This window comes from Mesorhizobium sp. B2-8-5 (assembly GCF_006440675.2).
In the GTDB taxonomy this organism is placed as follows: Bacteria; Pseudomonadota; Alphaproteobacteria; order Rhizobiales; family Rhizobiaceae; genus Mesorhizobium.
This window is the reverse complement of record NZ_CP083951.1, coordinates 5,974,721-6,031,555: the sequence shown is the minus strand read 5'-3', so window position 1 is coordinate 6,031,555 and position 56,835 is coordinate 5,974,721. Positions and strand designations below refer to the sequence as shown.

General features: G+C 63.9%; 53 protein-coding genes and 1 pseudogene (2 of these 54 only partly in view). 24 read left to right on the top strand and 30 right to left on the bottom strand.

The features are described from left to right. From FJ430_RS29705 to FJ430_RS29690, 4 genes are all read right to left on the bottom strand, one after another. A protein-coding gene (locus tag FJ430_RS29705; RefSeq protein ID WP_140643808.1) for an ABC transporter permease crosses the window boundary here: on the bottom strand, positions 1-380 show its 5' portion. 562 nt of this gene lie to the left of the window's left edge; the window shows 380 of its 942 coding nt (coding positions 1-380); the start codon lies at positions 378-380; its stop codon lies beyond the left edge, outside the window. 8 nt (positions 381-388) lie between these two features. Beyond that, positions 389-1,894 (bottom strand): sugar ABC transporter ATP-binding protein, encoded by a 1,506-nt coding sequence (locus FJ430_RS29700; protein WP_140709033.1) that lies wholly within the window; start codon positions 1,892-1,894, stop codon positions 389-391. A 7-nt stretch (positions 1,895-1,901) separates the two neighbouring features. Then, positions 1,902-2,867 (bottom strand): ABC transporter permease, encoded by a 966-nt coding sequence (locus tag FJ430_RS29695; RefSeq protein WP_140653956.1) that lies wholly within the window; start codon positions 2,865-2,867, stop codon positions 1,902-1,904. Between the two features lie 75 nt (positions 2,868-2,942). Then, entirely contained in the window at positions 2,943-4,055 is a 1,113-nt protein-coding gene (locus tag FJ430_RS29690) for a sugar ABC transporter substrate-binding protein (protein ID WP_140709035.1), read from the bottom strand. A 240-nt stretch (positions 4,056-4,295) separates the two neighbouring features. Here FJ430_RS29690 and FJ430_RS29685 point away from each other — a divergent pair, with 240 nt between their 5' ends. After that, positions 4,296-4,955, top strand: a complete 660-nt coding sequence (locus FJ430_RS29685; RefSeq protein WP_226891960.1) for a TetR/AcrR family transcriptional regulator — start codon at positions 4,296-4,298, stop codon at positions 4,953-4,955. A 115-nt stretch (positions 4,956-5,070) separates the two neighbouring features. Here FJ430_RS29685 and otnC read toward each other — a convergent pair whose 3' ends face one another. Genes otnC through nanR form a run of 3 tightly spaced genes read right to left on the bottom strand, consistent with a single transcriptional unit; the run spans position 5,071 to position 7,678 of the window. Further along, the gene (otnC, locus tag FJ430_RS29680; RefSeq protein ID WP_140709037.1) at positions 5,071-5,709 is read right to left on the bottom strand and encodes a 3-oxo-tetronate 4-phosphate decarboxylase; all 639 of its coding nucleotides are present in this window, start codon (positions 5,707-5,709) and stop codon (positions 5,071-5,073) included. Next, complete coding sequence (gene otnK / locus FJ430_RS29675; protein WP_140709040.1) at positions 5,706-6,959, bottom strand: 3-oxo-tetronate kinase; 1,254 nt, start codon at positions 6,957-6,959, stop codon at positions 5,706-5,708. The genes otnC and otnK overlap by 4 nt, the downstream gene beginning before the upstream one ends. A gap of 5 nt (positions 6,960-6,964) precedes the next feature. After that, positions 6,965-7,678, bottom strand: a complete 714-nt coding sequence (nanR, locus tag FJ430_RS29670; protein WP_140653964.1) for a transcriptional regulator NanR — start codon at positions 7,676-7,678, stop codon at positions 6,965-6,967. 185 nt (positions 7,679-7,863) lie between these two features. Between nanR and FJ430_RS29665 the strand changes: the two genes are divergently transcribed. The 12 genes from FJ430_RS29665 to FJ430_RS29610 all read left to right on the top strand — a co-directional run bounded on the left by FJ430_RS29665 (position 7,864) and on the right by FJ430_RS29610 (position 20,068). Then, a complete protein-coding gene (locus FJ430_RS29665; RefSeq protein ID WP_140709043.1) occupies positions 7,864-8,799 on the top strand; it encodes a ketopantoate reductase family protein in 936 nt (311 codons plus the stop codon). A gap of 37 nt (positions 8,800-8,836) precedes the next feature. Continuing rightward, a complete protein-coding gene (locus FJ430_RS29660; RefSeq protein WP_140709045.1) occupies positions 8,837-10,363 on the top strand; it encodes a sugar ABC transporter ATP-binding protein in 1,527 nt (508 codons plus the stop codon). Continuing rightward, a complete protein-coding gene (locus tag FJ430_RS29655; protein WP_140643828.1) occupies positions 10,360-11,379 on the top strand; it encodes an ABC transporter permease in 1,020 nt (339 codons plus the stop codon). The genes FJ430_RS29660 and FJ430_RS29655 overlap by 4 nt, the downstream gene beginning before the upstream one ends. An 83-nt stretch (positions 11,380-11,462) precedes the next feature. After that, positions 11,463-12,482, top strand: a complete 1,020-nt coding sequence (locus FJ430_RS29650; protein WP_140709047.1) for a substrate-binding domain-containing protein — start codon at positions 11,463-11,465, stop codon at positions 12,480-12,482. A 96-nt stretch (positions 12,483-12,578) separates the two neighbouring features. Next, positions 12,579-13,787 carry a cytochrome P450 gene (locus tag FJ430_RS29645; RefSeq protein WP_140709050.1) on the top strand — a complete coding sequence of 403 codons (1,209 nt, stop codon included), beginning with the start codon at positions 12,579-12,581 and terminating at the stop codon, positions 13,785-13,787. A 4-nt stretch (positions 13,788-13,791) separates the two neighbouring features. Further along, on the top strand, positions 13,792-14,607 hold the full coding sequence (locus FJ430_RS29640) for an MBL fold metallo-hydrolase (protein ID WP_140709052.1): 816 nt from the start codon (positions 13,792-13,794) through the stop codon (positions 14,605-14,607). Further along, positions 14,604-15,626, top strand: a complete 1,023-nt coding sequence (locus FJ430_RS29635) for a zinc-binding alcohol dehydrogenase family protein (RefSeq protein ID WP_226891959.1) — start codon at positions 14,604-14,606, stop codon at positions 15,624-15,626. Before FJ430_RS29640 ends, FJ430_RS29635 begins: the two co-directional genes overlap by 4 nt. Then, positions 15,623-16,477, top strand: a complete 855-nt coding sequence (locus tag FJ430_RS29630; RefSeq protein WP_140709056.1) for a fumarylacetoacetate hydrolase family protein — start codon at positions 15,623-15,625, stop codon at positions 16,475-16,477. Before FJ430_RS29635 ends, FJ430_RS29630 begins: the two co-directional genes overlap by 4 nt. 4 nt (positions 16,478-16,481) lie before the next feature. Next, positions 16,482-17,543, top strand: a complete 1,062-nt coding sequence (locus FJ430_RS29625) for a Gfo/Idh/MocA family protein (protein WP_140709058.1) — start codon at positions 16,482-16,484, stop codon at positions 17,541-17,543. After that, positions 17,540-17,875 carry a putative quinol monooxygenase gene (locus tag FJ430_RS29620; protein WP_226891957.1) on the top strand — a complete coding sequence of 112 codons (336 nt, stop codon included), beginning with the start codon at positions 17,540-17,542 and terminating at the stop codon, positions 17,873-17,875. Before FJ430_RS29625 ends, FJ430_RS29620 begins: the two co-directional genes overlap by 4 nt. Further along, entirely contained in the window at positions 17,872-19,752 is a 1,881-nt protein-coding gene (locus tag FJ430_RS29615; RefSeq protein ID WP_140709062.1) for a hypothetical protein, read from the top strand. Before FJ430_RS29620 ends, FJ430_RS29615 begins: the two co-directional genes overlap by 4 nt. Then, entirely contained in the window at positions 19,718-20,068 is a 351-nt protein-coding gene (locus FJ430_RS29610; RefSeq protein ID WP_140709064.1) for a hypothetical protein, read from the top strand. Before FJ430_RS29615 ends, FJ430_RS29610 begins: the two co-directional genes overlap by 35 nt. Positions 20,069-20,160: 92 nt before the next feature. Here the strand turns inward: FJ430_RS29610 and FJ430_RS29605 are convergent, their stop codons facing one another. The 11 genes from FJ430_RS29605 to FJ430_RS29555 all read right to left on the bottom strand — a co-directional run bounded on the left by FJ430_RS29605 (position 20,161) and on the right by FJ430_RS29555 (position 34,091). Continuing rightward, a complete protein-coding gene (locus tag FJ430_RS29605) occupies positions 20,161-21,696 on the bottom strand; it encodes an SRPBCC family protein (RefSeq protein WP_140709066.1) in 1,536 nt (511 codons plus the stop codon). Between the two features lie 10 nt (positions 21,697-21,706). Continuing rightward, positions 21,707-22,144 (bottom strand): SRPBCC family protein, encoded by a 438-nt coding sequence (locus tag FJ430_RS29600; RefSeq protein ID WP_140709068.1) that lies wholly within the window; start codon positions 22,142-22,144, stop codon positions 21,707-21,709. Positions 22,145-22,381: 237 nt separating this feature from the next. After that, positions 22,382-24,568, bottom strand: coding sequence for a flotillin family protein (locus FJ430_RS29595; protein WP_140709070.1), 2,187 nt, complete (start codon positions 24,566-24,568; stop codon positions 22,382-22,384). Positions 24,569-24,657: 89 nt separating this feature from the next. Next, positions 24,658-26,877, bottom strand: coding sequence for an ABC transporter permease (locus tag FJ430_RS29590; RefSeq protein WP_140709072.1), 2,220 nt, complete (start codon positions 26,875-26,877; stop codon positions 24,658-24,660). After that, complete coding sequence (locus FJ430_RS29585; protein ID WP_140653988.1) at positions 26,870-27,655, bottom strand: ABC transporter ATP-binding protein; 786 nt, start codon at positions 27,653-27,655, stop codon at positions 26,870-26,872. Before FJ430_RS29585 ends, FJ430_RS29590 begins: the two co-directional genes overlap by 8 nt. Positions 27,656-27,679: 24 nt before the next feature. Beyond that, complete coding sequence (locus tag FJ430_RS29580) at positions 27,680-28,921, bottom strand: ABC transporter substrate-binding protein (RefSeq protein ID WP_140653990.1); 1,242 nt, start codon at positions 28,919-28,921, stop codon at positions 27,680-27,682. A 51-nt stretch (positions 28,922-28,972) separates the two neighbouring features. Further along, positions 28,973-30,001: a branched-chain amino acid ABC transporter permease gene (locus tag FJ430_RS29575; protein WP_140709074.1), complete on the bottom strand. Its 1,029-nt coding sequence runs from the start codon at positions 29,999-30,001 to the stop codon at positions 28,973-28,975. After that, a complete protein-coding gene (locus FJ430_RS29570) occupies positions 29,998-31,047 on the bottom strand; it encodes a branched-chain amino acid ABC transporter permease (RefSeq protein WP_140709077.1) in 1,050 nt (349 codons plus the stop codon). The genes FJ430_RS29575 and FJ430_RS29570 overlap by 4 nt, the downstream gene beginning before the upstream one ends. Then, positions 31,044-32,384: a metal-dependent hydrolase family protein gene (locus FJ430_RS29565; RefSeq protein ID WP_140643868.1), complete on the bottom strand. Its 1,341-nt coding sequence runs from the start codon at positions 32,382-32,384 to the stop codon at positions 31,044-31,046. The genes FJ430_RS29570 and FJ430_RS29565 overlap by 4 nt, the downstream gene beginning before the upstream one ends. A gap of 52 nt (positions 32,385-32,436) precedes the next feature. Beyond that, complete coding sequence (locus tag FJ430_RS29560) at positions 32,437-33,216, bottom strand: alpha/beta fold hydrolase (protein ID WP_140709079.1); 780 nt, start codon at positions 33,214-33,216, stop codon at positions 32,437-32,439. Further along, positions 33,213-34,091, bottom strand: coding sequence for a fumarylacetoacetate hydrolase family protein (locus FJ430_RS29555; RefSeq protein ID WP_140709081.1), 879 nt, complete (start codon positions 34,089-34,091; stop codon positions 33,213-33,215). The genes FJ430_RS29560 and FJ430_RS29555 overlap by 4 nt, the downstream gene beginning before the upstream one ends. Before the next feature lie 224 nt (positions 34,092-34,315). Between FJ430_RS29555 and FJ430_RS29550 the strand changes: the two genes are divergently transcribed. Beyond that, complete coding sequence (locus tag FJ430_RS29550) at positions 34,316-34,987, top strand: FadR/GntR family transcriptional regulator (protein ID WP_140709083.1); 672 nt, start codon at positions 34,316-34,318, stop codon at positions 34,985-34,987. Between the two features lie 362 nt (positions 34,988-35,349). Next, positions 35,350-35,601 carry a DUF768 domain-containing protein gene (locus tag FJ430_RS29545; protein WP_140643874.1) on the top strand — a complete coding sequence of 84 codons (252 nt, stop codon included), beginning with the start codon at positions 35,350-35,352 and terminating at the stop codon, positions 35,599-35,601. Positions 35,602-35,712: 111 nt separating this feature from the next. Here FJ430_RS29545 and FJ430_RS29540 read toward each other — a convergent pair. Next, a pseudogene (locus FJ430_RS29540) lies at positions 35,713-35,919 on the bottom strand (P1 family peptidase); the annotation flags it as partial. Positions 35,920-35,997: 78 nt separating this feature from the next. Further along, entirely contained in the window at positions 35,998-37,563 is a 1,566-nt protein-coding gene (xseA, locus tag FJ430_RS29535; RefSeq protein WP_140709085.1) for an exodeoxyribonuclease VII large subunit, read from the bottom strand. Between the two features lie 119 nt (positions 37,564-37,682). Here xseA and FJ430_RS29530 point away from each other — a divergent pair, with 119 nt between their 5' ends. Continuing rightward, positions 37,683-39,893 carry an EAL domain-containing protein gene (locus FJ430_RS29530; protein WP_140709087.1) on the top strand — a complete coding sequence of 737 codons (2,211 nt, stop codon included), beginning with the start codon at positions 37,683-37,685 and terminating at the stop codon, positions 39,891-39,893. A gap of 2 nt (positions 39,894-39,895) precedes the next feature. On the opposite strand, the gene FJ430_RS29525 is transcribed toward FJ430_RS29530, so the two are convergent. Then, positions 39,896-40,852 (bottom strand): LysR substrate-binding domain-containing protein, encoded by a 957-nt coding sequence (locus tag FJ430_RS29525; RefSeq protein ID WP_140643877.1) that lies wholly within the window; start codon positions 40,850-40,852, stop codon positions 39,896-39,898. Positions 40,853-41,089: 237 nt separating this feature from the next. Here FJ430_RS29525 and FJ430_RS29520 point away from each other — a divergent pair, with 237 nt between their 5' ends. After that, positions 41,090-41,380, top strand: coding sequence for a DUF1127 domain-containing protein (locus tag FJ430_RS29520; protein WP_140643878.1), 291 nt, complete (start codon positions 41,090-41,092; stop codon positions 41,378-41,380). Positions 41,381-41,536: 156 nt separating this feature from the next. Here FJ430_RS29520 and FJ430_RS29515 read toward each other — a convergent pair whose 3' ends face one another. From FJ430_RS29515 to FJ430_RS29500, 4 genes are all read right to left on the bottom strand, one after another. Continuing rightward, positions 41,537-41,815 carry a hypothetical protein gene (locus tag FJ430_RS29515; RefSeq protein WP_140643880.1) on the bottom strand — a complete coding sequence of 93 codons (279 nt, stop codon included), beginning with the start codon at positions 41,813-41,815 and terminating at the stop codon, positions 41,537-41,539. Between the two features lie 25 nt (positions 41,816-41,840). Further along, positions 41,841-42,848 carry a DUF937 domain-containing protein gene (locus FJ430_RS29510; RefSeq protein ID WP_140709089.1) on the bottom strand — a complete coding sequence of 336 codons (1,008 nt, stop codon included), beginning with the start codon at positions 42,846-42,848 and terminating at the stop codon, positions 41,841-41,843. A 102-nt stretch (positions 42,849-42,950) separates the two neighbouring features. Beyond that, positions 42,951-44,324 (bottom strand): glutamate--cysteine ligase, encoded by a 1,374-nt coding sequence (locus tag FJ430_RS29505; RefSeq protein ID WP_140709091.1) that lies wholly within the window; start codon positions 44,322-44,324, stop codon positions 42,951-42,953. Positions 44,325-44,530: 206 nt separating this feature from the next. Further along, positions 44,531-45,265, bottom strand: coding sequence for a 16S rRNA (uracil(1498)-N(3))-methyltransferase (locus FJ430_RS29500; protein WP_140654007.1), 735 nt, complete (start codon positions 45,263-45,265; stop codon positions 44,531-44,533). 138 nt (positions 45,266-45,403) lie between these two features. Here FJ430_RS29500 and FJ430_RS29495 point away from each other — a divergent pair, with 138 nt between their 5' ends. After that, positions 45,404-45,799 (top strand): GFA family protein, encoded by a 396-nt coding sequence (locus FJ430_RS29495; RefSeq protein ID WP_140709093.1) that lies wholly within the window; start codon positions 45,404-45,406, stop codon positions 45,797-45,799. Between the two features lie 6 nt (positions 45,800-45,805). Here the strand turns inward: FJ430_RS29495 and FJ430_RS29490 are convergent, their stop codons facing one another. Further along, complete coding sequence (locus tag FJ430_RS29490) at positions 45,806-46,441, bottom strand: hypothetical protein (protein ID WP_140709095.1); 636 nt, start codon at positions 46,439-46,441, stop codon at positions 45,806-45,808. An 85-nt stretch (positions 46,442-46,526) separates the two neighbouring features. Here FJ430_RS29490 and FJ430_RS29485 point away from each other — a divergent pair, with 85 nt between their 5' ends. Beyond that, the gene (locus FJ430_RS29485) at positions 46,527-47,225 is read left to right on the top strand and encodes a type 1 glutamine amidotransferase (protein WP_140654012.1); all 699 of its coding nucleotides are present in this window, start codon (positions 46,527-46,529) and stop codon (positions 47,223-47,225) included. A gap of 292 nt (positions 47,226-47,517) precedes the next feature. Continuing rightward, a complete protein-coding gene (locus FJ430_RS31660; protein WP_263481599.1) occupies positions 47,518-47,649 on the top strand; it encodes a hypothetical protein in 132 nt (43 codons plus the stop codon). A gap of 41 nt (positions 47,650-47,690) precedes the next feature. On the opposite strand, the gene FJ430_RS29480 is transcribed toward FJ430_RS31660, so the two are convergent. From FJ430_RS29480 to FJ430_RS29470, 3 genes are all read right to left on the bottom strand, one after another. Then, positions 47,691-48,458, bottom strand: coding sequence for a metallophosphoesterase (locus FJ430_RS29480; protein ID WP_140709097.1), 768 nt, complete (start codon positions 48,456-48,458; stop codon positions 47,691-47,693). A 113-nt stretch (positions 48,459-48,571) separates the two neighbouring features. Beyond that, positions 48,572-49,708, bottom strand: a complete 1,137-nt coding sequence (locus FJ430_RS29475) for an alpha-hydroxy acid oxidase (RefSeq protein ID WP_140709099.1) — start codon at positions 49,706-49,708, stop codon at positions 48,572-48,574. A 21-nt stretch (positions 49,709-49,729) separates the two neighbouring features. Further along, positions 49,730-50,533 carry a FadR/GntR family transcriptional regulator gene (locus FJ430_RS29470; RefSeq protein WP_140709101.1) on the bottom strand — a complete coding sequence of 268 codons (804 nt, stop codon included), beginning with the start codon at positions 50,531-50,533 and terminating at the stop codon, positions 49,730-49,732. Between the two features lie 207 nt (positions 50,534-50,740). Here FJ430_RS29470 and FJ430_RS29465 point away from each other — a divergent pair, with 207 nt between their 5' ends. From FJ430_RS29465 to glcF, 4 genes are all read left to right on the top strand, one after another. Continuing rightward, complete coding sequence (locus FJ430_RS29465) at positions 50,741-52,063, top strand: DUF3422 family protein (RefSeq protein WP_140709103.1); 1,323 nt, start codon at positions 50,741-50,743, stop codon at positions 52,061-52,063. A 162-nt stretch (positions 52,064-52,225) separates the two neighbouring features. Further along, on the top strand, positions 52,226-53,722 hold the full coding sequence (locus tag FJ430_RS29460) for an FAD-linked oxidase C-terminal domain-containing protein (protein ID WP_140709105.1): 1,497 nt from the start codon (positions 52,226-52,228) through the stop codon (positions 53,720-53,722). A 274-nt stretch (positions 53,723-53,996) separates the two neighbouring features. Then, a complete protein-coding gene (gene glcE / locus FJ430_RS29455; RefSeq protein WP_140709107.1) occupies positions 53,997-55,202 on the top strand; it encodes a glycolate oxidase subunit GlcE in 1,206 nt (401 codons plus the stop codon). 9 nt (positions 55,203-55,211) lie between these two features. Continuing rightward, positions 55,212-56,537 carry a glycolate oxidase subunit GlcF gene (glcF, locus tag FJ430_RS29450; RefSeq protein ID WP_140709109.1) on the top strand — a complete coding sequence of 442 codons (1,326 nt, stop codon included), beginning with the start codon at positions 55,212-55,214 and terminating at the stop codon, positions 56,535-56,537. On the opposite strand, the gene FJ430_RS29445 is transcribed toward glcF, so the two are convergent. Continuing rightward, positions 56,538-56,835 carry the 3' end of a bifunctional 5,10-methylenetetrahydrofolate dehydrogenase/5,10-methenyltetrahydrofolate cyclohydrolase gene (locus FJ430_RS29445; RefSeq protein ID WP_140709112.1) on the bottom strand. The gene runs 623 nt beyond the window's last position, so 298 of the gene's 921 nt are visible here — the last part of the coding sequence; its start codon lies beyond the right edge, outside the window; the stop codon is at positions 56,538-56,540.

Below are 56,835 nucleotides of genomic sequence, written 5' to 3'. Positions count from 1 at the left end.
ACCGAGAAGCACACGCCGCCGACGGCCAGCGTCGAGATGAAGGAGGGAACGTACATGCGGGTGGTCAGGTAGCCGGAGAGGGTGCCCAGCGCGAAGCCTGCAAGGATGCACAGCGCGGCAACCCATATGCCCAGCGACGCCAGATAGACCGAGGCAACCACGGTGATCATGTTCGCCATCGACTGAGCCGACAGGTCGATGCCGCCGATGTAGATCGCGAAGGTCAGTCCCAGCGCCATGATGAACAGCGGCACGATGTCGCCTGCAAGGCTCAGCAGATTGGCCGGCTTCAGGAAGCTCGGATCGGCGATGCCGACGATCGTCACCAGGACCAAAAGGGTGATCCAGGGGAAGTGTGGCTTGAGGCGTTGGATGTCCATGTGGCCTCTCAGATCATGTAGTGCAGAAGGTCGTAGAGCGTCGGCTTGGAGCCGGGAACGCAGTCGAAGCGCTTCTGGATCTCACCGTCCTTTATGACGACGATGGTGTGGGAAAGGCCGATCGCCTCCTCGAGCGTGTCGGCGACGAGGATGACGCCGACCCCATCGTCGCACATCTCCCTGATCATATCGTACACATCCTCTTTGGCGCCGATATCCAGGCCTCGGGTCGGATGGTCGAGAAGCATGATATCGGAGCCGCCCGACCGCCATTTGGCGAGCACGACCTTCTGCTGGTTGCCTCCGGAGAGGTTGCCGCAATCGGCGTATTCTGAACTTGCCTTGATGGAGAGCTTGCTGATCCACGTCCTGGCAAGGGCACGCTCGTCGGCCACGTCGAGCCAACCCATCCGAGCGTAGCGCGGCATTTGCGAGAGCGTCATATTCTCGTAGACATTCATGCCGGCTACGATCCCTTCGACCTTGCGCTCGCGCGGTACATAGCCAACGCCCCGTTCCACCGCGCCGCGAGCCGTCAGCCCGGGGATGATCTCGCCTTTGATCTTCAGAGTGCCCTTGATGGGCGCGCGCATGCCGTAAATGGTTCGAAGGATCGCTTCGCGGCCGGAGCCCTCGGTGCCGACCAGGCACAGCACCTCGCCGGCATGCAGCGTCAGCGAGATGTCGCGGACCCGTCCGGGCAGGCTGACATCCGACAGCTCGACCAGAGGCTTCGTTGCGTCGTAGGGCTTTTGCCGCTGCTCACGATAATATTCCTTGTCGACGTGGCGGCCGACCATCTTGTGCTGAATCGCCTCCGGCGTCGCCGCGCCGCGCGAGACGACATCGACCACCTGACCGTCCTTCATCACGTAGATTCGGTCCGAGAGCTCCATCACCTCGTCCATGCGATGGGACACGAAGATGAATGAAGCGCGCGCCGTCAGCTCCCGCACGAGCTTGAACAACAGCTTTACCTCTTCCTCCGCCAGCACCGAGGTCGGCTCGTCGAGCAGGACGACCAGGTGACCCTGCACCCGTTCCTCCAGGGTCAGCACCTTGGCCAGTTCCACAAGCTGGCGCTGCGCGAAGGAAAGACTTGAGGTGACCGCGCGCGGGTCGATATCGAGCTTGACCTTGGCGAGCTGCTTCCTGGCGGCTTTGGCCATTGCCTTCCAGTTGACCACGCCCAAGCGCGAAAACTGGTCCTCATAGCCCAGGAAGATGTTCTCCATCACCGACAGGTTGGTGACCAGCGATTGCTCCTGGAACACCATGCCAATGCCCCTTTCCATCGCATCGCGGGGGCCGCTGAACCGCACAGGCTTGCCATCGATGAGGATTTCGCCGCCATCGGGCTGATAGGCGCCGTAAATCACCTTCATGAGCGTCGATTTGCCGGCGCCATTTTCGCCCACCAGCCCGACGATCTCACCGCGACTGATGGAGAAGTCGACGGATTTCAGCGCCCTGACGCCGGGAAACTTCTTTTCGACGGCTCTCAATTCGTACATGGCGCCCTCACTTGACGAACGCGACCGAGCGCCGGTCCGTCGACAGGATGACCGCGATGATGACGAGCAGTCCGAGAACGGCGGCCTGCAGGAAGTCGGGCAGGCCGATGACCACCATGCCGTTGTTGATCACCGCGACAATAAGGACGCCGACGAGCGTGTTCCACACTCCACCTACGCCGCCCCACAGCGCCACGCCGCCAACCACGACCGAAGTGATGGACATGAACATGAAATTGGATCCGGTGACCGACTCGGCCTGGCCGAGCTTCGCCACCTGCAGGATCGCGGCTATCGCGTAGAAGAACCCGGCAAGCGAAAACCCCGCCATCCTCACCTGCCGCACCCGCACCCCCGAGGCATGGGCGAGTTCCTCGCCGCCGCCGACCGCGTAGAAATAGCGTCCAAGGCGGGTATGGGCCTGGATGAACCAGGCAAGAACGAGGCACAGGCCCGCGACATAAACCATCAGCGGGAAACCGAGAATGCGCCAGGTCAGCAGGGCGCGGAACGTCGGATCATTGAATTTGACGATGTCGCCGCCAGTCAGCAGGATCGCGGCGCCCGTGCCGACGAATCCAAGCGCGAGGCTCGCCATGAAGGATGGTATTTTCAGCTTGACGTGAATGAGGCCGTTGACCAGGCCGACCGCGGCCCCGACGGCAAGAATGACCGGGATTGCGATCCAGCCGCCCGACGCGAGCGTTCCGCCGAGCGCCAGCATCAGGAAGCAGAACAGGACCGCCGTCAGGGAAACGACACCCTCCATGGAGAGGTCGATGGAACCCATCACGATGATGAAGGTCACGCCGACCGCCACCATGAGCGCGGGCGTAGCCGCGATCGCGATGCGCGCGAAGTTGCGCTGCGACAGGAACGAAGGGTTTATCGCCGTAAACAGCACTATGAGCGCGAGAAGCACCAGCAAAGGTGCCCAGCGGATCGCGTTCTCCCGCGTGAGGATGCGTGGCAACTTCGGCCTCCCGTCCAGGCGTGCCGTTGTGGAGGGGGGCGGCCCTGAAAAAGGGCCGCCCGATCGAGCTTCGTATTACTTGTACTTGATCTGCCCGTTGCCCGGACCCCAGAAGTCCTTCCAGTTGTAGGACGGAACGGTATCGAGATATTTGGCCTTGAAGTCCGCGGCATCCTTGTTGGAGATCAGGATCGTCGGGCCGTAGAATTCGCGGTGCTCCTTCGGCTCTTCGGAGGGTTTGAAGGCGCCGGTCGCTGCATAGTAAGCGAGCGCCGCCGTGATGCCGCCGCCCCAATGCGGATTGGTGAAGACGGTTGCCAGGAGCTTGCCGTCCATGACGAGCTTCACCGCCTCCGGATTTCCGTCATAGGCCACTATCGGCATACCCTCGATGCCTTCGGCGCGTAGGGCCTCGATCACGCCATACGCGATATTGTCATTTGCGCAGTGAACGCCGGTGATCTTGTCGCCGAAACGGGTCAAGAAAGACGCCATCAACTCCGTACCCTTGGTCGTGTCCCAATCGGCCGACTGGGCATCGAGAAGCTCGATGTTGGGAAAATCTTTCAACGCGTTCTTCAAGCCATTGAGGCGTTCGATGGCCGGATTGTTGGCGGCAATGCCGCCCAGATGCACGACGCCACCCTTGCCTCCCATGGCCTCGAACAGGATACGCGCCGTCTGCTCAGCCGGCTTCTCGTCCGACCAAGTCATATGCGAGACGTAATTGTCGCCGATGTCCCAAGGATGCAGATCGTCGGTCTTGTTCCAGATAGTGGAAATGTAGGCGCCGGCATCCCGCACCGCCTCGACCACGGGACGTGCGTTCGGGCTGTCGTTGGCGTCGCAGGCGATTGCGCATTTGCCGTTGGTTTTGGCAAGAAACGCCTTGATGTCGGCCAGCGATTTTTCGGAGGAGCCCTCGTTGATCAGCGAGACGAGGGAATCCTTCGGTTTGCCGAGCGATTCCACGAAAGCCTCTCCACCCGACACGATCGAGTTCCAGTAAGCCGAGGCGCGGTCGCGGTAGGACCAGGCGATCGCCGGGTCAGTGAGAGCCGCCTGAGCGCCGCCGCCGCCCAAGCCGAATGGCACGGCCATGGCTCCCATGCCGGCAGCCGTGGCGAGCAGGAAATTGCGCCGGTTGATGGTCTCGCGCTCGATGAAATCCTTGATGAAAGTCGACATGCTACCTCCCATTTGGCAACCACCCGCAGGCGCGGGCACCTATTGAGCAACGTCGAGAGTCTGGCCGTCCAAACCGCTCCCCTGGTCGCTTAATGCACCATCTAGTTACTTCCTTAACGGGCGCGAGTCAAGCGCCGGCGCAATGCGCGGCCTGTTGACTTCTCGAACAATTGAAATGACTTTCAGCGTATGATCGATCGTCGCCTACACGCTGGAACTGGAATCAAGGGAGCGACCAAAGTGGACGCAACGTCCGACAAATCAGGCAATGTCGCCAAGAAGAAGCGGCTTCGGGATGCCGAGGCGACCAAGCTTCGCATCCTGGAAGCGGCAAAGAGCGATTTCGCCAAGAACGGGCTCGGCGGCGCCCGCGTCGATGTCATTGCGGCGAAGGCCAATGCCAACAAGCGCATGATCTATCATTATTTCGGCAGCAAGGACGGTCTCTTTCAGACGGTTGTGGAAAACGCCTATATGGACATCCGCACAGCCGAGCAGAAACTTCATCTTGACGACCTCGAACCCAGGGATGCCCTTGAACGCCTCGTGCGGTTTACATGGCAATATTATCTGAAGAATCCCGAGTTTATCACCTTGGTCAACAGCGAGAACCTTCACCGCGCAAAGCATGTGAAGAAGTCCGAGCTGATCAAGACCGCCAGCCGCAAGTTCGTCGCCATGGTGTCAAGCATCCTCGAGAGGGGCGTGAGCAGCGGGGATTTTCGTGCGGGGATCGATCCCGTGCAGCTGAATATTACGATCGCCGCCATCGGATACTATTATCTGACGAACCGCTTCACGGGCTCGATTATTTTCGAGCGCGACCTGATGGACAAGGGCGCCCTAGATCAGCGCTTGGAGTTTAATATCGATACCATTATGCGGCTTGTGCGCGCGTGACACTGCCTGTGGACGCTGACGGCGTCGAGATGTTCCGCCCTCCAGCTTGACGATGAAAGAGGCGGCATGAGGCTGATCGGGCCAGTGCGTGCGAAGGCTAAGCGCAGTCGGGCATTCACGATTTTCGGCGTTGATTGAGTTCGGCAACCAGATCGTCGGATAAGCGACGCACGGACATGTTTCTTGTCAGCAGAACCAGCTTTGCGGTCTCCTCAAGCTCTTCGGCCGCGAAAACCGCATCGCGAAAACTGCGGCCCGAGACAACCGGGCCGTGATTGGCCAAAAGAACTGCGGCATGGCCGGGCGCGCGTGCTCGTACCAAGGCACCGGTGTCTGCCGATCCAGGATGTGTGTAGGGTATGAGAGGCACACGCCCCACCCGCATCACGACATAGGGGGTTATGGGCGGGATCGTATCCTCGGGATCGGTGTCCTCGAGGCAAGATAGCGCTGTGGCATAGGTCGAGTGCAGGTGCACGACGCCGGCGGCCTGTGATCGCGACTCATAGAATGCCATATGCAGCGGAATTTCCTTGGTCGGCGCGTCCCCCGAAACGGCGACGCCATTCCAATCGAGTTTTGTGAGCTTGGAAGCTTCAAGATATCCCAGGCAGGAATTGGTCGGCGTCACAAGAAAACCGTCGGAGAGCCTCGCCGACAGATTGCCTGAGGAACCGGCGGTATAGCCGCGCTTGAAGAGCGACCGGCCCCAGCGGCAGATTTCGTCGCGAAGCTGCTGTTCTTCCAGTGTCATCGGCTGCTGCCTTTCAGCATGTTCAGGGCGCGTTGAAAGAAATCATCGGCGCCGAAATTGCCCGACTTCAACGCCAGCGCGAGACGCGGCGGCCCGTCGAGAACCAGCACGGGCACGCCGATGTCGATCTCGGAGCCGATGCGCATCGGTCCTTGCCCCAGCGCTGAGGCAACCGCGCCGGACGTCTCCCCGCCAGCCACGATCATGCGGCGAAAGCCGGCTGCTGCCGCGTGCGTGGCCAGCGAGGCGAAAAAATACTCGAACCGGCCAGCAAGCTCCGAGCCGCCATATCGAGCCTGCGCCGCCGACACAACCGCCGGATCCGCGGAAGAGAAGACCAGCGGGGCAACGTCCTTGTGCTTTTCGATGAAAGCAAACGCCTGCTTTGCGACCGCGTCGCCGTCGTTGCTCAAAGCCTCGGCGCTCAGTTCCATGGAAGGGTGCGTTTCCCGGTAGAGCGAAACCTGGCGTCGTGTCGCCGCCGAGCAACTGCCGGACAGAACCAGCGCCGGACCATGCGCGCCCTGGAAGCCCTTGGAGGCGCGGCTGGCGCGAATGCCGAAATTTCCCGGTAGCGCGAGAGCGATGCCTGATCCACCAGTGACCAGCTTGTGACCGGCGGCGGCGCGGCCGAGCTTGACAAGGTCGTCGTTGAGGATCGTGTCGGCGACAACCAGCCGCTCGCCGGCGGCTTCGGCGTCGGTAAGCGCCTTGCCCAGCATCTGTGATCGGACGGCGTGCAACGGAAGATGTCCAACCTTCAGGTTTGTCTGGCGCGCCAGCCAGCGCCGGATATCGGCGTCCGTCATCGGCGTCAGCGGATGGCTTTCCATGCCGGATTCACTAAGCAGCTTGTCCCAGACGAAGAGATGGCCCTGATAGACCGTGCGCCCATTCGCCGGAAAGGCGGGGCAGACGAGTGCCAGCGGCGCCTCCAGTTCATCGAGCAGCGCCGCAGCGACCGGCCCGATATTGCCTTGCGGAGTCGAATCGAATGTCGAGCAGTATTTGAAAACGATCTGCTCGGCGCCATTTGCAACGAGCCAACGGCAAGCGGCGATGGATTGCGCGACCGCCTCGTCGACAGCGATCGAGCGGGTCTTCAGCGAGATGACGGCCGCATCGATGTCCGGTTGTGCCGGATTTGCGGGCGTGCCGATATACTGCAGCGTCCGTGCCCCGGCCTTGGCCAGTGTATTCGCGATATCGCCCGAGCCGGTGAAGTCATCACCGATGACGCCGATCCGCATGGCCGTCAGTCGTGCGTGCGCTGCTGCCAGAAGGTCACGGCAAGCTGCTCCAGATGCGTGCGCATGGCTTGCTCGGCGCGGTCGGGGTCGCGCGCGGCGATGCCTTCATAGATCGCCTTGTGCGCCTCGAAAGCCGTCTTTTCCTGCCCCTTGGCGGCAAGCGTGACGGTGCGCTGTTCCTTCAGCCATTCCGAAATCTGGTCGTGCAGCGCGATGAAGACTGGATTGCGCGCCATCTTCGCCAGTTCGAAATGGAAGGCGATGTCGGTCGAGGTAAACCGCTCGCGGTTGCCTATTGCTTTGCGATTGGCTTCGAGCGCAGCCGCCAGCGCCTCAAGGTCCGTGGCCGTCGCGTGGCGGGCTGCCTCGCGCGCCAACCCGACTTCGAAGAACAGGCGAGCGCCCTGGAAATAGCGATGCCCCTCCTCGGTCGAGAGCATCTGGCGCACCGCCGGGGCCATACCGGTGAAGATATGCGAGGCGGTCGGCATCAGTACCTTGGCGCGCGCGCCGTTGGTGAGTTCGACGAGCCCGGCTTTCTGCAGCGAGATCAGAGCCTCGCGGATTGCCGGCCGGCCGACGCCGAAGCGCATCTGCAGGTCGCGCTCGGGCGGCAGTTGATCGCCGGGCTTCAGTTTGCCGGACAGGATTTGCGCCTCGAGATGCGAGGCTACGTGCTCGAAGAGCTTCTTGCGTTCTATGACGAGAGGGTCGACCATAGACCTTTCATACCATCATACTTGACAACCATGCAACTGCTTGCAAGGATGACGGCAAGATAAACCAAAACAAGGCCGGATCGGCGAACGGCTTCGTTCGCCGAAAGCGCGTTTCCGACAGCGATCGGAAGCGATGGCACGGCCTTGCCAAAAACACCCCGTGGCGGGTCAGGGAGCGAGAAGACATGCGGATCGCCATTTTGGGCGGCGGCGGCGCGATGGGCGGCATTTTTGGCGGATACCTCGCCCGCGCCGGCAATGACGTCACGCTGATCGATGTGTCGAAGCCTGCCGTGGCGGCAATCAATGACAACGGCCTGACGATCGAGGAGAAGGACGGCACCCAACCGGTCATCCGCGTTCCCGCAAGCACGGAGCCGTCCAAGGTCGGGCCCGTCGACCTCATCATCAATTTCGTTAAATGCTACCACACCGATGCCGCGGTCCGCGCCGCGGCGCCGATGATCTCGGGCGATACCGCGGTGCTCAGCCTGCAAAATGGCTGGGGAAACGCACCGCGCATCGCCGGCATTGTCGGCGAAGACAAGGTGCTTGTCGGCCTGACCTATCATGGCGGCACGCTGCTTGGTCCCGGCAGGGTGAAGCATCCTGGTGTGGGGATGACCTATATCGGCGAGCTGAGCGGCAAGACGACGCCGCGTCTGGACAAGGTGATCGAAACCTTCCGCGCCGCGCAGATCGAAACCACGAAATCGGAACGCATCCTGGACGAGGTCTGGAAGAAACTTGCCTTGAACGCCTGCACGCTGCCGGTCGCCGGCCTGCTGCATTTCATGTCGCACGAACTGGTCGCTTTTGACGGGACCAAGTCGCTGATGGCCGCGATCCTCAAGGAGGTCGTGGCCGTTGCCAATGCGCAAGGCATTTCGCTCGATTACGACGAACGTTGGGCGGCCATCACCGGATTGCTCGAGAAGGCGGTTGGCGGCAAGGCGTCGATGCTGCAGGACGTCGAGGCCAGGCGCCAGACGGAGATCGAGGTGATCAATGGCGCCATCGTCGATGCCGGCAAGCGCATCGGCGTGGCGACGCCGGTCAACGACACGATGGTCTGGATGATCCAGGCCAAACAAGCCCACTATCTTCAGGCAAAGGCATAACGATGCCGGCCTTGTCGTTCAGCGTTTGAGGCTTGAGATGGCGGCGCGCCTCGAAGTCTCGCAGCTCTCGAAATCGTTCCCGGGCGTGAGGGCCCTCGACGATGTATCGATGACGGTTGAGCCCGGCGAAATCCGGGCTCTGCTGGGCGAGAATGGCGCCGGAAAGTCGACGCTCGGCAGGATCGTCGCCGGTGTCTATGCCCGCACCAGCGGCGAGGTGCGCCTCGATGGCGTCGCTCTCGGCGAACTCGATGAGAAAGCGGCCGGCGAGCTCGGCATCGGCATCGTCCATCAGGAAGGCTCGCTGGTGCCGCAGCTCTCGGTCGCGGAGAACATCTTTGCCGGCCGGCAGCCGACGAAATGGCTCGGCCAGGTCGATGTGAGACTGATGCGTGAACGAGCGCACGCTCTCATTGCCCAACTCGGCGTTGCCATCGATCCAGCCATGAAGGTGGCGTTCTTGTCGCCGGCCCAGGCGCAGATCGTCGAGATCGCCAAGGCGCTGTCGCGCGAGTTGAAGCTTTTGATCCTTGACGAGCCGACGGCGGCCCTGACCCTGACCGAAACCGAAAAGCTGTTCGAGATCGTGCGTCAGCTGGCCAGGGACGGCGTTTCGGTCATCTATGTATCCCACCGCCTCGCCGAAATCTTCTCGCTCTGCAATTCGGTCACTGTGCTGAAGGATGGGCGGCTGGCGGGCACCCGAAAGGTCGCCGAGACCACGACGGACGAATTGATCCGGCTCATGGTCGGGCGCGAGGTCCATCTCGCGCGCTCGGCTTCGCCACGACAAGTGGGGCCGATCGTTCTTGAGGCCAATGAGATCTCCGCGCCGCCGCTTGTGCGATCGGCTTCGATCACCGTGCGTGCGGGCGAGGTCGTCTGCCTGGCCGGATTGATCGGCTCAGGGCGGAGCGAATTCTGCGAGGCCATCTTCGGTGCCAGGGTCCGCAGGGCCGGCGAAATCCGCATCGCAGGCGCGCCGATCAACCCGCAGGGACCGTGGGACGCCAAGCACGCCGGCATCGGCATGGTGCCGGAAGATCGCAAGACCTCGGGCCTCTTCCTGGGAATGGATCTCGTCAACAACATCGCCGCAACGGTCCTGTCGAAGGTCTCGTCGGGCGCCAATTTCTCCAACAGGAAGGCCGAGGCGCTGGCCGGCAACTTCATCAGCGAGCTGCGCATCTCGACGCCGAGCGTGCACAAGATCGTCGGCGAGCTCTCCGGGGGCAACCAGCAGAAGGTGCTGCTGGCAAAATGGCTAGCCATGGAGCCCCGCCTGCTCATCGTCGACGAGCCGACGCGCGGCGTCGATGTTGGCGCCCGCTCCGAAATCTATCGCCTCCTGCGCGGCCTCGCTGAGCGGGGCGTGGCGCTATTGGTCGTCTCTTCGGATCTGCCCGAGGTGCTCGCGCTCGCGGACCGCATCGTCGTGATGGCCGAAGGCCGAACAGTCGGAGAACTCCCCGGCGAAGGCGCGACCGAAGAGCAGGTTCTGCGGCTGGCGACCCGGTTCACATCGTCCGTGGCGGACGTACGCAAGGAAGCGGTTGGAGCATGAGCTTGGCACAGATTTCCCGCAACGAAGCGCAGGCGCCGGTGGAGCAGCGCGAGGCCTTGCCGCTGCGCATCGTGCGCCGGCTGGCCAATTCGCGCGAGCTGACATTGTTCGTTCTGGTCGTGCTGCTGGCGCTGGCGATGACCATCGTCTATCCGCACAATTTCCCGACCGGACCGAATATGCGGGCCGTGCTTTTGAACCTCGCGCCCGTCGGCATCCTCGTCTGCGGCATGATGCTCCTGATGATTGCGGGCACGTTCGATCTTTCGGTCGGCTCGACGCTGGCGCTGGCCGGCGTATGGGCCGGCGTTGTCGCGGGCTGGTGGGGCTGGCCCGCCGAGGCGGCTCTCCTCATCGGTGTCGTGGTCGGGGCTGTGGCTGGGCTGATAAACGGGCTGATCGTCACCCGCATCGGCATCAACGCGCTGATCGCGACGCTCGGCACGCTGACCATCTACCGCAGCCTCACCTATGTGACGGCCGGAACGGGCGTCACCCCGATCTCGGACAGCTTCGCCGAGTATGGCCGCGCCGCCGATCCGATCCTGCGCATCCAGTCGCCGTTCTGGGCAATGCTGGTTCTTGTCCTGATCGGCGGCTGGCTGATCGCGCGCACCCGCTTCTTCCGCCAGTTCTATTTCGTCGGCGGTAATCCTCGTGCGGCGCAATTGTCGGGCATCCGCGTCGACAGGCTGATTCTCATCGGCTTCGTGATCATGGGTGCGCTGGCGGGTATCGCCGGCGTGCTTGGGGCGGCGCGGCTGAACAGCGCGGTCGTCAATGCCGGCGTCGGCATCGAGCTCAAGGTCATTACCGCGACGGTGCTCGGCGGCGCCAGCCTCAAGGGCGGCGAGGGCACGGTTCTGGGCGGCATTCTCGGCGTGCTTTTCATCGCCCTGATCGAGAACGCCATGATCATCAATGCGGTCGGCGTGTTCTGGCAGGGACTGGTCGTTGGTCTCGTCCTGCTGTTCGCCGTCTCGCTCGACCGCTTCAAGACCGCGGGCCGCGCCTGATCGGGCAGCAAGCGGGGGAAATCCGGCCAGAGCCGGGGGAACTGCAAAAACTGGGATCAGAACCCAATCAGGAGGAAACAGGAATGGGCTCTATGCTGAAATCGACATTGATCGCCTTGGGCATGACGGCGCTTGCATCGGCCGTGACGGCACCTGCGCGCGCGCAGGAATCATCGTTTGGCCCCGCCGACGCCAAGGAGACCTACTACTGGATTTCCAACAAGGCCAACCTTCCGCTCTTCGTGCAGTACGACTATGTCGGCATGAAGAAGATCGCCGAGGAACTCGGCGTGAAAGTGGTCGTTGCCGGGCCGACCGATTTTGACCTGCCGGGCTTTATCGCCGCAGTCGACCAGGTCTGCGCGCAGAAGCCAAATGGCGTGTCCGTGGTGGGTGGCTGGGATCCGTCTCTGACGGAATCGGTCAAGAAGTGCCTGGAACAGGGTGTGCCCACCGTCGTCGACGACGGCGATCTGCCGGACTCGGGCCGCTTGGCCTACATCGGCACGAACTGGACACAGGTCGGCGTCGCGCAGGCCAAGAAGATAATGGAGAAGCTGCCCAGCGGCGGTAAGCTGGCCATGATGTCGATCATCAATGCCGGCAACATGCGTGAGGCGGTCGCTGGCTTCAAGGCCTATATCGAGGCCAATGGCGGCGGCAAGTACAACATCGTTTCCAACGAAGACGACGGCGGCGACGCGCAGAAGGCCGCGCAGGTGACGGCCGCGATCCTGGCCGCCAATCCGGACATCGCCGGCATCGCCGGCTTCGACTCGGAGTCCGGCGCCGGCATCGTCACCGCATTGCGCGAGGCCGGCAAGAATCCAGGCGACATCAAGGTGACCGCGATGGAGCAGACGCCCGACTTCTTCAAGACAGCCAAGCAAGGCTGGGTCGACGGCATCGTGGTGCAGAACCGCGAGCTTTTCATCTACTACGCCGTCAAGATCCTGCACGACTACAACCACAACGGTCTGAAGTCCGCCGGCCTTGGCGCCGCCGACGGCGGTCGCCCGGTTCCCGATACGCTCGACACCGGCGTGCTGCTCGTCACCAAGGACAATGTCGACAAGGTGACGGCCGCGCTCGGCGTCAAGTAGTCGATCTGCACGAGGGCTGTCGCCCCCTTCCTCCGGCGGTTCACCCTTGCCGCCGGAGGCACCTTTGAAGCGAACCAACCCGATCAAGTCGCGACCATGGCCGCAACAGTGACACCACAGACGATACCGGACGACGTGGACATCCACGATCCTGCGTTCGTCGCCGATCCATTCTCGGCCTTCGATAGGCTGCGGCGCGAATGTCCGGTGGCCCGGTCGAACAGGCACGGAGGTTTTTGGCTGCTGAGCCGCTATGACGACGTGCGGTGCGCGGCAATCAATTGGCGCGACTACACATCCAGCGTTCCCGGCGTGACGGCCATTCCCGTGATCACGCCGCGCACCGAACCCCAGTTGCCGATCGAAGTCGATCCGCCGCGGCACTCGCGCTACCGCGCGCTGGTCAACCCGGTCTTTGCCCCACAACGTGTCGCCGCCATCACGCCGCGCGTCAGGGCGCTGGCCCGGTCCCTCTTCGAGAAGATGGCTGCGAAGGGACAGGCCGAGATCGTTGCCGAATTCTGCGTGCCGGTTGCCGTGTCCTCGCTGGCGGCCTTCACCGACGTGCCGCTGGAAGATTCGGACAGGTGGATCGGCTGGATCACCAGCATGTTCAACATGAGCGACCCTGCAGCCGGCGCGGCTTCGAGCCGTGAACTCAACGCCTATATCGAGAAGCTGATCGCGGCGCGGCGCTCCAAGCCGACCGACGACTTCATCAGCATGCTGATTGCGGCCGAGATCGATGGCGAACGGCTGGACGACAATCAGATACGCTCATTCATGACCGTCGTCTTCGGCGCAGGTTTCGAGACCACGGCGGATGGTCTTTCGGTAATGCTGCACTGGCTCGCCGAACACCCGAAGGCCCTGGAGCGGCTTGCCGAGGAGCCAGCGCTCGTTCCCACCGCGGTGGAGGAGTTCCTGCGCTATTCCTCGCCGATCGAGATTTTCGGCCGCAACGCCTCGCACGACCTGTGCCTGCACGGTCGCAATATACGCGAGGGCGATATTGTGGCGCTCGGTTTCGGCTCGGCCAACCGAGATCCATCGGTATTCGAAGCGCCGAACGAGCTGCGCCTCGATCGCAATCCGAACAAGCATCTCACTTTCGGGGCCGGCCCACATCTTTGCGCCGGTGCGGGTGTAGCGCGCATGGAAATGGCGGTGACACTTGAGACGCTGATCGAAGCCCGCTTGAGCCTTGCGCCTGACACGACGAAAGAGCTTCGCTGGAAGACACGCGGCGATCGGCACGGACTTTCCTGCCTGCCGCTCAAGATCGAAACGAGAAAGACGAGTTGAACCGATGACGCTCCGATCCACGACCCGCATCCGCTTCCACGGCGTCGCCGCCTACGAGATTCTGACCGAGAACGGCATGCGCATATTGTGCGATCCCTTTCTCGATCAGAACCCCGGCGCCGCAACCAAATCCACCGAATTCGACCACGTGGATCTGGTGATCGTTAGCCATGCGGCCTTCGATCATCTGGGCGACACCGACAAAATCGCTGCCAAATATGGATGCCCGGTCGTCTGCGGCGGCGAGGTGAAGGCCTGGCTGATGGACCGCGGCATCGCCGCAAACCAGATTCGTGCAACCACCTGGGGCATCCGTGTCAAGGTGGCGGGCATCGAGATACAGCCGCTCGAATGTCACCACTGGTCGCAGATCAGGTTGAAGGACAATTCCTTCATATCAGGCGTGCCGATGGCCTTCATCGTCTATGCCGACGGGCTGCGTTTCTACCACTATGGCGACACAGCCATCTTCTCCGACCTGAAGCTGCAGGGCCAACTCTACAAGCCGAATGTCGGATGCATCGGCATCGCCAATCCGCAGGAGGTCCTGCATCTCAATCCGATGCCTGGCGAAATGCTGACGGGCGAGATGAGCCCCTACGAGGGGGTCCTTGCGGCCCAATGGCTCGGGCTCGAGACCGTGCTGCCATGCCACTACATCACCCTCGACGGCGACAAGGATGTCGCCGACTACATGAAGCATCACGGCGCGGCGAGGGCGCGCGGCGAGCCTATCGCCGACCCCTATCTGCTTCGGGCCGGCGACTGGATCGAATTCGACGCCGAAGGCAGGGTGGTGCGCCCCGCAAAGGCGGCATGATGCAGGCCGCCATTTTCGATCAGCCGCGGTCGATCCGCATCGCCGATGCGCCGAAGCCGGTCCCTGGACCGGGCGAGGTGCTGGTGCGCGTCAGGGCAGCGGGCCTGTGCGCCGGCGATCTCTATATCTACACCGGCAAAAATCCTTACGTGATCTACCCGCGCATCGGCTGTCACGAGATCGCCGGCACGGTCGAGGCTTACGGTCAAGGGACCGCCGGTCCGAAGGTCGGGACGCGTATCGTCGTCGACCCATTCATAGGCTGCGGCCATTGCTATCCTTGCCGGATCGGGAAGCGCAATTGCTGCGCCAACCTCACCATTATCGGTGTGCATCGCGAGGGCGGCTTCGCCGATTTCGTCACCGCGCCCGCGACCAATTTGAACCCTGTGCCGGACGGGCTGACCGATTTCGAGGCGGCATTCGCCGAGCCGGTCGCCATCGGCGTCCAGGGTTGCCAGCGTGCAATGGTCACCGCCGACGACACGGTCCTCGTTCTTGGCGCCGGTCCGATCGGTCTGGCGATCGTCGAGGTCGCGCGGGCGCTCGGCGCCAAAGTCTACGCAACCGACCTTTCGGCGGAGCGGCTGTCCACCGCCGCGGACATGGGTGCAACTCCGATCGCCGGCGGCGCGGGCCTGCTCGAGCGCGTGCTTGAGATCACGAACGGCGAGGGCATGCCGGTCGTCATGGAGGCGACGGGTGCGGCACCAGCGATGGAACAGACCATCGACCTCGTCGCCGCCGGCGGCCGCATCGTCATCCTCGGCCTCGTCAAGAAAGGGCAGGGCGTCACGTTTCCCGGCCTGGATTTCACCCGCAAGGAAGTCACGATCCTTGGGTCGCGCGCGTCCGTCGATTGCTTTCCCGAGGCGCTTGATCTGCTTGCGTCGGGCAAGATCCACTATCCCAAGATCGCCAGCAGCTTCTCGCTGTCCGAGGCACCCACCGTTTTCAAAACACTCGCTGACAATCCGATGGCCTTGCACAAGGCTGTCTTCGTTTCGGAGGCCGTATGAAATTCGTGACTTTCTCCCATAAGAAGGCGGGGCATCACCACCACGCCGGCGTCCTCGACGGCGAAGAGGTGGCGTGCCTCACCGAAGCCGGGCTAGCGGCGTCGGTGCTCGACATCGTGCAGGGCGGCAAGTCGGCGCTCGACAAAATTCGCGGCGGACTTATCCAGGCGCCGCGCTATGCGCTTGTCGATCTTACGCTCGAAGCCCCCATCCGCCCCGGCAAGGTTCTTTGCTCCGGCATCAACTACAAAGGGCATGCCGAGGAAAATCCTAACGCCAAGATGCCAACCGAGCCGTTCTTCTTCGCAAAGCTGCCGTCATCGGTCGTCGGGCCGGACGTGCCGGTCGAGAAGCCGGTTCGAACCGAACAGATGGACTACGAGGTTGAATTCACCGCCGTGATCGGCAAGCGCCTGCACAAGGCCGCGGAGGCCGATGTGATGCCGGCGGTCTTCGGCTACACGCTGCTCAACGATATCTCCGCCCGCGACGTTCAATTCAAGGACAACCAGATTACCATCGGCAAGAATTTCGCCGGCTTCGCGCCCATCGGCCCCTGCATCGTCACTGCCGATGAACTGACCAGGCCGGATGATGTGGCGCTGAAGACCCGGCTCAACGGCAAGCTGCTGCAGAATGGCAGCACGTCCGACTGGCTCTTCTCGCTGCCGCGGCTGATATCCTTCCTCTCACACTATGTGCCGCTTGAGCCCGGCGATCTCGTCTCGACCGGAACGCCGGCTGGCGTAGGCGCCTTCCAGAAGCCGCAGATCTTCATGAAGGCGGGCGATATCGTCGAGATCGAGGCGACTGGCATCGGCGTGCTCAGAACGCCGATCGTGGCCGGATAGAGGTATGGCCCGCCCTTTGCGCATTGGTGTGATCGGCTGCGGCTTCTTCGCGCAGAACCATTTGCATTCCTGGCGCGACCTCGCCGAAACGGGAGCGCAACTCGCTGCCGTTTGCGATGTCGATGCCGGCAAGGCGCGCGCGGCTGGGGAGCAGTTCGGCGTGCCGTTTTACTCGGACGCCGAAAGCATGCTCGAGGCCGAGCGCCTCGACGTGGTCGACATCGTCACACGCCATGACACGCACAGGCCGTTGGCGGAGATCGCCATCGTGCATCGCGTTGCCGCGATCGTCCAGAAGCCGTTCGCGTCGACCTGGCAAGACTGCGTTGCGATCGTCGAATCGGCCCGCAAGGCAAATGTATGGCTTGCAGTGCACGAGAACTTCCGGTTCCAGGCGCCGATGCGCGTGGTCCGCAAGGTGATCGACAGCGGCGCCATCGGAACGCCGAGTTGGGCGAGGATTCGCTTCAGGACCGGCTTCGATGTCTACAAGACCCAGCCCTATTTCTATGACGAGGAGCGGCTGGCGATTGCTGATGTCGGCATCCACATGCTGGACCTTGCGCGCTTCTTCCTCGGCGAGGTCGAGCACATCTCCAGTGAAACCCAGAAGCGCAATCCGCACGTTCGCGCCGAGGATACGGCGACCATGCTGCTGCGCCATGCAAGTGGCGCGGTGTCGGTTGTGGAATGCACTTACGAGTCGCGACGTCTGCCCGATCATTTTCCTGAAACGCTGCTGGTCATTGAAGGTCCCAAGGGCGCGATTTCGCTTGGAGCCGGCTGCAGGATAACGGTGACGGGTGATGGCAAGACCTGGACGCAAGATGCTGGCGCGCCGCTCCTGACCTGGACCGGTCATCCCTGGCATGTCGCCCAGCAAGGCGTGATCGGCGCATGCGGGCATTTTCTCGACTGTCTGCAGCGTGGCGTCCCGGCCGAAACCAGCGGTGAGGACAATCTCAAGACATACGCGCTGGTCGACGCCGCCTATCGCGCCGCGGACGAACGGCGCGCCATTCAACCCATGCAATGGAACCCCATTCACAACGGAGAGCCTGGATGAGCATGCTTTCCGAAGCGGCCTTTGCGCTGACCGTTGTTTTCGAGCTCGTCGAGGGAACCTTTCCCGAGTTCTACCGGCTCGTTTCGGAGAATGCGGCGTCATCCGTCGAGCTTGAGCCGGGATGCCTGCGCTTCGATGTGCTGACACCGCTGGGACCCCAGAAACCGTCGCAGATCTTCCTCTACGAGATCTATCGTGACCGCGCAGCCTTCGACCTGCATCTTGCTTCCGAGCACTATCGCAGCTTCGATGCCAGCACGCGCGACATGGTGAGCAGCAAGACGGTCGTGACATACAAAGTCGATGAGAACTTCAAGCAGGCGAAGCTGTGACAGCCGATCCGGATCCTGTGGCGCTCTACGGCACCGACGAGCCCCTGCCGGAACGACGGCTTCTGACTGCTGGATCGCTGACCGCTATCCTTGAGGACGGCAATCTGCGGACGATTTCCTTTGCCGGCGTCGAGGTGGTTCGAGCGATAAACTATCTCGCGCGCGATTCATCCTGGGGGACTTACAAGGCCGAGCTCTCCAATGTCTCTGTGGCGACGGAAGGGGACTCCTTCAAAGTAGGCTACGATGGACTCTGCAGCGGTCCGCAAGGCCGCTTTGCTTATCGAATGACGATTACCGGCGACGCTTCGGGCGAACTCAGCCTGGAGGCCGAAGGTGTTGCACTCACCGATTTTCCGACAAACCGCACGGGCTTCGTCGTGCTTCACCCTGCCGAGGCGGCGGGCGGAAAGCTGTCCATCCGGCACAGCAACGGAATGATCGAAGATACGATTTTTCCCTCTCAGATCAGCCCGGATCAGCCTGCATTCGACATCTCGGCGCTGACGCATTACCCCGCACCCGGCATGACCTGCACCGTCGCCATGGAAGGCGATGCCTTCGAGATGGAGGATCAGCGCAACTGGACGGACGCCTCTTTCAAGACCTATATCCGGCCGCTTTCAAAACCCCGTCCATATATCATTCGCAAAGATGCGCAGGACCGTCAGTGCATCACTGTTTCCGTACGCGCCGATGCGTCGGCAACCCAAAGGACAACCGGCGGCGTTGTAACTCTGACGCTTGGCGGACCTGCTGGACGCATGCCGTCTATTGCCTTGTTCCTCGATCCAGACGATTTGCCTGACGCGACGGCCAGCGCATCTTTGCTTGGGCCGGTTCCGGAGATCATTGTTCGCTTCGACAGCGCGCGCGGGCATGACGCTCGGATGCTGCGCAAATCAGCCGACCTTGCGGGTGCGCTCGGCGCCCGATTGGCGGTCGAGGCGGTTGTTGAAACGGTCGATCCCTCAGCAGAAGCAGCGGCCATTGCCGGTGCGATTCGTTTGTCCAAAGTCAAACCTAGCGCGCTGCTGGTTTCGCCCCGGCGCGAATTCAAGACGCGGCCCTCGAACCATTTGCCTACAGGCGAGCGGCCCGTCGGCGAACTGGTCGATGCACTCAAGGCAAGTGGCATCGATTGCCTGATAGGTGAGGGAACTCCCTCCCTGTTCACCGAATTCAACCGCAATCCGCCGAGCGGCGATGCGGATTTTGTCTTCTTCGGCAACAGCGCGATCGTGCATGCCGCCGACGAGCAGTCGGTCATGGAAACCCTGACGGTTTATTCAACCGTGATGGAGACGGCGCGGCTTTTATGTCCTGGCAAGTCGATCTGGCTGGGACCGTGCACGATCGGTATGCGACATAATCCTTACGGACAGTCAGTTGCGGCCAATCCTGACCTTATCCGGATACCTGCCGCCCGCATCGACCCGCGACAGCAAGCATTGTTCGGTGCCGCCTTTGCCGTCGGCGTGGCGACCCAGGCAGCCGCGGCAGCCGCCGATCGATTGATATTGGCAGCACCCACCGGACCTTTCGGGCTTTTGAATGAGGATGGCACCCCGCGACCGTTACAGGCCATCCATGCCCAACTCGTGGCTGCAGCAGGAACCCAGCGCTACGACGTCTCGGTCAATCATTCGGCAGTGGCGGCCGTCGCTTTTCAGCTCGCCGACGAAATCCGCATCCTGGCGGCAAATCTAACGCCGGCGCCGATCGAGATTGCGTTGGCCCCGACGGCAAAACTTCAAGGCGTCACTTGCGACGATCCGGAACTGGTGAATTCTCATCGGGCCAGCCACTCAGTAGGACCATACGGCTCTGTCGCTTTTCAGGTTGCCCGACACGGGAGACGAGGTAGGGGGCATTGACGAGCCCTACAAATTCGGCCCGGCGACCGATATCGTCGAGCTTCCCGTCACCTGGGGGCTGGACGATTATCCGGCCTTCGAGGTCGTTGCCGGCTGGAACCAGGGCTATTCGAATCCGCGCGACATTGAGGAAATCGGGTGGGATGACTTCCAATATGCGCTCGAGAACTGCAAGGGCGGCATCTACACGCTCCCCATGCATCCCGAATTCATCGGCCGCGGCCATCGCATCATGATGCTCGACCGGCCGATCCAGCGCATGAAAGCCTGCGCGGGCGTGCATTTCACCACGCTCGGCGCTTATGCCGCCGAATAGAAATCGCAGAACCCGCTCGAAAAATGGAAGTCGGAAAACCCGATGCGCACCGGCGTCAACAGCTTCCCATCGCTCCGACCGGCCGTGGGTGGCTACGGCAACAGAACGAGCGCCCCGCTGGTCTTGCGGGTTTCCAAGTCTCGATGGGCGTCCGCGGCTTTGGCCAGATCGTAGGACGCAGGCTGCCCGATCCTGACGGCGCGCTGGCGAAATGCCGTAAAGAAGCGGTCGACATGCGGCGCGAGCTTCTCGGGCGTGTCGGTGTAATGAGCATAGTTGGGCCGCGAAACGGTGATCGACTTCGAGGCCAGGCGGTCGATGTCCCAGGTGCCGACCGGCCCCGATGCCTGGCCGAAGCTGACGAGATGACCGCGTGTGGCAAGGGCCGCGAGCGAGCCGGCGAAAGTATCGACACCGACGGCATCGTAAATGACGTTGGCGCCTGCGCCGGCGGTCAGCCGCATCACCGCCTCGCTGAAATCCTCCCGGGAATAGACGATGACATGGTGCGCGCCGAGACGCTCGACGATGCGCGCCTTGTCATCGCTCGACACGGTTGCGATCACGGTTGCGCCGAGATGGCGTGCCCATTGCACCAGCAACTGGCCGATGCCACCGGCGGCGGCGTGGATGAGCACGACCTCGCCTGGCCGAACGGCATGGACGTCGTGCAGGAGAAAACTGGCTGCCACGCCCTTGAGCAGGCTCGCGGCGGCGACCTCGTCAGAAATGTCGTCCGACAGCCGCACCAACAGGTCGGCCGTCATGTTGCGGCGCTCTGCATAGGCGCCGACCGGCGGGCAGGCATAGGCCACCCGATCGCCGACCGACAGGCCGGATATTGCCGCGCCGACAGCCTCGATGACACCTGCCGCTTCCATGCCGGGAACGCCCGGCGGCCGCAGCAGATCGAAGAAGCCGGTGCGGCAATAGACGTCGATGAAGTTGACGCCGATCGCCATGTGGCGGATCCGCACCTCGCTGGGCGCCGGCGGCGGCAATGCGATTTCCTTCAGCTCCAGCACGTCCGGTCCGCCATAGCGCTCGACAAGGATCGCGCGCGTTGTTTCTCGTGTGTCCCGGGGCGGTGCTAGGATCGACGGCGCGGGGATCGAACGGGGTGCCACGCCTGTCGGCCTCGACGGCATGATTGCCGGCGACGGCCTTGCCTCGGCCGGCATGGCGGCATCGCGGCGTCCGAGGAGATTGCGGATCGCGGCAAAGCCGGCACGATAGATATCTTCGGCGACCAGCTTCACCAGTTCGTCGCGGCGATGCGCTGGCGGGTGGAATTCGGAGCGCCATTCCCAGAAGGTGGCGTTGCCGTCGGTCACCGGCTTCAGCCGTATCGACGCGACATAGCCCATCAACGGCAGCGGCGCCTCGAGCAGGCAGTAGCTCAGCCGGCGCTCCTTGTCGGACAGCGCCAGAAGCTGCTCGCGCAGTTCGCCGCCGCCGGCCAGACGGAAATGGCGCACGGCGCCGACCGCGTCGGCCGGCTCGCCGCCATCGATCTCGCTCGACGCGATGGCCGGGTGCCAGCGGTCGTGGCCGTTGAAATCGCGCAGGATGGCCCAGACCTCCTCGATCGGGGCATCGATGATCGTGCTCTGGCGGACCTGGACCATTCGCGGCGGGTCAGCGTCCGAAGCGCTGCTTCAGCGCGGTGAGCGCGGCTTGGAACACGCCGCTGCCTATCTGCTGCGTCAGCGCTGCCTCGCGCTCGGGGGTGCAATCGAACTCGGCCTGCCATTCGGCCAACGTCAAATTGCCGTCGGTTATCGGCGTCAGCGACAAGGTGGCGACATAGTTCTCCACCTGCATCGGGCTCTCCAGGATCGCGTAACTGCAGGAGAGGTCGTAGTCCGACAGCGCCAGCAGTCGTTCGCGGATCCGTCCGCCGTCCTTGAGCGTGAAACTGCGGATGCAGCCGATCCGGTCGGCATGCGCATTCTGCTCGATGCGGCTCTCGGCCACGAAAGGCGCCCAGTCGGGCAAGCCGTTGAAGTCGCGCACGACCTTCCAGACGTCCGCGGCCGGGGCCGGGATGACCGAGGAGACATAGACCTTGGTCATGCTTGAGAGCCGGCTGTGGGCATGGCGGTCCGAGCATTTATTGTCTCGCGCCGCGCCAGATCGACCCCCACTCCGTCGAGCTTCGCTCGACACCTCTCCCCCGATCGACGGGGGAGAGGAAAGGCGCGAGGCGATTCCAACTGGCTCCTTTCCTCTCCCTCCGGAGGGGGGAGAGGTGGCGCTGCGAAGCAGCGACGGAGTGGGGGAACCACTTGGCAAGAAAACACCGCCGTCACCTCAATGGTCGCGGTCGTCATCATCGTCCTTGGCGGCCTTGCCCTTGCCCTTCTTATCGCGGGCGAGGTTCGAAATGTCCTTGGCATCGCGCAGCACGTCGGTCATCCGTCCGAGCGAGCCGCCCTCGATGCCGATCTCCTTCATCAGATTGTCGATCATCGGCGCCTGCACCCGGTAGCGCAGCGCCGAATCGATCACCTCGTCGGTGACGTTGCGGTTGCCGCCAGATCCGCTGTTGATACCGTCGACATGCAGGATCTTGATGCCGTCGATCTTCTCCATCGGCTTGACGCTCTCGCGGATGATGCCTTCCATGTGATCCAGCAATTTGCCGCGCAGGCGCCCGGCGCGCGCCTCGCTGGAGAGAAGGTTCTCCGCTTCGTTGATCTGCCGATGGCCGGTCGCGTCGACCTCGTAGCGCTGGGCGGCGGCAAGGGCGTGGATCTTTTCCGCTTCCGCGGCGGCGACGGCCGCGATCTTCTGTGCCTCCGCCAGGCTCTTTGCGGCCTTCATCTCGGCGTCGGCGGCGGCCGTCACGCGAAGGGCCTCGCGCTCCGCCTCGCGTTGGGCGGCGATCAGGTCGGTCAGCTTGCGGCGCTCGGCGATCTCGCGCTCGCGGGCGGTCAGGGCTTGTTCCTCGGCCTGGATGGCTTTGGCGCGAACGGCTTCCGACGCGGCGATCGCCGAGGAGCGTTCCTGCGTCTTCTTGGCGATGTCGATAGCCTTCTGGATCTCAGCGATCTCGATCTTCTGGTCGCGGTCGACGCTGAGCTGACGAAGATCGCGCTCCTTGATGAGACGCGCCTCCTCGATGCCGCGCTCGGTGGTGATGCGGGCTCGCTCGACCTCTTCTCCAGCCGAGATCTCGGCTTCCTCGAAGGCCTGGCGCTTGGCGATCTGCAAGGCTTCGAGATGGCGTTCCCTGGCGATCCGCACCTCGTCGACGGCACGTTCCTGCTCGATCCGCGCGGTCTCGGTTGCCTGGTTCTCGACGATCTCGGCGCGGCGCTTCTCCGCCTCCGCCCTGGTTACTTCGAGCGCCTTTTCCGCTAGCGCGATCTGGCGTTCGAGCTCGGCTATTTCGAGCGCCTTCTTGCGTTCGATCTCGAGCCCGCTCTGCGCGCCTTCGCGCTCGATGCGCGCCTTCTCCAGCGCAAGTCCGAGAGCGATCTGCTCGCGCTCGGTCAATTCGCGCATCTTCATCTCGGCCTCGTCGAGCGCGCGGCGGCGCGCGATCTCGCGGCGCTGCGTGTCTTCCTCGCTACGGATGCGTTCCTCGGTGATGCTGCGCTCCTGGGCAAGACGCGATTTCTCCACCGCCTCGCGCGCGGAAAGTTGCGCCTGTTCGGCTTCCTGGTCGCGTACGGCGCGTTCCCTGGCGAGCTCGGAGCGCTGCGCCGCGCGGCGGATCTCGACTTCGCGCTCCTGTTCAAGGCGCGCATATTCGGTGTCGCGCTCGATCTCCAGCACCTTGCGCTGGGTGTCGAGGTTCTGGTTGCGGATGTCGACCAAAGTGCGCTGCTCGATCTCGTTGCGCATGCGGCGCCTGGTCTCGATGGACTCCGTCAGCTGCGTCAGGCCTTCGGCATCGAAGGCGTTGGACGGATCGAAATATTCGAGGCTGGTCTGGTCGAGGTCGACGATGGCGACGCTTTCCAGTTCCAGCCCGTTGGCGGTCAGCGAATCCGAAGCAAGCGCGCGGACCTTGTCGGCGTAGTCGCCGCGCAGCTCATGCATCTCTTCCAGCGTCATCTGCGCGGCGACGGTGCGCATGGCGCCGGCGAACTTGCCCTCCAGCAGTTCGCGCAGGCTCTCGGGCTGCAGCGTGCGGCGGCCGAGCGTCTGCGCGGCCGCGGCAACAAATTCGCGGCTCGCGCCGACGCGGACGAAGAACTCTGCGATGAGGTCGACGCGCATGCGGTTCCTGGTGATCAGCGCCAGCGCGTCCTCGCGGCGAACCTCGATGCGCAGCACCCCCATGTTGACCGGGGTGATCTCGTGCAGCACCGGAATGACGAAGGCGCCGCCATTGACCACCACCTTCTCGCCCAGGAAGCCGGTGCGCACGAACGCCGTTTCCTTGGTCGAGCGGCGATAGAGCCATCGCAAGATGTAGACGGCGATCACCACGACGACCGCGGCAACGATCAGCCACAACAGGAAAGCGCCAAAGCTCTGCGCGTCCATGATCTATTCTCCCCTACACAATCCGGTCAGTGCCAGGCGCCCGGCACCAATTTCGAAGATCCGTCCGCCGTCCGGTAAAGTCCAACTGTTCATGCCCGCCTCTGCAGTTTTGGGCCGATCGCGTGGAAAGCGCTGATCACCGCATCGACAAAGGGCATGTCGTTGATGTTGGCGCGCACCCGCTCGACATGGCGCTGGGGCGTCCGGCGAACGGTCTTTTCGATCGCTTCGAACAGAGCGTTGTCGGCTTCCGGATCGTGAAAGGGCTGGCCAGGCGCATCGAGCAGCGACACGCCGCCCTCGGGCAGCAGGAAGCGCACCGGTCCGTCCATGGCATTGAGCCGCCCGCCGATCCATTCGCCGAAGGCCCGGTTCTCGTCGCGGGTTGTGCGCATCAGCGTGACATTTGGATTGTGAATGACGAATTTGCGGCCGCGGAACTTTTCCGGCACGGTCTCGCGCGGCCCGAAATTGACCATGTCGAGCGCGCCGGCCGAGCCGACATAGGGCAGCCTTGTGCGGATCGCCGCTCCGAAACGATCCTCGGTCGCCGGGAAGACGCCGCCGACGATCATGTCGGCCACTTCGGTCGTGGTGAGATCGAGGAAGGCCGACAGCAGCCGGGAGTCGGCGAGATTCTCCATGGCGCGCCCGCCGATGCCGGTGGCGTGGAAGACGAGGCAGTCATAGTCGGCTTCGAGCCGTTTCGTCACCGCCTGCACCGCCGGCGTGGTGACACCGAACATGGTGATGCCGAGGGCAGGGCGCGCCAGCTTGCGCCTGGCGTCCCACGCCTCGGCATTGGGCAGTTGCGCGACCATGCCGGCCATGGCGTGGGCGGCGTTGGACAGCACCTGCTCGGTGATCGAGTTCAGCCCCTGAACATCGGCGACCGAATGGAACATCATGATGTCGGCGCCGCCGACATATTTGGCGACATCGCCTGCCGCCACCGTCGAGACCATCAGCTTGGGAATGCCGACAGGCAGAACCCGCATGCCGGACGTCGCCAGCGTCGTGCCGCCGGAGCCGCCCGCCGAGATGACGCCGCCGATGCGCGGTTCCCGCTCGATCCAGCGCGCGAAAGCCTCCGCCATGGCGCCGACCGAGCCGCCGCGATCGTCGGTGAAGACGGCCGAGGATCCGCGCGGGTGCATGCCGGCCACCTGCATGGCGGGCACGTCCGCGCTCGACGGCTTTCCCGACGTCGACAGGTCGACGGTGCGCACAGGCAGTCCGAGCGACTTCAGCCGGTCGGCGACGAAGCGCAGTTCCTTGCCCTTGGTGTCGAACGTGCCAACGACCAGCACGGTTTTGCCGATGCGCTCGGCAAAGGGGATGGCGAAGACCTTCCTCGGGTCGTCCTGGGGCGCCGTCTTGTCGACGGCCGCCTGCCTCAGTTCGGTGACCGGCACGTTCCAGCGGTTGGGCAATTGGGTGACGGGCCGATAGACGCCGTCGCCCCCCGCCGGCTCGAGCGATCCGGCGGACGCGCGGTCGACGCGATAGACGGCCGCCAGTTGCTCCTTTGCCTGTGCCGCTTCCGTCGGCGTGACAGGCGCTTCCTCGGCGTGGCGTCCGACGCCGAGCAGCCGCTGCTGCAGGTCGCGGTCGACGGCGAGCGCGGCCGCGTCCATCAGCCGGTTGATCCGGCCATTGACCATGATCGCGACCTGGCTGGAGACAGCGGTGGCGACGCCGATGTTCTGCTCGATCACGAGCACCGCCATCTCGCCTTCGGCGGCAAGGCCGACCAGCATCTTTTCGACCTGGTCGACGATGATCGGCGCCAGCCCCTCGGTCGGCTCATCCATCACCAGAAGCTTCGGGTCGCTGAGGAGCGCGCGCGAGATGGCGAGCATCTGCTGCTCGCCCCCCGACAGCTGCGATCCGCCATTGTGCCGGCGCTCCGCCAGGCGCGGAAAGGTCTGGTAGACACGCTCGACCGTCCAACTCGCGTCACGCCGATTGCCGCCGGCAAGGCGCAGATGCTCGTCGACCGTCAGGCTTGGCCAGACGCGCCGCCCCTGCGGCACATAGCCGACGCCGAGGCGGTGGATCTCGTGCGGTTCGAGCGCGGTGGTCTCGCGGCCGTCGAAGCGGATCGAGCCGGAGCGCGCGCGCTTCAGTCCGACGATGGTATTGCACAGCGTCGACTTGCCCATGCCGTTGCGGCCGACCACGGAAAGCACGCCGCTCTCCAGCGTCAGCGAAATCCCCTGCAAGGCATGGCTCTCGCCGTAGAAGACCTGCAGGTCTTCTATCTTCAGCACCGCCCTGGGGCTTTTGCCGGCGGGGCGTTCAGCCATGCTTGCCTCCGAGATAGATCTGTTGGACCTCCGGATCGGCCTCGATTTCCTGCGGCGTGCCTTCCTTGAACAGGTGCCCATTGTGCATCATCGACACGTAGTCCGCCACGCGCAGGGCGACGTCGAGATCATGCTCGATGATGATGAAACCGATATGCTTCGGCAGCGCGTTGAGGATGGCGACGAGGTCGCGCCGCTCGGTCGGCGAAAGACCCGCCGCCGGTTCGTCGAACAGGATGAAGCGCGGCGCGCCGGCGAGCGCCAGCGCGATTTCCAATTGGCGTTGCTGACCGTGGCTCAGCGTCGCCACCAGTGCGTCGCGATGGGCTTCGAGATGAACCGCCTCGAGGATCGATCGCGCCTGCACCATGTTGACGTCGGCGGCGGTGGGCCTCAGCAGCGAAAACCGCTGGCGCGAGACGCCTCGGCAGGCGAGAAAGATGGAATCGAGGACCGACAGCCCCTTGAACAGCTGCGAGATCTGATAGGTGCGGCGCAGGCCGCGGCGGATACGCTCGTGCGGCGGCAGGTCGGTGATGTCCTCGCCGAAGAAGCGGATGCGTCCGGCAGTCGGCAGGAAGTCGCCGGTCACGGCGTTGAACAGGGTGGTCTTGCCGGCGCCGTTGGAGCCGAGGACCGCGCGCCGCTCGCCGGCCGCGATCCTCATATCGATGCCCGAGAGCGCCACCAGCGCTCCGAAATGCCGCGCCACGCCATCGAGCTCCAGCGCGTAGGCACTGGTGCTCTGCAGACGGTTCGCGGCCAGGTTTTCGGTCACTGACGATGCTCTTGGCTCGTGCCGTTACGGGCAGCTCGGATTGTCGCGGTTGACCGCCCCGAGCTTCATGAACTCGTCCTCGGGGATGCCCAGCGTCTGGTTGACCTGCGGCACGACCTTGACCAGCTTGTTGAGAAGAGTGCCGTCCGAGCCTTCGGTAACCTCGGTCAGGAAGATGTCGGCGACCGCGTTGCGGTTCTTGTCGAGCGACACTTTGCCGGTCGGCGTGTCGAAGGAAAGCTTCGACAAGGCCTCGCGCAACTTCTTGCCGCCGTCGGAGACGTCGCCGCCAACCTGGTCGAGCGCCAGCAGCGTCGCCTTCATGTTCACATAGTAGCCATGGGCGAAGAGCGACGGCGAGGGGAAGGCTCCCGGCTGCTTCTCGTAGGCGTCGACAAACGTCTTCCAGGCCGGCGCGTCATTGGTGTCGGCGGTCGGTCCGGCAGACGGCGTGCCTTTCAGCACATCCTTCAGCTTGCCTTTCGAAGTCAGCACGGTCTGGTCGACGGTGATCGAGCCGCCGATGAGCGGAGCCGAGCCCCCGGCCTGCTGGTATTGGGTCAGGAAGTTGACGGCGTCGGCGCCGCCGAGCGCCACATAGATGGCATCGACATCCTCGGGGATCGCCGCGATGACGGAGGAGAAGTCCTTGTTGCCGATCGGCACCCAGGATTTCGACGGCACGTGCCCGCCGGCCTTGCAGAACTCGGCCATGAAGCCGAACACCTGCGTGTAGGGGAAGGAGTAATCCTCGGCGACGGTGGCGACCTTCTTGTAGCCCTTGTCGTTGAAGGCATAGGTGCCGAGGCCGGCCATCCACTGCGCCCCGTCGGTGGAAAAGCGGAAGAAGTTCTCGGCCGGATTGCGCAGCGTCGTGTCCTGCGCTGCCGAGGTGCCGTTGATGAACGTCACGTCCGGCTTGGTCTTGGCATAGTCCTTGACGGCGAGGCCTTCATCGCCCGAAAGCGGGCCGACCAGCACCTTCACGCCGTCCTGCTCGACAAGCTTGCGCGCGGCGCGCACGGCGCTGTCGGGCGAGGCGTCGGACGAGCCCTTGACGATCTCGATCTTCTTGCCGGCGACGGTGCCGTTGGTCTCGGCGACCGCCGTCATGGCGCCGCGTTCGCCGTCCTCGCCGAGCACCGTGAACGGCCCCTCGAAAGTGGCGAGCAGGCCGATCTTGATCGTGTCGTCGGCGGCGAGCGCCATCGAAGGCGCGGTCAGCCCGGTGAACAGCGCCAGGGCCAGCAGTGTACGTCTGTGCATTTTCGGTTCCTCCCGTTTGATTGGTCAGCAGTGCTTCATCCGCGCCAGCCGCTAGGGGCCGGCGCGCAAGGATCCCTGGGCAAGATGTGGCTTGATCCTCCCCCACAACCCAAGAATTCCATCCGGCGAGACGAAGACGATCGCCAGGAGCACCAGGCCGATCAGCGTGTTGAAACGCTCGGCACCGACGATGTCGATGGCGAAGGTCTGCATCAGTATGACGACGATCGCGCCGACGAACGGCCCGATCGGGTGGCGCAGGCCGCCGATGACGGCGATGATCAGGATGTCGATCGCCACGTCGACACCGATAGTGCCGGGCGAGACGCGCCCGTTGAACCACACCAGAAGCACGCCCGCCAGCCCGGCGAGGATGCCTGCCAGGAACCAGGCGAAGACCTTGTGCGCGGTGACATGATAGCCCAGCGCTCGCATCCTTCGCGGATTGTCGCGGATCGCCTGCAAGGTCATGCCGAAGGTGGAGCGGGAGCCGTAGAGCACCGCCGCGTAGGACAGCGCCGCAAGGCCGAGGCAGAGGTAATAGAAGGGTTTCGGGTTCCGCCAGTCGATGCCCCAGAACACCGGCGCGTGAATGCCGGCGTAGCCGGAATGGCCGTTGAAGATCGCGTAGTTCTGCTGGGCGAAGTAGAAGGTCGCTGTCGCGATCGCCAGCGTGATCATGAGCGTGTAGATGCCTTCCGTGCGCACCGAGATCCAGCCGATCAGCGCCGACGACACCGCCGCCGCGGCAACCGCGAAGGGGACGACGGTCCACCAGGGCCAGCCGAAGCCCAGCACGTTGGAATTGTTGCTGCCGAGGATGGCGACGGCGTAGGCGGCAATCCCGGCGACCGTGATCTGCGCCAGGCTGAGCATTCCGCCATAGCCGGCCAGCAGCATCAGCGACAGCGCCAGCACGCCGAAGATCATCGAGTAGCCGGCGATCTGCGTCAGGAAGAAATCCGATGCCACCAGCGGATAGAGAACGAGCGCGACGGCAAGGATGACGTGACCCGCGCCGATCTTGTCCAGCCAGTTCTGTTGCGGCACCGCGCCGTCGGCGACCGTGGTCAGGCTCATCTCGCCTTCCCCATGATGCCTTGCGGCCGCACCGCAAGCGTCACCACCATGATGACGAAGGTGAGCACCACGCCATAGGTCGGGAAATAGACCAGGCCGATCTGCTCGGCCAGCCCGATGAGCAGCGCTCCGATCGCCGCGCCGGTGATGGAGCCCATGCCGCCGACGATCACCACGACCAGCGAGGCAAGCAAATAGCGCACGTCCTCGCCGGGTGCGACCGAGAGCGCCGATCCGCCGACGACGCCCGCGAAACCGGCAAGTCCGGCGCCGACCGCGAAGACGATGGCGAACACCGCATGCACGTTGACGCCCGAGGCCGACAGCATGGCGCGGTCGTCGACGCCGGCGCGGATCATCATGCCGACGCGGGTCCTGTTGAGCATCAGCCAGAGCCCGACTCCGATGACGATCGCCGCCGCCAGCACGACCACGCGGTAGAGCGGATAGGTCAGGAAAACCGAAGCGCCGCTCGAGCGCACCGCGGTGACGACGGGCAAGGTCAAGGCGCCGTCGAGCCATTCCGGCGTGGCGATCTGGTACGTCCCGCCGGCCCACACCGCCAGCATCAGGTCGGCGGCGACGATCGAGATGCCGATGGTGACCAGGGTCTGTCGGAGGTCGTCGCCCTCCAGGCGGCGGAAGACGAAAACCTGCATGACGACGCCGATGATGGCCAGCACGGCAAAGCCGGCGGCGACGCCGAGCAGCCAGTAGCCGGTGCGGCTGGTGACCTCGTAGCCGATATAGGCGCCGAGCAGGTAAAGCGAGCCGTGCGCCAGGTTGATGTTGCGCATCAGGCCGAAGATCAGGGTGAACCCGCTGGCGACCAGGAAATAGAGGCCGGCGAGCGTCAGGCCGTTGAGGATGGCGCTGACGAAGGCCTTCTTGGAGATCAGGATCGCGTTCAGCCAGGCGGGCCAGACGGCGAAGACCAGCCAGGCGACGATCGCCGCGGCCAGCAGGCCGACCAGGCCCCAGGCCTGGCGGCGTGTCATGCCGCCGCCCGACAGCTGCGACGACGATGGCTGGTCGAGTATGCTCATGCGGTCAGCCGCCGGCGCTGCTCGTTCATGCGCGGCGCCTTGTGGAACTTACCGTCTTTCATGATGGCGAGGATGCGGTTCTTGTCCTGCAGGATGCGCACGTCCGAAATCGGGTCGCCGTCGATCAACAGGATATCGGCGAGGTAGCCTTCCTTGATCAGGCCGAGCTCGTCGCCCATGCCCATGATCTGGCCGCCATATTTGGTGCCGGCCTGGATCGCCTCCATCGGCGAGAAGCCGAGCATCTCGACGAAGGTCTGGATGTCCTTAGCGTTGGTACCTTGCGGCGTCCAGGCAAAGCCGTAGTCGCCGCCGATGCAGACGCGAATGCCGCGCCGGTGCATCTTCTTCATCGTGTCGACGCACATTTCAAGCTCTCGCTCATATTCGAGCGACAGCGGCGAGCCGGGCTTGATGCCCCATTGCTCGGCGTACCGCGCGGTGTTGATCAGCCATGCGATGCCCGGCGCCACGAAATGCTTGTCCTTGACCGCCTCGAGCATGTCGAGCGCTTCCTCGTCGGCGAAGGAGGCGTGGTAGATGTTCTGGATGCCGTGGCGCACGCACTGCTTGACCGAGCCGGAAGAGCGTGCGTGCGCCGACAGGACCTTGTTGCGGCAACGCGCCTCGGAGGCGGCCATGGCGACCTCCTCTTCCGACATCGGCGTCTCCTCGGCGCCCATGCCGGTGATGCTCTCGCCGGATAGGTTGAGCTTGATCGAATCGACGCCGTATTTGATCAGCTGGCGCACCGTGCGGCGGATTTCCTCCGGACCGGAGACGACGATGCCGAGATTGAGGCCCTCATGCGGAATATGCGAGGGCGCGGAATCGCCGAGGCCGCCGACCGTTGTGATCTCCGGTCCCGCCGCGAGGTAACGCGGTCCGGGAAACCGGCCCTGGTTGATGAACTTCTTGGCGACGACGTCGAGCCGCGGCTTGGCGGCGGCCGCGCCCCGGCCGGCGGTGAAGCCGGCATCGAGCACCAGCTTGGCCATCTCCATGGTGACCAGCATGTGCTCCTCGATCTCCATCATCTGGATGGGATCGATGCCGGGCGCGTTGTTCCAGGACAGATGCAGATGCGCGTCGATCATGCCGGGCATCAGCGTCGCGCCCATGCCGTCGATCACGGTGACGCCCCCTGGCGCGCCGCCATTGTAGGAAGACGACGCGGAGGAGCCGAAGCGGGACGAGCCCTTGGTGATCTGCTTGATGCGGTTGCCCTGCACCAGCACCTCGCCGGTGTAGGGATATTCACCTGATGCGTCGAGCACGCGCACATTGGTGAAGAGCGTGCTTCCCGACCCGTTTCCGGCCCAGTTTTCGTCTGCCATAACAAGCCTCCCAACTTGCCGAGCGCGTAAGTCTACGCCCGATCCGAAATCCTCACCTATCAACCCGTCTCAAAAAATCGGCGAGCTTCGAGCTGCTCTCGCGCGGACTTTCCACAGTGGCCCAGTGTCCGCACCGATCGAGCGACGAGAATACGGCTCCCTTGATCTTGTCGGCAAGCGCCTGGGCGACGCCTGGCGGATTGACCGTGTCGGCATCGCCGGTGACGAGCAGGGTCGGCGCCGAAATCCGGCGCGCATCGACAGCTGTCGCCTTGGCCAGGGCCTCGCAGGTGCGGGCATAGGATTCGGGGTCCTGGCGGGTGATCGATTCCCGCACGAAGGCCGCTGCCGCGGGCGATGTCTCCCTGGTGTGCGCCGAGATCGCGTTGGCGACGATCTGATCGGCGATGTCGGCGATGCCGCCGGAGCGTGCCAGACGGGCTCGGTTGGCCAAGCCTTGCCGGGTCGCTTCCGCAGGTTCGGCCAAAGCGCCGAACAGCGCGAGCGAAGCTACCAAGGAGGGCTGTGTCGCCGCGATCTGCTGGCACACGATGGTGCCCATCGAATGGCCGACGAAATGCGCCGACGTTACGCCCATGCCGGCCATGGCGCGGATCACGGCTTCGCTCATCCCTTCGATGGTGAGCGGCTCGATCGGCCGCGGCGAACGGCCCGACCCCGGCAGGTCGAGCCGGACGACGCGGTAGCCCGACAGCGCCCCCATCTGCGGCTGGAACATGTTCGAGGTGCCGCCGAGGCCGTGGATCATCACCACGGCCGCGCCTTCGCCTGTAACTTCCCCGACGACCTGGCCGACAGTCACGGTCGTCATTGCGGCCTCTCCACGAAGCGGTTCTCCAGCGTGCCGATGCCGTCGATCTCGATGCGCACGACATCGCCGGACTTGAGATATCTGGGCGGGTCGAAGCCGATGCCGACGCCGACGGGCGTGCCGGTGGCGATGATGTCTCCGGGCTTGAGCGTGATACCTTGCGACAGCGTGGCGATGATGGTCGGGATATCGAAGATGAGCAGCGATATCCTGGAGTCCTGGCGCAGGTCCTCGTTGACGAAACAGCGGATGCCGGCGCTGGCGAGATCGAACTCGTCCCTGGTGACGGCCCATGGACCCATCGGACAGAACGTGTCCTGCGATTTGCCGATCAGCCACTGGCTGTATTTGCCTTGCAGGTCGCGTGCCGTGACGTCGTTGACGATCGTGTAGCCCCAGACGTGGTCGAGAGCTTCCTCTTTCGAGATGCCGCGCCCGCCCTTGCCGATGATGACGGCGAGCTCCGCCTCATAGTCGATCGCTGTCGACACGGAGGAGTCGATCAACACGCTGGCGTGGTTGGGGACGACCGATTCCGGCACTTTGGAGAAGATGATCGGGTGTTTTGGCACCGCGCCGGCGCCGGCGCTGGAATCGAAGCCTGAGCGGGCAAATTCGTGCGCATGCTCGTAATAGTTCTTGCCGACGCAGAAGATGTTGCGGCGTGGTTGTGGAATCGGAGCTTCGATCTCTACGCCCGCCAGCGGGACCGGGGAGAGGGTGCGCGGCAGGCCGGCTCCGTTGCGTTCGATCAACGCCAGCAATCCGGTCTCGGCGCGCTCGACGGGGAAATCGAAGGGGGCGACAGTCTGGGCGGCAAGATCGACGAGACCGACCCGCCTTTCGCCGGCGAGCGAGAAAGTCGCGACCCGCATGAATTTCCTCCCGTGAACCAATTTTGAGCCAATTTTCTGCTCTTTTGAAACACGCTAGCGCCAATTGGCTTAGGCCGCAAGCCGGATTCGGATTGGCTGCATGAAATAGTTCCAACGCTCGCGGCGATGCAAATGGCGACCTACCGGCAGGCCTGCATGATGGACGGGCGCACGAAAAGCTGCTATGAATGGTTCATCATTGGATCAGATAAACGCTGCCAAACATGCCCAAGCTGGTTGCCAACGACATCGCCATCGCCTTGAAGAAACGGATTTCGCTGGGCGAATGGATGGAAAACGGCCGTATGCCGCCCGAGCGTGACCTGGCAAGCGAGTTCGGTGTGGCGCGCAACACCGTGCGCCGCGCCGTCGGCCTGCTCGAGGATGACGGCACGGTCGTACGGCATGTTGGTCGCGGAACTTTTTTGACGGCAGCCAATCCCGATTCCATGGCCGCGACCGTCGCGCGGATGGAAGGGACCAGCCCGGCCGACATGATGGAGATCAGGCAGTTGCTGGAGCCGGCGGCGGCATCCTTCGCCGCGACCAATGCAAGCGCCGGCGAATTGAACGCAGTGCGCGAGGCGCACAAGATCGCCTGCGCATCCCAGGACATGCCGACGTTCGAGCACTGGGACGCGGAATTTCATCACCGCATATTCGCGTGCTCGCGCAACGACTTCCTCAAGGAGATCCACAATCTCATGCGCGTCCTGCGCAATCAGCGGCCGTGGTTCGAGATGAAGAAGCGTTCCTTCTCGGAGGAACGCCGCGCCACCTATTGTAGCGAGCACCAGCTCGTCCTGGATGCCTTGCTGGCGCGCGACTCCGAAGGCGCCAGCAACGCGATGCTGACGCATCTGAGGACCGTCGAGCGCAATCTTCTGGGGAGGTAGTCGCCCCGATGAAGGACTCCGAGTCGACATCGCATGAGGATGCCACTATATAGCGCCTGCTCCAGCTAAAGCCGGGGCAACGTTGACCGGAAAGCTGTGACACAGTCTGTGCTACCCATCGTGATACAAATGCGCTGTCGAACATAGAAAAAAGCCAGCAAAAATAACAACGGCGGCCTTCTATCGATCCCGGCCAACAATCCCATCATTCTCAACGATCTGAACGTGCACCTTCAACCCTTCCATTCCTTCGGTTTCGCGAACCACGGGCAAGATGTCTTGCCCGTCGAGGCCGACTCGGCTCGAATGGGGGGCGGACGTTCATGGCTACCAACCGGCTTAGCCGCTAGGGAAGAAGCAGTATGAGTGAACATGCGATCGAGTTCTTGCGCGGATGGATTGGCGAGAAAGTCCAATGCCAGCATTCGCCGATCAAGATCGAGCAGGCCGAGACCCTTGCCAAGGAGTGCTGCGCCAAGGCTGCCGAGGCGGGCATTCTCCTGGAGGACATCCAGGAAGAGGTCGGCGACATCCAAGAACTGATCGCGTCGCGCCTCGAGGAAGCCGCCGAAGAGGGCACTAGCGAAGCGAAGCCCGACAAGCCGGCGGAATAAACAGCCGCCTGCCACAGGCCGGCTCTTAGAGCAATTCCAAGAAAAGTGTGTAACGGTTTTCCGTCCGGAATTGCGTAAAAACAAAAAGATAGAGCGTTTCCGTGAAACGCTCTATCCGAATTTTTCCTTCAGCCACGGCTTCGGCTGCGCCGGCACGAAATTGCCGTCGCGTCCCGTCATATCCTCATTGGCGACCAATGCGTTGAGGATCGCTTCCTCGACACCTTGCACGACCGCGTCGAAGAACGGGTCGATGTCGACATCCGGGATGAACTCCGCGCGGGCGATGCGGCCGGAAGCCGCCTGGGCGGCCTCCGGAGCGCGATACTGAAGGAGCGCAGGCGCGGCTTGCCCGATGGCGTGCGAAGATGCGGGTCGTGGTTGCTCATACAGACCTCAGAACAACGAACCCTGATTGCCCGGCTCCTTGGCTTTCGCGGGTGATTTCGCGGCCAGCTTCGGCCGCGCGCCGCCGCTGGTTGCGATGGCTTCGGCATTGCCGTCGGCGAATTCCAGCTGCAGCGCCACGCCGGGCGCCACCTCCGCGACCCGCTTGATCACCGCGCCGTCAGCGTCCTTGACCAACGCGAAGCCGCGCGTCAGCACGGCTTTGTGCGACAATGTCGAAAGCAGCCGGTCCGCCTGGGTGAGAGCCGCGCGCAGCCGGTCGAGCCGCCGCGCCGTCGCCTGGTCCTGCCTGCGCGAGAGTCCGGCTAATGCGTCGGCCTGCAGCTTCTGCCGTCGGACGATCGGCGCCGGCGACAGCCGCGTAGAATTGCGCTGAAAGCGTGCGCGGCGCTCGCGCACGATGGCGAAGAACGCGGCTCGCGCCCGGGCAATGTCGCGGCCGGTCAGCGTGCGCGCTTCGTTGAGGCGCCGCGACAGGGTCGCCGGCGTCAGCCTTTGCCGCTCCAGCGTTGCTCGCTTGCGCTCGATATTCACCGTCAACCCGCGGCCGAGCCGGCTCGTCGCATCGTCGAAACGGCGGCGCGGCAGCGCCAGCAACTGGTCCGGCGAGGGGAGTGCCCGCGCCGCCGCGCGCACCGCCTGGCGCTTGCGATCCAGATGCCGCGAGGCGCAGGCGTTGAGCCGCGCGCCGAGGCTGGCGAGCGTCGCCTCCAGGTCCGCCCTGACCGGTACGGCGATCTCGGCCGCACCCGTCGGCGTCGGCGCGCGCATGTCGGCGACGAAGTCGATCAGAGTCGTATCGGTCTCGTGCCCGACGGCCGAGATCACCGGGATGGCGGACGCCGCAACGGCCCGCGCCAGCCCTTCGTCGTTGAAGCCCCAGAGGTCTTCGAGGCTGCCGCCGCCGCGCGCCACGATCAACAGATCGGGCTGGCGGATGGGTCCCTCCCATGTCAACGCGTTGAAGCCGTTGACCGCAGCCGTGACTTCCCTGGCGGTCGTGTCGCCCTGAACCCTCACCGGCCAGACCAGCACATGGAGCGGAAACCGGTCCTTGATGCGATGGATGATGTCGCGGATCACCGAGCCGGTCGGCGAGGTGACGACGCCGATGACGCGCGGCATGAACGGCAGCCGGCGCTTGCGGCCGGCATCGAACAGGCCTTCGGCCTGCAGCCGTCGTTTGCGCTCTTCGAGCAGCGCCATCAGCGCGCCGGCGCCCGCCGGCTCCAGATTGTCGATGACGATCTGGTAGTTGGATTTGCCGGGATAGGTCGTCAGCTTGCCGCTGGCGATCACCTCCATGCCTTCCTCGGGGCGGAACTTCAGCCGCGCCATGGTGGTCTTCCAGACCACGGCATCGATCCGCGCCCGGTCGTCCTTCAATGCGAAGTAGGCGTGGCCGGACGAATGCGGGCCGCGATAGCCGGAAATCTCGCCACGCACCCGCACATTGCCGAAGGCGTCCTCGACAGTGCGCTTCAGCGCGCCGGAAATCTCGCTCACCGTGTATTCGGTGGCGTTGCTGCGTGATTCGGTTGCTGTTTCACTCATTTGGCGATTGGGGAACGCTTATCGGCCCGCGTCAAGCGCGGAGAAACCGCGCTAATATTATAACGCGATCTTAAGCCCGATTTGCTTTGACAGGCCCAGAAGAGCCGGCCGGGGACCTGATGAGCGTACGCCAAAACAGCAGCCCGTTGACCCGTCAGGTCACGCTGACCGTGCTGACGCTCGCCGCTTTCGCTTTGGCCATCGTCGTAGGCTTCGGCTTCTACGCGGCCAGCCAAGCCGATGATGCCTCGCTCGTACGACAAAAGATGTTCATCGCCGATGGTTTGAAGGACCAGATTGCGTCTGTTCAGCGGGAGCAGGAAAGCGTTTCGGTCTGGGATGACGCGATCATCAATGTGAGGGCAGCCAACCAGACCTGGATCGAAGAGAATCTCAGTGTCTGGATGTACACCTATTACGGTCACAACCGGGTCTATATTCTCGACGCCGCCAATCATGCGATCCACGCCATGCGCGAGGGCAAGGTGGTCGACGCTTCCGCTTATGGCGAGGACCAGCCCACGCTTCTTCCCATCATCGAAAAACTGCGTCGCATGCTGGCTGGGCCGCCGCAGACCGATGCGTACGGCCAGCCTGCGAAGATGGTGGCCGGGGATCTGGTGTCGCTCGACGGCAAGCCGGCGATCCTGAGTGTGATGCCGCTGGTGCCGAGCTCGGACAGGATCACCCAGGCGCGTGGCACCGAGTGCCTGCATGTGTCGGTCGAATTCATCAACGACGCGGTGATTGGCAAGATCGCCGGGGAGTACCTGCTTGATGGCGCGCGGTTGGTGCCTTTGTCACAGCCGGCTGGCCCAGCCGCCGTGCCGCTGGTCGATTCGCGCGGCGTCATCCTCGGCTATATCGGCTGGGACCAGCTGCGGCCCGGCCTTGCCTTGGTGCGCGAGATCGCTCCTGCCTTGGCGGTCGCGCTGCTGTTGGCGGGCGGCGTGCTGGTCTTCCTGTTGCGCAGGTTGCGTCGCGCCTCGGCCGCGCTGCAGACAAGTCAGGACCAGGCGCAGTATCTCGCCTTCCACGACACGCTCACCGGCCTCCCCAACCGGGCGCTGTTCGAGGACCGCTTGCGGCGCACGCTGCTGTTCGCCAGCCAGGACCGGACGCGCGTGGCGCTGCTTTACCTCGACCTCGACCGCTTCAAGCATATCAACGACACGCTCGGCCATCCGGCCGGCGACGAGCTCGTGCGCCAGACGGCGGCGCGGCTCAAGCACACGATCCGCGAAGTCGATACCGTTGCGCGACTCGGCGGCGACGAATTCGCCGTCATCCTGCTTGACGTTCCCGACGCCGGAAGTGCCGAGGACATCGCCGAAAGGCTGCTCTTGAAGCTGCGCGAGCCGTTCCGGCTGATCGACGACCAGGTCTTCGTCAGCGCGAGCGTCGGCATCGCGCTGTCGTCCGGATCGGACACCGACGCGGACGACCTGTTGCGCAAGGCCGACATCGCGCTTTACGAGGCCAAGAAGAACGGTCGTGGCCGCTACGAGCTGTTTGCCGGCGACATGGACGATCTCCTGTTGCGCAAGCGCAAGGTCGAATCCGAACTCCGCAAGGCGCTCGACGGCGAAGGTGGCATCAAGCTCGCCTATCAGCCGGTTTTCGCGGCCGACGGCCGCGGCATACTGGGGGCCGAAGCGCTGATCCGCTGGGGGCATGAAGTGCATGGTGCCTTGCCGGCCGCGCAATTCATCGCGATTGCCGAAGAGCGCGGCCTCATCGGCGAGCTCGGCAAATGGGCGCTGCGCGAAGCCTGCCGCTTCGCGGTCACGACCGAATTGCCGTGGATCGCCGTCAACATCTCTCCGATGCAGCTGCGTAACATCGGCTTTGCCGAAGAGGTCGCCGAGATCCTGAGCGAAACCGGGCTCGACCCGTCCCGCCTGCAGCTAGAGACCACCGAAAGCGTGTTGCTCGAGCACGATGACGCGATCGGCACGGTGATTGCCGCGTTGCGCCAGTCCGGCGTGCGCATCGTGCTCGACGATTTCGGCACCGGCTATTCCTCGCTGAGCTATCTGCGCCGCCAGGCGATCGACAAGCTGAAGATCGACCGGTCTTTTGTGCGTCTGCTCGACGAGGACGAAAGCGCCCGCGCAATCGTCAAGACGCTGATCGAGTTGGCGCTGGCGCTCAAGGTGGAGGTGACCGCCGAAGGCGTCGAGACCGACGTGCAAAAGGCCTTGCTGGTCGGCATGGGCTGCCACCAGTTGCAGGGCTATCTGCTGTCGCCGCCGCTGGAGCCCGGCCAATTGCTTGCGCTGCCGGGTGTTTCGTCCGCCGACCGGGAACTGTCGGCAGCTCGCGCCTGACTTTACCAGCCAGGCATGATCTGGTTCGCCTTGACCCGCTTCATCTTGGCGAAGGCGAGCGCGGCGAAGTCGAAGCTTCCCGCCTCCTCGCTGACCGGCACGGAAATGTTGTCGAGGCTCTCGGCGATGTGGCGGGCCAAGGCGTCGACGATTTCCGGCTGCGAGGTCTGGCCACGCATGATGCCGATGCGGCAGTCCGGCAACTGGCCGAAGCCGTCGGCCTCGCCGAGCACGCGCATGCCTGGCCGGAGCGCGCATTCCGGCAGCACCGAGACCGCCAGGCCGGAAAGCACGGCCGCGGTGATCACCGTGGCCGAGAAGCTGGAGAACAGCACGCGGTACTCGCGGCTCTGCCGGTCGAGCACGTCGACCGCGGCGCGCCGCCAGATGCAGTTCGGCCGCCCGAACGCCATCGGCAGGGTTTCCTGCTCATGCGTGGCGTGGTTGGCCGAGGTGACCCACAAAAGCGGCTCGCGCCGCACCACCTCCGACTGGCCGCGCGTGTCGTTGTGCGTCACCAGCGCCAGGTCGAGATTGCCGCGCTTGATGTGCTCGACCAGCCCCGGCGTCGGCTCGCAGACGACCGTCAGCTCGACGCGCGGATTGGAGCGCGAGAAGCGCGCCATGATCTCGGGCAGGAAGCGGTCGGCATAGTCGTCAGGTGTGCCGATGCGGATCGTGCCTTCCAGCCGCTGGTCGTCGAAGGCGGCTAGAGTCTCGCGGTTGAGGTGGATCAGCCGCCGCGCATAGGAAAGCAGCCGGTCGCCTTCCTCGGTCAGCTTGTTGGTGCGGCCGTCCTTTTCGAACAGCGGCTTGCCGATCCGCTCCTCCAGCCGCCGCATCTGCATCGACACCGCCGACTGCGTGCGGTGGACCTCCTCGGCCGCGCGGGTGAAGCTTCCCGTGTCGGCGATCGAGATGAAGGTCTGCAACTGATCGAGGTCGAGCGGCGCTTTCATCGGTCCAACCTATCATTGATGTTGATGCTACAGATTAAAAACATTCGTTGGATTAATCAATCGCGCGATGCCAAATTGGCATCGTCCACATAAAAGCAGTGCATGTCGCCCAAAAGTGCCCCCGGTTTTGGCGGCAACGACGTGCATCACGTCAATGAATGGAAACCGGAACGGCGCTTCTCCCAAGGCGCCGCTTGCCTGGTTTCGTCCGCTCGACTCCTGGAAGGAGAGACTGACATGACCACGATTGAATTCGCTTCCGAGACCCCGCGCATTACCACGCGTCCGGCCGTTGCGACGCGTGCGCTCAATGCTCTCGCCAACGCCTATGTCGCCTGGAAAAATCGCCGCGCATTCTATCGCCTGGGCGAGATGTCGGACGCCGAGCTTGCCGATATCGGCCTGACCCGCGCCGACCTTCATGTCGCCGTCGCCGTGCCCTTCGGCCGCGACCCGACGGTGAAGCTGCGCGCCATCGCCAGCGAGCGCGCCGACACCATCGAGGATCTCGCTCGTCAGGTAGCCTGAACGGCCGCGTTGCCTGGATTTCCGGTCGCGTTGAACCTTTTCACGGCTCGGCGCGACCAAGTCTCATGCAGGCTCCCACACTCCCTGCCGGTTCCCCGCCGGCCAGCCTGCACATTGCCCGGTTCCTCCTCCAGGACCGGGCATTTTTCTTTTTGGCTAGAACTGGTCGATGAATTCAGCCAGCCGTGCACCGGCGAAGATCAGAATGCCGAAACTCAGAAAACACAGAGCTAATATCCCATAGCCGGCGCGATTGCTTTCATCGACGCTCTTCCATTGCGATGGCAATGGTTTGCCATGCTTCAAGGCGTCGCGGATATCGCTGTACCCGGGGGCATTCCGTGGATTGACGAGGTCGTAACGAAAAAGGGCAAAGGCAGCGCCTATCGTTGTCGCCGCCATTAGGCCTTCAACGATCACTTCGCCCAGGGTCATTTGGATACCCACCGCATTGGGCGACCTACCGCCGGTCCATGTCGCGCTTGAACTGGTCGAAGATCGTCCCGACGCTCTTCTCATATTCGTCGCGCTGCTGAGCGCCGGTCTCGAACATCTTGCCGAAGATATCGTCGAACGGGTTTCGCGGCCGGCCGCTCGGATTGGTTTGCGGCTGTTGCGGCGCGCTTGGCTGCGGTTGGCGCTGCTGCGGCTGCGGCGCCGGTTGTCCCCCAGGCAGGCCGAAACCGCCGCCGCCCTGGCGCAGCATTTCCTCGAAGATCTTGCCGAGCGGGTTGTCGCCATAGGGGCTTTGCGTCGGTTGAGTCAGCTGCGGCTGCTGCGTCGTGCCGCCGCCGAACATATCCTGCAGCACCTTGCCGAGCGGGTTTTCGCCGTACGGACTGGGCGCCTGCTGGGGCTGGTTTTGCGGTTGCTGCGCGCCGCCGCCGAACATGTCCTGCAGCATTTTGCCGAGCGGGTTCTCGCCATAGGGCGCCGGCTGCGGTGCCGGCGCGAGGCCGCCTTGGCGCATCATCTGCTCGATGATCTCGCCGAGCGGATTGCCGCTGCCGCCGAAGCCGGCGGCCTGCATCTGCCCCCCACTCAATTGATTGTTGGTCTGCTTGAACAGCCCGCCCATCATCATCGAAGCCATGGCCGGCAGCATCTGCTGCAGCACCTGCTGGCTCAAGCCCGTCGCCTGCGCGGCTTGGCTCGCCACGGCGCGCGACAAATCCTTCGAGCCGAACAGATGGCCGAGTATGCCGTTGCCCTCATCGATGCCTTGCGGCGAAAAGGCCCTCGTGGCGTCCTCGAAATACTTGGCGTGCTGGCCGCTAGCCATCGCCGTCATGAACGCGCCCATCCCGTAGGGATCGGCGGTGTTGCGCTGCAGCCCTTGCGAGAAGGCCGGCAACAGCGCCTGCACCGCGGCCTGCGTCTGCTGCATCGAAAGCCCGTATTGCTGGGCCAGCGCCTGCATGCCGGCGCCGTTCTGGGCCTGGGCGAAAATGTCGAACAGGGAAGGCATTTGGGTTCTCCTTCGAGAATATCCTCATCGGAGAGCCTAGTTCGTTTCCATCACCGATTGAAGCGGCTTTTGGCGCCCAACCGCTCGGCGCATGCCGGACGGTTAATACGCATATTCCATGAACACGGGCTCGATCGAACCGCCCCAGCGCGTGTGGTAGGCCGACAGCATCTCCTCGGCGCTGGTCGTGCCGCGGGCGACCACTTCGTCGAGCGTGTTGAGAAACGACGTCTCGTCATAGCCGTCGCGGTTCTTCTTGGCCCGATTCTTCAGGCCCATGCGCGAGACGGCGAGCACGTCGCGGGCGACATCGCGCAAGGTGGCGTTGCGGAACGGCGCCGCGATGCCTTGCTCCGGCACGGCGTTGCGCATCGCCAGCGCTTCCTCGTAGGTCCAGCTCGCGGTCAGCGTCTCGGCGGCGTCAAGCGCCTGCTCGTCATAGAGCAGCCCGACCCAGAAGGCGGGCAGGGCGCAGATGCGCCGCCACGGGCCACCGTCGGCGCCGCGCATTTCGAGGAAACGCTTCAGGCGCACGTCGGGAAACAGGGTCGAGAGATGATTTGCCCAATCGCCCATCGTCGGCAGCCCGTCGGGAATCTCGTTGCGCGCGGCGCCTTCCATGAACTGGCGGAACGTGTAGCGCGTCATGTCGTGATAATGGCCGTCGCGGATGACGAAATACATCGGCACGTCGAGCGCCCATTCGACATAGTCGGCGAAGCCGAAATCGGGCGAGAAGCAGAATTCGAGCATGCCGGAGCGCTGGTTGTCGGTATCGCGCCAGATGTCGCCGCGCCAGCTCTGCAGGCCGTTCGGCCGGCTCTCGGTGAAGGGCGAGTTGGCAAACAGCGCCGTCGACAGCGGCTGCAGCTTCAGCGACACCTGCATCTTGCGGCGCATGTCCGTCTCGCTCTCGAAGTCGAGGTTCACCTGGATCGTACAGGTGCGGTACATCATGTCGAGGCCCTTGGTGCCGACCTTCGGCATGTAGCGGGTCATGATCTCGTAGCGCGACTTCGGCATTTTCGGCGTGTCGGCAAGCGACCATTTCGGGCTGCCGCCAAGGCCGAGGAAGCGGATACCCATCGGTTCGGCGATCTCGCGCACCTGCGCCAGATGCGCATTGCCCTCGCGACAGGTCTGGTGGATCGATTCCAGCGGCGCGCCGGAAAGTTCGAACTGGCCGCCGGGCTCCAGCGAGATTGCGCCCTGGCCGGTCGGCTCGACCAGGCCGATGATGCGGCCGGCGTCCATGATCGGATCCCAGCCGAGCTTCTCCTGCATGCCTTCGAGGATGGCGCGGATGCCGCGCTCGCCGCCATAGGGCACAGGCGCGTTGCCATCGACATAGAAGGGGAATTTTTCATGCTCGGTGCCGATGCGCCATTTGTCGCGCGGCTTGTTGCCGGCGGCCAGATAGCCAACCAGTTCGTCGATGCCTTCGATGGGCTGGGTATCGGTTGTGTCGCGCGCCATCTAGCCCCTCCGTGCGCATGATCTCCGAAAACCGGCACCGATTTCCGCTAGACGTCCTGCGCAAGACTTTAAATGCTACAGCGCCCTCTGCTCCTCGAAAAGGAGGCGCGGTGCTGCAGGGGCCGGACGGCCGCCGGCGCTAGATGGACGAAATGCCGGCAGCCGATCAAGCAAAAAATCCTGAGCCAGGCCTCAACAGGATTTGATCACCAGTCGCCGATCGTCGCCTGGATCGCGGCAAGCGCTGCCACCGCCGCCGTGTCGGCGCGCAGGATGCGCGGTCCGAGCGGAATGGCGGTGACGAAAGGCAAGGCCCTCAGCATCTTGCGCTCGTCGTCGGAAAATCCGCCCTCGGGTCCGACCAGAAGCGCAAGTTTCTTCTCACTTACCGCTTGCAAGGCCGGCAGCGGATTGTTGGTCGAGGCATCCTCGTCGCAGAAGATCAGCCGCCGTTCCTTGTCCCAATTGGCAAGCAGCCGTTCCAGCTTTTCCGCTTCGCGCACCTCCGGCACCGCCAGGATTCCGCATTGCTCGGCCGCCTCGACGACATTGGCGCGCAGCCGATCGATGCCGGGCTTTGCCACCTGCGTGTGCTGGGTGATGACCGGCTGCAACTCACCGGCCCCCATCTCGACGGCTTTTTGCACCAGGTAGTCGAGCCGGCCCTGCTTCAGCGGTGCAAAGCAATAGACGAGATCGGGCAGCGGCGGCTGCGGCCGCTGCAGCTCGAGCACCTTCAGCCGGACCGCCTTCTTGGACTTCGCGGCGATCGAAGCCGACCATTCGCCATCACGGCCGTTGAAAAGCAGGACCTCGGCGCCTTCGCCGAGCCGCAGCACATGCGCCAGATAGTGGCTCTGCTGCTGTCCGGCGTCGAATTCGAGGCCGGGCCCGAGATCGTCCGGCACGAACAGGCGTTGCATCTTGTAATTGGCGCGCATGGCCGAGCAATGAGCGAGGCTCCCCCCGGCGTCAAGTCGTACGGAAAAGACGACACGCGAAGGTCGGAACACCAATGCCGGTTTGTCTTGCGATCATAGAAGCTGCGAGCCAGGAAATTGCGAGGGATCGAGGGATCAATGAGCAAGATTACACGAGGCAGTTGCCTATGCGGCGCCATTCAGTACGAGTTGCGTGGCGAATTGCGTCCGATCGTTGCCTGTCACTGCAACCAATGCAGGAAGGCCAGCGGTCATTTCGCGGCCGCCACCCAGGTCGAACAGGCGTCGGCGGCCATCACGGGTGATACATTGCGTTGGTTCAAATCGTCGGAACATGCCGAGCGGGGCTTCTGTTCCGTATGCGGCGGCAACCTGTTCTGGCGCCGATTCGGCAGTCCTTTCATATCTGTCTGGGCCGGGACCATCGAAGGCAAGACAGGTCTTAAGATGGAACGCCAGCTCTATCCGGAATCGGCCGGTGACTATTACGATCTGCCGGCGGTGCCGATGGTGTCGCAATCGGATCTGAAATAACTGCGGTTAGCCCGCCCAGACGGGGCGATATCCGGCGCGGAGCACGGCGACTGTTGTCGGTGGCGTGATCATGATCGGACTGGCCAGTTCCGGCGCGTCCAGCCGGATCGGCGGTTGATAGCCGCCGAAGCTCCAGGGTAGGGCTGAACCATCAAGCAGCGCGTAGCATTTGTTGCCCACGGCGATCATGGTGCCGCCTGGCAGGCCGGCGAGCGATGCAGGATTGAGCCTTTCCCCTTGTCCGCCCGAGGCCAGCCGTTCCTTGTGCAGCCGCTTGTCGACCATTGGCGCGCGGGGGAGTTCAATGCCGAACGCTTCGCCGAAGCGGCTCACGAAATCGGTCGCCCGTTCGCGCCGGCAGAAGAAGCAGGGCCGATGGCCGGCGGCCAAAGCCGTCACCTCGTCGAGGAAGAAGAGCTCGGTCCAGCCGGCCTTGCCGCCAGGCCGATTGCGGCCCATCGGCTCGCGCCGCACATTGCGGAACTGGCAGACGCAAATGATCCAGGCCGGCAGGGCCCAGCGCTTCTTCAGAAGCGTCCTGGTCTCGGGGTCATGGATGATGCCGCGGTTGCCGGTGAACAGGCCACGTTCCGGCACGGCGTGGATAGCGCCGAAGGGATCGACCCGGTTCTGCAGTGGCATAGCTTTCTCTCCGCTGCGCATCTTGGCTGAGACACGGGCCGCATGATATCGCTCGCCCCAGCATTTTCATGTCAGCAGGTTTTCGATGCGGGTTTTGGTCGTCCAGAATTTCGACAATGAGGGCCTTGGCCAGATCGGCGCGGCCCTTGTGGAAGCCGGCGCCGACATCGATCTGCGCAAGCCTTACCACGGCGAAGCGCTGCCGCAGGACAGCAGCGAGCATGACGCCATGGTGATGTTGGGCGGCGCCCAGAACGCGCTCGACGACGAGATCTGCCCCTACTTCCCTGCATTGCTCGACCTGACCCGCGATTTCGCCGACAAGGATCGTTCGGTGCTCGGCATCTGCCTTGGCAGCCAGCTTGTGGCGCGCGCCTTTGGCGGCGCCAACCAGATCGGCGGCGCCACCGAGTTCGGCTGGCATAAGGTGTCGCTGACGCCGGCCGCCAAATCGGACCCGGTCCTGGCGGCGCTTCCCGAGAAATTCCCGATCTTCGAATGGCATGACGACACGTTCGGCCTGCCGGAAAACGCCGTGCGGCTGGCCGGCAGCTCAGTTGCCGAAAACCAGGCCTTCCGCCTCGGCCGCGCCGTCTATGGCTTCCAGTTCCACTTCGAGGCGGATACGCCGATGGTGCGCGACTGGAGCACGTCCTTCGCTGCAATGATCGCCGAGCGCCATCCCGACTGGAACGACCGGCTCGACGACGAGCTCGCCCGCAATGGCGCCGACGCCGACGCCGCCGGGCTGGCAATTGCCCGCGCCTGGGTGGCCACGATCTGATCCAAGCCCATCCTTGGACGAGGCGTGGCATAATTGGCACGCTTGCTGGTTTCCGCCTGGGGACAACATTCTTCTTTCTTGGTTTGTGTCCGGCCGCTCGCCTAAGAGGGCGCGCTTTGTATCGTCGGTGCAACCGCCATGAACCTTTTGTGTGATCCAGCCGACACACCGGCGATACAGAATCTGCTTAGAAGCGCGAAATCGTCGAAACATTGAGACGCATTTTATCGTTTCAACGCATTGGTAACCGCCTCGTGCCCAGATGCAGAAAGCTTAACCAGAGATGACGTCCGTGAAAGCAGCTCTCCTGTCTTTTGTCATGCTGTCTGCCATCGTGCTCTGCGGCCTGGGCATTTATGCCGCCGACGCAGCGACCAACCACCGGGCCGTCGACGGCTACGGCGTCACCGCCTCGCTGAACTAGATCCCGACAAAATCTGAGGCACGTCCGCGCCGGGATCGCGCCTAAAGCGCTTTCCCCTGCACGGCGATGATGCGTTTGTCGCCGCCATCGATGGCGAGCGCGCTCAGCGTTCCGGATTTCCAGGCAAGCGTGTCGACATTGACGCGGTTGGCTCTGACCTCGGCCTCGGGTACCGGCGTGTGCCCATGCACGATCACCTTGGGAAAGAGACCGGGGTGGTCATGGAAGGCGTCACGGATCCAGATCAGGTCCTGCTGGCTCTGACCGTCGAGCGGCACGCCCGGCCTTATCCCTGCATGGCAGAAGAAGAAGTCGCCGAAACTCACCGAAAAAGCCAGCGATTGCAGGAAGTCGACATGGCTGCGCGGCACCGCTTTCACCAGGGCCATATGTCCCCGTGCGATCGCTTCCGCCTTGCCGAACCAATGGCCGTCGCGCAGCAGATCCACGCCATAGGACTGCGCCGTCTGCACGCCGCCGTAATTCATGAACAGGCCGTCCGGCTCGGCATCGGCAAGGAATTCGAGCATGCCGATGTCGTGGTTGCCGGCGAGCATGATGTTGCGCGGATCGCGTTTCTGCGCCTCGATCAGGAAATCGATGACGCTTCTGGAATCCGGCCCGCGGTCGACATAGTCGCCGAGATGGATGATGCGCCAGTCGGACGCGGGCGCATATTCCAGTTCGCTCTCGATGCGCCGGTGCATGGCGGCGAGCAGGTCGTGCCGCCCATGCACATCGCCGATGGCGTAAAGCCGCATGCCTTCCGGCCCGCTTGCGTCGAGGTAGTGGATGCCGGTTTCGGTCAAGGAACCTGTCTTTTCGTGTTGGTCGCCGCGCGCAAGCTAGGACCAATCGATGAACAACGCCCTAGCGCTGCAGCTTATCCTTGCCATGTCCGCGATGAGGCGCTCGCCGCGCGCTAGCGCCGAAGTTGATCCTTGCCCATGTCGGTGACGAGGCGCTTGCCGCAGAGCGCCAGCGTGATGTCCATTTCCTTGCGGATGATTTCGAGCGCCTTGGAGACGCCGTCCTTGCCCATCGCGCCGAGGCCGTAGAGGAAGGGCCGGCCGATATAGGTGCCCTTGGCGCCGAGGCAGAGCGCCTTGAGCACATCCTGGCCGGAGCGGATGCCGCCGTCCATATGGACTTCGATCTTGTCGCCGACCGCATCGGCGATTTCTTCCAGCACCGAGATCGAGGAGGCGGCGCCGTCGAGCTGACGCCCGCCATGGTTGGAGACCACGATGGCATCGGCGCCGGTCTGCGCCGCCATCAAGGCGTCTTCCTTGTCCAGAATGCCTTTCAGGATCAGCTTGCCGCCCCAGCGCTCCTTGATCCAGGCGACATCCTTCCACGACAGCTGCGGATCGAACTGCTCATTCGTCCAGGACGACAGCGAAGAGACGTCCCCGACGCCCTTGGCGTGGCCGACGATGTTGCGGAAGGTGCGGCGCGGTGTGCCGGCGATCCCCAGGCACCAGCGCGGCTTCAGCGCAAGGTCGATGATGTTGGCAAGCGTCATCTTGGGCGGTGCCGAAAGCCCGTTGCGGATATCCTTGTGGCGCTGTCCCAGGATTTGCAGGTCGAGCGTCAGCACCAGCGCCGAGCATTTCGCCGCCTTGGCCCTGTCGATCAGATTGAGCACGAAATCCTTGTCGCGCAGCACGTAGAGCTGGAACCAGAACGGCTTTTTGGTCACCGAGGCGACATCCTCGATCGAGCAGATGCTCATGGTCGATAGCGTGAACGGAACGCCGAACGCTTCCGCCGCCTGCGCCGCCAGCATCTCGCCATCGGCATGCTGCATGCCGGTAAGCCCGGTCGGGGCGAGCGCCACCGGCATCGCCACCTTCTCGCCGATCATGGTCGATTCCAGCGAGCGGTTGCTCATGTCGACCAGCACGCGCTGGCGGAACTTTATCTTGCCGAAATCCTCTTCGTTGGCCCGGTAGGTGCTCTCCGTCCAGGCGCCGGAATCGGCGTAATCGAAGAACATCTTCGGCACCCTGCGGCGTGCCAGGTCCTTGAGGTCGGCGATGGTGAGGATTTCGCTCATGGTTGTCCCGCTAATCTGTGCTTAGGAGCGTTTTCGTGTGGGTTCGATGTCGCCGGCGTCCGAGCGCTGTCTGAGGCGCAGCCTGGACACGCGCTGCCAGTCGCCGCTGCGCTCGGCTTCCGCCATCGAGCGTTCGACATAGGTGATGTGGTCCATCGCCGCCTTGCGCGCCGCGATCGGATCGCCGGTCTTGATCGCGGTATGGATCGCACGGTGCTGCTCGAGCAGTGCCTCGCGCGCGCCGGGCACGCCGAACACCAGAAGCCTGTTCTGGAACACGCCCTCGGAGAGCAGCCGGTAACAGGAGCGCAGCGTGTGCAGCAGGATGATGTTGTGCGCGCATTCGCACACCGCATGGTGGAACTCGGCGTCGATTTCCGCCTCGTCGTCGAAGTCGCCGGTCCGGTGCGCCTCGTCCATGCGCGCCATGATGCCGTCGAGCAGGGCCAGATCCTCCGGCGTTGCCCGTCGCGCCGCATATTCGGCCGCTACCGCCTCGATCTCGCGCCGGTATTCCAGATAGTCCGTCACCGCCTTGCGGTGCGTGGAGATAAGGTCCGTCACCGGCTTGGTGAAGAGCTGGCCGATGACGTCGGCCACATGCGTGCCGCCGCCGGCCTTGGTCGTCAGCAGTCCGCGGCCTTCCAGCGCCTTCAGCGCGTCGCGCAGGATTGGCCGCGACACCTCGAACTTGCGTGCCAGCTCGCGCTCGCCCGGCAGCCGGTCGCCGGTGCGCAGCACGCCTTCGAGGATCAGGCTCTCGATCTGCTGCACCACCTCGTCGGCGGTGCGCGAATGTTCGATCCTGGAGAAAATGTCGCTCAAAGGGACGCCTGGAGAACGGGACGGAGATCGCCCAGATTAAAGCCTCTGTCACCAACTGGTCAAATTATTTATCCAATTTGTCCAGTTTGGTCGCAGAGTTCGCCGCGCGTCACGTTCCCCGGACGTCAATATTTGCTGTTTACGCGTCCCGCCGATTGCCGCAAGACGACCGGATTGCACGATGGGTCGAAATCAGGGGGACCAGCCGTGTCGGACGAGACGTCCAAACTCGAATTCCAGCCGCGCGCCCAAGGCAGCGTGATGGGCTTCCCGGCGCATGAGGGGCGACCTGGCGCGCTGGGCGAAGTCCATGCGCGCCCGCATCCGCTGATCGAGAAACCGCGGGTGCTGATCCAGCTTTCCTTCATGACCGAGGGCGGCGCCGCTGTCGACCATGCCGTGCTTTCGGAGCTGTCGCGGCGGCTGGGCATCGCCGCGCCCGAGCGCAATGCGCGCCACCATGCCATGAAATGGGGCAAGGGCACGCTGCGCTGGGAGCGGCATACGGAATTCTCGACCTATCTTTGGGAAGGGCCGCTGGCCGAAAACGGCCGGGCGCAGGAGGATTCGCCCTTCGGCAACGGTTTTTCGCCGCCGGGCACCGTGATTTCGGGCATCCGCCTCGAAATCCGCAAATGGACGCAGGCGAGCGAAAGACTGGTTGCCGGCTTCGACCCGACCAGCCTGTGCTATTCGCTGGTCGAGCGGGGCGCCGCCGCCATCATCACCGATTTCCGCCAGGACGGCGACGGCCTGACCCGCATGCTGGTGCTCGATCGCGGCCTGACGCCGGCCAGCACCGGCGCCTTGTCGCAGCGGCTGATCGACATCGAGACCTATCGCACGCTCGCCATGCTTGGCCTGCCGATGGCGTTGACGCTCTCCGGCCGCGCCCGCCGCATCGAGGACCGCCTGGCGCAGACCACGCTGGAAATGAAGGCGGTCGAAACCCGCGACAGCCAGACGCTGCTCGCCGATCTTACCGAACTTGCCGCGGAACTCGAGGCCGACGCCGCATCCAGCCTCTATCGCTTCGGCGCCAGCCGCGCCTATGACGGCATCGTCACCGAAAGACTGGAAGCACTGGATGAGGAGCCGGTGCAGGGTTACGACACCTGGGCGGGCTTCCTCTTGCGGCGCATGGCGCCGGCCATGCGCACCTGCCGCTCGGTCGAGGAGCGCCAGGCCAACCTGTCGCGAAAACTCACCCGCGCCACCACGCTGCTGCGCACCTGGGTGGATGTCGAGGTCGAGAGGCAGAACCGCGACCTGCTCGCCTCGATGAACAACCGCGCCCGGCTGCAACTGCGCCTGCAGCAGACGGTCGAAGGCCTCTCGGTCGCCGCCGTCTCATACTATGTCGTCGGGCTCATCGGCTATGTCGCCAAGGGCGCCTCGATCTTCGGGCACGCTTTCGCGCCCGAAGTCGTCACTGCCGCCTCCGTGCCGGTCGCCATCCTGCTTGTATGGTGGGGCGTGCGCCGCGTACGCAAGATGCATTCGGAGCCGGCGAAGCATCCGGGCGAATAAGCCGCCAAGCTTCATCTAGCGCGACCCAGGCCGCAGCGGCAGATTGCCGCTGCGGAAGCTTGCGTTTAGAGTTGGCGTGGAGCGCGACCAAAGCAGCGTTTGCAACGGATGCGTCAGGCTGGTAAAAGATTTTGACCAGTCAAAGCCAGATGAGGCTGCCCGATGTCCGGCCTAGCCATGCCCAAGCCAGATGCCGAAACGATGCGCCGCCGCGCCGAGATCGTCGCCGACATGCGCATCATCGTGCCGGGCGAGGGGGTCGTCGACGCGGCCAATGAAATGCGCGCCTTCGAAAGCGACGGCCTCACCGCTTATCGGCAATTGCCGCTGGTCGTGGTGCTGCCGGAGACGGTGGCGCAGGTCTCCCGCGTCCTGAAATACTGCAACGAGCGCAACATTCGCGTCGTGCCGCGCGGCTCCGGCACCTCGCTGTCCGGAGGCGCGCTGCCGCTCGAGGACGCGGTGCTGCTGGTGATGAGCCGCTTCAACCGCATCCTGGCGATCGACTATCCGAACCGCGTCGTGGTCGCCCAGCCCGGCGTCACCAATCTCGGTATCACCACCGCCGTCGAGCAGGAGGGCTTTTACTATGCCCCCGATCCATCCTCCCAGATCGCCTGCTCGATCGGCGGCAACGTCGCGGAAAATTCCGGCGGCGTGCACTGCCTGAAATACGGGCTCACCGCCAACAATGTTCTGGGCATCGAGATGGTGCTGATGAATGGCGAGGTGGTGCGCCTCGGCGGCAGCCATCTCGACCAGGAAGGCTATGACTTGCTCGGCGTGATGACCGGCTCCGAAGGCCTGCTCGGCGTCGTCACCGAGGTGACGGTGCGCATCCTCAAGAAGCCGGAGACGGCGCGCGCGCTGCTGATCGGCTTTCCGACCAGCGAAGAGGGCGGCCAGTGCGTCGCCGACATCATCGGCGCCGGCATCATCCCGGGCGGCATGGAGATGATGGACCGCCCGGCGATCCACGCGGCGGAAGATTTCGTCCATGCCGGCTATCCGCTCGATGTCGAGGCGCTGCTGATCGTCGAGCTCGATGGCCCGAGTGTCGAGGTCGATCACCTGATCGGACTGGTCGAGGCGATCGCCTATCGCAATGGCTCGACCACCTGCCGCATCTCGCAGTCGGAACAGGAGCGGCTGAGTTTTTGGGCCGGCCGCAAGGCGGCTTTCCCGGCCGTCGGCCGCATCTCGCCCGACTATTACTGCATGGATGGCACCATCCCGCGCAAGGAACTGCCGAGGGTGCTTGCCGGCATGCGCGACCTTTCCGAGAAATACGGGTTAGGCGTCGCCAACGTCTTCCACGCCGGCGACGGCAATCTGCACCCGCTGATCCTCTACGACGCCAATGTGCCGGGCGAACTCGACAAGGCCGAGAGTTTCGGCGCCGACATATTGCGGCTTTGCGTCGAGGTCGGAGGCGTGCTGACCGGCGAGCATGGCGTCGGCGTCGAGAAGCGCGACCTGATGCCGGAAATGTTCAACCAGGTCGACCTCGACCAGCAGATGCGGGTGAAATGCGCTTTCGATCCCAATCATCTGCTCAACCCCGGCAAGGTTTTTCCGCAACTGCGCCGGTGTGCGGAGCTGGGAAGGATGCATGTGCATCGCGGACAGGTGGCGTTTCCGGATATTCCGAGGTTTTGATGGGTGGTCAATTTCGGATGACTGCGTTCCTTCGCGCCCCCCTCTGTCCTGCCGGACATCTCCCCCACTTGGGGGGAGATCAGCTGTCATCGCAGCCTTCGCCAATCTTCGACGTTGCGAGGGAGGCGCGGCGGCAAAAATTGCCAATCTCCCCCCAAGTGGGGGAGATGTCCGGCAGGACAGAGGGGGGCGCGAAGGAACGCGGCCTGTCGCCGTCTCGGGCTTCGCCCGAGTCACCTCTCCCCCGCTTTGCGGGGCGCGAGGAACTGGAGCGATGACCACCTTCACTCCATCCTCTTCCGCCGAAATCCTCTCCACGGTCCAATGGGCAGCGGCGGAAGAAACGCCGCTGGAAATCCTCGGGCACGGCTCGAAGCACGGCATCGGTCGTCCGCTGCAGACCGAGCATACACTCGACCTGTCGAAACTCACCGGCGTCAGCCTCTACGAGCCGGCCGAACTGGTGCTGTCGGCCCGCGCCGGCACGTCGCTCGCCGAACTCGAAAAACTGCTTGCCGAAAACGGCCAGCAATTTGCGTTTGAGCCGATGGACTACGGCCCGCTGCACGGCGGCGAGCCGGGTAAAGGCACCATCGGCGGCCTGCTTGCCGCGAACCTCTCCGGTCCCCGCCGCCTCAAGTCGGGCGCGGCGCGCGACCATATCCTTGGCGTTGCCGCTGTTTCGGGGCGCGGCGAGGCGTTCAAATCGGGCGGCCGCGTGGTCAAGAACGTCACCGGCTACGACCTCTCAAAACTGATGGCGGGAAGCTGGGGCACGCTCGCCGTGCTGACCGACGTGACTTTCAAGGTTTTGCCGGCGGCCGAAACAGAAGTGACCTTGGCCATCCGCGGTCTGCTCGACGATGCTGCGGTCGCTGCCATGGCGCTGGCGCTCGGCTCCAGCGCCGAAGTGTCGAGCGCCGCGCATCTGCCGGAGCGCATCGCTGCGCGCGTCGCCAGCGGCAAGCACGGCAGCGATGCCGCCACGCTGCTGCGGGTCGAGGGGTTTGGGCCTTCGGTCGTCTACCGCATCGAGGCGTTGAAGCAGTTGCTCGGCAAGGCGGGTCCGCTCGAAGAGATCGCGGGCGAGGCGTCGAAGACGATCTGGCGCGATATCCGCGACTGCGCACCCTTCGCCGATGGCGGCGCGCGGCCGGTCTGGCGCGTGTCGATGGCGCCGTCGCAGACGCATCACATGGTGATGGCTCTGCGCATGCAGGCGGCGGTCGATGCCTTCTACGACTGGCAGGGCGGCCTAGTGTGGCTGTCGATGCGCGAAGACGATCCGGAGGCCGAATTACTGCGCGGACTGATCCGCAAGCATGGCGGCGGCCATGCGACACTGGTGCGGGCCGCCGCCCCGCACCGTGTGGCGCTGCCGGCGTTCGAGCCGCAGCCGCCGCATCTCGCGGCATTGTCGGCGCGACTGAAGGGCGAGTTCGATCCCAAGCAGATTCTCAACCCCGGCCGCATGGGTTAGGACCGCGACATGCAGACCAATTTCTCAGCAGCGCAGCTCGCCGACCCACATGTCGCGGAATCGGAAAAGATCCTGCGTAAATGCGTGCATTGCGGCTTCTGCACCGCCACTTGTCCGACCTATGTGACGCTCGGCAACGAGCTGGATTCACCGCGCGGCCGCATCTACCTCATCAAGGATATGCTGGAGAACGGCCGGCCGGCGGACAAGGAGATCGTCACCCATATCGACCGTTGCCTGTCCTGTCTTGCCTGCATGACGACCTGCCCTTCTGGCGTGAACTACATGCATCTGGTCGACCATGCCCGCGCCCATATCCAGGAGACTTACAAACGGCCGCTGCTCGACCGGCTGACGCGCGTCATGCTGGCTTTCGTGCTGCCTTACCCGACCCGCTTCCGCGCCGCGTTGAAGCTTGCCGGGCTCGGCCGGCCGTTCATCGGCTTGTTCGAAAAGCTGCCGGCGCTGAAGCCGGTCGCCGCGATGCTGAAGCTCGCGCCGTCCTCGATCCCGTCGGCATCGCCAATGGCGAAACCGGGCACGCATGCCGGGCAAGGCATACGGCGTGGTCGCGTGGCGATCCTGACCGGCTGTGCGCAATCGGTGCTCGACCCTGCCATCAACGAAACCACCATCTCCCTGCTGACAAGGTTGGGAGTCGAGGTCGTGGTGCCGGAAGGCGAGGGCTGCTGTGGCGCGCTGGTCCACCACATGGGCCGCGAGGATCAGGCCCTTGCCTCGGCGAGGCGGAATGTCGATGCCTGGACGCGCGCCATCGACCAAGGTGGCCTCGATGCCATCATCATCACCGCGTCGGGCTGCGGCACCACCATCAAGGACTATGGCTTCATGCTGCGCCTCGATCCCGCCTATGCCGAAAAGGCCGCGCGCGTCTCGGCTCTCGCAAAAGACGTCACCGAATATCTTGCCGCGCTCGACCTGCCGGAGCCGCTGCGCAAGCCGGGCACGGTCGTCGCCTATCACTCTGCCTGCTCGATGCAGCATGGACAGAAGATCACGCGCCAGCCGAAGGAGCTTCTCACCAAGGCGGGCTTCGTCGTGCGCGAGCCGCGCGAGGGGCATCTGTGCTGCGGCTCGGCCGGCACCTACAACATCCTGCAGCCCGAGATTTCCGCCAAGCTGCGCGACCGCAAGGTGAAAAACATCGAGGCGACAGGCGCGGAAATCGTCGCCACCGGCAATATCGGCTGCATCACCCAGATAGCCTCCGCCGCGAAGCTGCCGGTGGTGCACACGGTCAAATTGCTCGACTGGGCCTATGGCGGTCCGAAGCCGGAAGGCGTTTCCGACAGCGGTTTGATCGCCGCGGAATAACTATTCCGCCGCGAGTTGATCCGGCACGCCGTAGGTCGCGCGGTAGAGCGCGCGCTGGCGGTTGAGCGCCACCATGGTGTTGCGCAAGAGGATCGCGACCGTCAGCGGGCCGACGCCGCCGGGCACCGGCGTGATCCAGGAAGCCACTTCCTTGACGCTGTCGGTGTCGACGTCGCCGACAATACGGGTTTCGCCGTCGGGCCCGACCTCGGAATTGATGCCGATGTCGATGACGGCGGCACCCGGTTTCACCATGTCGGCCTTGATCAGCCGCGGCTTGCCGACGGCGACGAACAGC

Excerpts from the sequence above, each read along its gene's own strand:
- FJ430_RS29700 (WP_140709033.1), bottom strand. The coding sequence starts at position 1,894 with ATGTACGAATTGAGAGCCGTCGAAAAGAAGTTTCCCGGCGTCAGGGCG.
- FJ430_RS29690 (WP_140709035.1), bottom strand. The coding sequence starts at position 4,055 with ATGTCGACTTTCATCAAGGATTTCATCGAGCGCGAGACCATCAACCGG.
- otnC (WP_140709037.1), bottom strand. The coding sequence starts at position 5,709 with ATGACACTGGAAGAACAGCAGCTTCGCGACGAAATCTGCCGCTGGGGC.
- otnK (WP_140709040.1), bottom strand. The coding sequence starts at position 6,959 with ATGCGGATCGGCGTCATCGGTGATGACTTCACCGGCTCGGGCGATATC.
- nanR (WP_140653964.1), bottom strand. The coding sequence starts at position 7,678 with ATGGTCGACCCTCTCGTCATAGAACGCAAGAAGCTCTTCGAGCACGTA.
- FJ430_RS29665 (WP_140709043.1), top strand. The coding sequence starts at position 7,864 with ATGCGGATCGCCATTTTGGGCGGCGGCGGCGCGATGGGCGGCATTTTT.
- FJ430_RS29660 (WP_140709045.1), top strand. The coding sequence starts at position 8,837 with ATGGCGGCGCGCCTCGAAGTCTCGCAGCTCTCGAAATCGTTCCCGGGC.
- FJ430_RS29655 (WP_140643828.1), top strand. The coding sequence starts at position 10,360 with ATGAGCTTGGCACAGATTTCCCGCAACGAAGCGCAGGCGCCGGTGGAG.
- FJ430_RS29650 (WP_140709047.1), top strand. The coding sequence starts at position 11,463 with ATGGGCTCTATGCTGAAATCGACATTGATCGCCTTGGGCATGACGGCG.
- FJ430_RS29645 (WP_140709050.1), top strand. The coding sequence starts at position 12,579 with ATGGCCGCAACAGTGACACCACAGACGATACCGGACGACGTGGACATC.
- FJ430_RS29640 (WP_140709052.1), top strand. The coding sequence starts at position 13,792 with ATGACGCTCCGATCCACGACCCGCATCCGCTTCCACGGCGTCGCCGCC.
- FJ430_RS29635 (WP_226891959.1), top strand. The coding sequence starts at position 14,604 with ATGATGCAGGCCGCCATTTTCGATCAGCCGCGGTCGATCCGCATCGCC.
- FJ430_RS29630 (WP_140709056.1), top strand. The coding sequence starts at position 15,623 with ATGAAATTCGTGACTTTCTCCCATAAGAAGGCGGGGCATCACCACCAC.
- FJ430_RS29625 (WP_140709058.1), top strand. The coding sequence starts at position 16,482 with ATGGCCCGCCCTTTGCGCATTGGTGTGATCGGCTGCGGCTTCTTCGCG.
- FJ430_RS29620 (WP_226891957.1), top strand. The coding sequence starts at position 17,540 with ATGAGCATGCTTTCCGAAGCGGCCTTTGCGCTGACCGTTGTTTTCGAG.
- FJ430_RS29605 (WP_140709066.1), bottom strand. The coding sequence starts at position 21,696 with ATGGTCCAGGTCCGCCAGAGCACGATCATCGATGCCCCGATCGAGGAG.
- FJ430_RS29600 (WP_140709068.1), bottom strand. The coding sequence starts at position 22,144 with ATGACCAAGGTCTATGTCTCCTCGGTCATCCCGGCCCCGGCCGCGGAC.
- FJ430_RS29595 (WP_140709070.1), bottom strand. The coding sequence starts at position 24,568 with ATGGACGCGCAGAGCTTTGGCGCTTTCCTGTTGTGGCTGATCGTTGCC.
- FJ430_RS29590 (WP_140709072.1), bottom strand. The coding sequence starts at position 26,877 with ATGGCTGAACGCCCCGCCGGCAAAAGCCCCAGGGCGGTGCTGAAGATA.
- FJ430_RS29580 (WP_140653990.1), bottom strand. The coding sequence starts at position 28,921 with ATGCACAGACGTACACTGCTGGCCCTGGCGCTGTTCACCGGGCTGACC.
- FJ430_RS29575 (WP_140709074.1), bottom strand. The coding sequence starts at position 30,001 with ATGAGCCTGACCACGGTCGCCGACGGCGCGGTGCCGCAACAGAACTGG.
- FJ430_RS29570 (WP_140709077.1), bottom strand. The coding sequence starts at position 31,047 with ATGAGCATACTCGACCAGCCATCGTCGTCGCAGCTGTCGGGCGGCGGC.
- FJ430_RS29565 (WP_140643868.1), bottom strand. The coding sequence starts at position 32,384 with ATGGCAGACGAAAACTGGGCCGGAAACGGGTCGGGAAGCACGCTCTTC.
- FJ430_RS29560 (WP_140709079.1), bottom strand. The coding sequence starts at position 33,216 with ATGACGACCGTGACTGTCGGCCAGGTCGTCGGGGAAGTTACAGGCGAA.
- FJ430_RS29555 (WP_140709081.1), bottom strand. The coding sequence starts at position 34,091 with ATGCGGGTCGCGACTTTCTCGCTCGCCGGCGAAAGGCGGGTCGGTCTC.
- FJ430_RS29550 (WP_140709083.1), top strand. The coding sequence starts at position 34,316 with ATGCCCAAGCTGGTTGCCAACGACATCGCCATCGCCTTGAAGAAACGG.
- FJ430_RS29545 (WP_140643874.1), top strand. The coding sequence starts at position 35,350 with ATGAGTGAACATGCGATCGAGTTCTTGCGCGGATGGATTGGCGAGAAA.
- xseA (WP_140709085.1), bottom strand. The coding sequence starts at position 37,563 with ATGAGTGAAACAGCAACCGAATCACGCAGCAACGCCACCGAATACACG.
- FJ430_RS29530 (WP_140709087.1), top strand. The coding sequence starts at position 37,683 with ATGAGCGTACGCCAAAACAGCAGCCCGTTGACCCGTCAGGTCACGCTG.
- FJ430_RS29525 (WP_140643877.1), bottom strand. The coding sequence starts at position 40,852 with ATGAAAGCGCCGCTCGACCTCGATCAGTTGCAGACCTTCATCTCGATC.
- FJ430_RS29520 (WP_140643878.1), top strand. The coding sequence starts at position 41,090 with ATGACCACGATTGAATTCGCTTCCGAGACCCCGCGCATTACCACGCGT.
- FJ430_RS29515 (WP_140643880.1), bottom strand. The coding sequence starts at position 41,815 with ATGACCCTGGGCGAAGTGATCGTTGAAGGCCTAATGGCGGCGACAACG.
- FJ430_RS29510 (WP_140709089.1), bottom strand. The coding sequence starts at position 42,848 with ATGCCTTCCCTGTTCGACATTTTCGCCCAGGCCCAGAACGGCGCCGGC.
- FJ430_RS29505 (WP_140709091.1), bottom strand. The coding sequence starts at position 44,324 with ATGGCGCGCGACACAACCGATACCCAGCCCATCGAAGGCATCGACGAA.
- FJ430_RS29500 (WP_140654007.1), bottom strand. The coding sequence starts at position 45,265 with ATGCGCGCCAATTACAAGATGCAACGCCTGTTCGTGCCGGACGATCTC.
- FJ430_RS29495 (WP_140709093.1), top strand. The coding sequence starts at position 45,404 with ATGAGCAAGATTACACGAGGCAGTTGCCTATGCGGCGCCATTCAGTAC.
- FJ430_RS29490 (WP_140709095.1), bottom strand. The coding sequence starts at position 46,441 with ATGCCACTGCAGAACCGGGTCGATCCCTTCGGCGCTATCCACGCCGTG.
- FJ430_RS29485 (WP_140654012.1), top strand. The coding sequence starts at position 46,527 with ATGCGGGTTTTGGTCGTCCAGAATTTCGACAATGAGGGCCTTGGCCAG.
- FJ430_RS29475 (WP_140709099.1), bottom strand. The coding sequence starts at position 49,708 with ATGAGCGAAATCCTCACCATCGCCGACCTCAAGGACCTGGCACGCCGC.
- FJ430_RS29460 (WP_140709105.1), top strand. The coding sequence starts at position 52,226 with ATGTCCGGCCTAGCCATGCCCAAGCCAGATGCCGAAACGATGCGCCGC.
- glcE (WP_140709107.1), top strand. The coding sequence starts at position 53,997 with ATGACCACCTTCACTCCATCCTCTTCCGCCGAAATCCTCTCCACGGTC.
- glcF (WP_140709109.1), top strand. The coding sequence starts at position 55,212 with ATGCAGACCAATTTCTCAGCAGCGCAGCTCGCCGACCCACATGTCGCG.